The sequence below is a fragment of the Gottfriedia sp. NPDC056225 genome, assembly GCF_042267765.1.
Taxonomy (GTDB): domain Bacteria; phylum Bacillota; class Bacilli; order Bacillales; family Bacillaceae_G; genus Gottfriedia.
Genome location: NZ_JBHJTJ010000004.1, coordinates 115,344 through 173,014 on the forward strand (window position 1 = coordinate 115,344; position 57,671 = coordinate 173,014).

44 protein-coding genes (2 of these 44 cut by a window edge) are annotated in these 57,671 nt (G+C 35.3%); 6 read left to right on the plus strand and 38 right to left on the minus strand.

All coding sequences use genetic code 11. The features are described 5' to 3' along the window. The 6 genes from ACFCYN_RS05135 to ACFCYN_RS05160 all read right to left on the minus strand — a co-directional run. On the minus strand, positions 1-964 hold the 5' portion of the coding sequence (locus ACFCYN_RS05135) for an acyl-CoA dehydrogenase family protein (RefSeq protein WP_172446841.1). It extends 254 nt beyond the left edge of the window; only the first 964 of its 1,218 coding nucleotides appear in the window; its start codon is at positions 962-964; the stop codon falls past the left edge of the window. Between the two features lie 13 nt (positions 965-977). Next, complete coding sequence (locus ACFCYN_RS05140) at positions 978-2,162, minus strand: CaiB/BaiF CoA transferase family protein (RefSeq protein ID WP_375947965.1); 1,185 nt, start codon at positions 2,160-2,162, stop codon at positions 978-980. Between the two features lie 90 nt (positions 2,163-2,252). Beyond that, positions 2,253-3,674 (minus strand): NAD-dependent succinate-semialdehyde dehydrogenase, encoded by a 1,422-nt coding sequence (locus tag ACFCYN_RS05145; protein WP_375948022.1) that lies wholly within the window; start codon positions 3,672-3,674, stop codon positions 2,253-2,255. Positions 3,675-3,710: 36 nt separating this feature from the next. Further along, positions 3,711-5,078 carry a 4-aminobutyrate--2-oxoglutarate transaminase gene (gene gabT, locus ACFCYN_RS05150; RefSeq protein ID WP_172446839.1) on the minus strand — a complete coding sequence of 456 codons (1,368 nt, stop codon included), beginning with the start codon at positions 5,076-5,078 and terminating at the stop codon, positions 3,711-3,713. 88 nt (positions 5,079-5,166) lie between these two features. Continuing rightward, a complete protein-coding gene (locus tag ACFCYN_RS05155) occupies positions 5,167-6,537 on the minus strand; it encodes a putrescine aminotransferase (protein WP_172446838.1) in 1,371 nt (456 codons plus the stop codon). 55 nt (positions 6,538-6,592) lie between these two features. Continuing rightward, positions 6,593-8,086, minus strand: coding sequence for an aldehyde dehydrogenase family protein (locus ACFCYN_RS05160; RefSeq protein WP_375947967.1), 1,494 nt, complete (start codon positions 8,084-8,086; stop codon positions 6,593-6,595). A gap of 277 nt (positions 8,087-8,363) precedes the next feature. Here ACFCYN_RS05160 and ACFCYN_RS05165 point away from each other — a divergent pair, with 277 nt between their 5' ends. Beyond that, positions 8,364-8,498, plus strand: a complete 135-nt coding sequence (locus tag ACFCYN_RS05165; protein ID WP_257131605.1) for a hypothetical protein — start codon at positions 8,364-8,366, stop codon at positions 8,496-8,498. 522 nt (positions 8,499-9,020) lie between these two features. Here ACFCYN_RS05165 and ACFCYN_RS05170 read toward each other — a convergent pair. The 5 genes from ACFCYN_RS05170 to ACFCYN_RS05190 all read right to left on the minus strand — a co-directional run bounded on the left by ACFCYN_RS05170 (position 9,021) and on the right by ACFCYN_RS05190 (position 15,209). Then, positions 9,021-11,153, minus strand: a complete 2,133-nt coding sequence (locus ACFCYN_RS05170; RefSeq protein WP_172446836.1) for a sigma 54-interacting transcriptional regulator — start codon at positions 11,151-11,153, stop codon at positions 9,021-9,023. Between the two features lie 242 nt (positions 11,154-11,395). Continuing rightward, positions 11,396-11,644, minus strand: a complete 249-nt coding sequence (locus tag ACFCYN_RS05175) for a biotin/lipoyl attachment domain-containing protein (RefSeq protein ID WP_172446835.1) — start codon at positions 11,642-11,644, stop codon at positions 11,396-11,398. 36 nt (positions 11,645-11,680) lie between these two features. Beyond that, the gene (locus ACFCYN_RS05180) at positions 11,681-11,965 is read right to left on the minus strand and encodes an SAV0927 family protein (protein WP_172446834.1); all 285 of its coding nucleotides are present in this window, start codon (positions 11,963-11,965) and stop codon (positions 11,681-11,683) included. A gap of 18 nt (positions 11,966-11,983) precedes the next feature. Then, positions 11,984-13,282 (minus strand): Glu/Leu/Phe/Val family dehydrogenase, encoded by a 1,299-nt coding sequence (locus tag ACFCYN_RS05185; protein ID WP_172446833.1) that lies wholly within the window; start codon positions 13,280-13,282, stop codon positions 11,984-11,986. 589 nt (positions 13,283-13,871) lie between these two features. Beyond that, positions 13,872-15,209 carry an APC family permease gene (locus ACFCYN_RS05190; protein ID WP_375947971.1) on the minus strand — a complete coding sequence of 446 codons (1,338 nt, stop codon included), beginning with the start codon at positions 15,207-15,209 and terminating at the stop codon, positions 13,872-13,874. A 500-nt stretch (positions 15,210-15,709) separates the two neighbouring features. On the opposite strand from ACFCYN_RS05190, the gene ACFCYN_RS05195 reads away from it, so the two are divergent. Next, a complete protein-coding gene (locus ACFCYN_RS05195; RefSeq protein WP_172446832.1) occupies positions 15,710-17,143 on the plus strand; it encodes an amino acid permease in 1,434 nt (477 codons plus the stop codon). A gap of 233 nt (positions 17,144-17,376) precedes the next feature. Here the strand turns inward: ACFCYN_RS05195 and ACFCYN_RS05200 are convergent, their stop codons facing one another. From ACFCYN_RS05200 to ACFCYN_RS05260, 13 genes are all read right to left on the minus strand, one after another. Continuing rightward, positions 17,377-18,822 (minus strand): glycoside hydrolase family 1 protein, encoded by a 1,446-nt coding sequence (locus tag ACFCYN_RS05200; protein WP_375947973.1) that lies wholly within the window; start codon positions 18,820-18,822, stop codon positions 17,377-17,379. 81 nt (positions 18,823-18,903) lie between these two features. Beyond that, positions 18,904-20,769: a beta-glucoside-specific PTS transporter subunit IIABC gene (locus ACFCYN_RS05205; protein WP_172446831.1), complete on the minus strand. Its 1,866-nt coding sequence runs from the start codon at positions 20,767-20,769 to the stop codon at positions 18,904-18,906. 399 nt (positions 20,770-21,168) lie between these two features. Continuing rightward, complete coding sequence (gene licT, locus ACFCYN_RS05210; protein WP_172446830.1) at positions 21,169-22,002, minus strand: BglG family transcription antiterminator LicT; 834 nt, start codon at positions 22,000-22,002, stop codon at positions 21,169-21,171. A 437-nt stretch (positions 22,003-22,439) separates the two neighbouring features. Beyond that, a complete protein-coding gene (locus ACFCYN_RS05215) occupies positions 22,440-24,455 on the minus strand; it encodes an Ig-like domain-containing protein (protein WP_375947976.1) in 2,016 nt (671 codons plus the stop codon). Positions 24,456-24,672: 217 nt separating this feature from the next. Next, positions 24,673-26,151 (minus strand): amino acid permease, encoded by a 1,479-nt coding sequence (locus tag ACFCYN_RS05220; protein WP_375947978.1) that lies wholly within the window; start codon positions 26,149-26,151, stop codon positions 24,673-24,675. Positions 26,152-26,307: 156 nt separating this feature from the next. Next, entirely contained in the window at positions 26,308-26,586 is a 279-nt protein-coding gene (locus tag ACFCYN_RS05225) for a YokU family protein (protein ID WP_172447771.1), read from the minus strand. Next, positions 26,586-28,022 (minus strand): lysine 2,3-aminomutase, encoded by a 1,437-nt coding sequence (gene kamA / locus ACFCYN_RS05230; RefSeq protein WP_172446827.1) that lies wholly within the window; start codon positions 28,020-28,022, stop codon positions 26,586-26,588. Before kamA ends, ACFCYN_RS05225 begins: the two co-directional genes overlap by 1 nt. A gap of 256 nt (positions 28,023-28,278) precedes the next feature. Beyond that, positions 28,279-29,670 carry a sigma-54 interaction domain-containing protein gene (locus ACFCYN_RS05235; RefSeq protein WP_375947980.1) on the minus strand — a complete coding sequence of 464 codons (1,392 nt, stop codon included), beginning with the start codon at positions 29,668-29,670 and terminating at the stop codon, positions 28,279-28,281. A 65-nt stretch (positions 29,671-29,735) separates the two neighbouring features. Further along, positions 29,736-30,599, minus strand: coding sequence for a putative beta-lysine N-acetyltransferase (gene ablB, locus ACFCYN_RS05240; RefSeq protein ID WP_172446825.1), 864 nt, complete (start codon positions 30,597-30,599; stop codon positions 29,736-29,738). Continuing rightward, complete coding sequence (locus tag ACFCYN_RS05245; RefSeq protein WP_375947982.1) at positions 30,577-31,887, minus strand: peptidase; 1,311 nt, start codon at positions 31,885-31,887, stop codon at positions 30,577-30,579. The genes ablB and ACFCYN_RS05245 overlap by 23 nt, the downstream gene beginning before the upstream one ends. A 15-nt stretch (positions 31,888-31,902) precedes the next feature. Continuing rightward, entirely contained in the window at positions 31,903-32,565 is a 663-nt protein-coding gene (locus ACFCYN_RS05250; protein ID WP_375947984.1) for a 3-oxoacid CoA-transferase subunit B, read from the minus strand. Continuing rightward, positions 32,550-33,248 carry a CoA transferase subunit A gene (locus ACFCYN_RS05255; protein WP_375947986.1) on the minus strand — a complete coding sequence of 233 codons (699 nt, stop codon included), beginning with the start codon at positions 33,246-33,248 and terminating at the stop codon, positions 32,550-32,552. Before ACFCYN_RS05255 ends, ACFCYN_RS05250 begins: the two co-directional genes overlap by 16 nt. Continuing rightward, positions 33,245-34,579: an aspartate aminotransferase family protein gene (locus tag ACFCYN_RS05260; protein WP_375947988.1), complete on the minus strand. Its 1,335-nt coding sequence runs from the start codon at positions 34,577-34,579 to the stop codon at positions 33,245-33,247. Before ACFCYN_RS05260 ends, ACFCYN_RS05255 begins: the two co-directional genes overlap by 4 nt. 271 nt (positions 34,580-34,850) lie before the next feature. On the opposite strand from ACFCYN_RS05260, the gene ACFCYN_RS05265 reads away from it, so the two are divergent. Next, positions 34,851-36,692: a terpene cyclase/mutase family protein gene (locus tag ACFCYN_RS05265; RefSeq protein WP_375948024.1), complete on the plus strand. Its 1,842-nt coding sequence runs from the start codon at positions 34,851-34,853 to the stop codon at positions 36,690-36,692. Positions 36,693-36,820: 128 nt separating this feature from the next. Next, positions 36,821-37,120 (plus strand): hypothetical protein, encoded by a 300-nt coding sequence (locus ACFCYN_RS05270; protein ID WP_172446821.1) that lies wholly within the window; start codon positions 36,821-36,823, stop codon positions 37,118-37,120. A gap of 268 nt (positions 37,121-37,388) precedes the next feature. Here ACFCYN_RS05270 and ACFCYN_RS05275 read toward each other — a convergent pair whose 3' ends face one another. The 12 genes from ACFCYN_RS05275 to ACFCYN_RS05330 all read right to left on the minus strand — a co-directional run bounded on the left by ACFCYN_RS05275 (position 37,389) and on the right by ACFCYN_RS05330 (position 49,210). Next, complete coding sequence (locus ACFCYN_RS05275) at positions 37,389-38,030, minus strand: LysE family translocator (protein ID WP_172446820.1); 642 nt, start codon at positions 38,028-38,030, stop codon at positions 37,389-37,391. Positions 38,031-38,213: 183 nt separating this feature from the next. Then, positions 38,214-38,996, minus strand: coding sequence for an SDR family NAD(P)-dependent oxidoreductase (locus tag ACFCYN_RS05280; RefSeq protein WP_098118096.1), 783 nt, complete (start codon positions 38,994-38,996; stop codon positions 38,214-38,216). Between the two features lie 16 nt (positions 38,997-39,012). Beyond that, a complete protein-coding gene (locus tag ACFCYN_RS05285) occupies positions 39,013-39,522 on the minus strand; it encodes an aromatic-ring-hydroxylating dioxygenase subunit beta (protein ID WP_375947991.1) in 510 nt (169 codons plus the stop codon). A 20-nt stretch (positions 39,523-39,542) separates the two neighbouring features. Beyond that, positions 39,543-40,844, minus strand: a complete 1,302-nt coding sequence (locus ACFCYN_RS05290; protein ID WP_375947993.1) for an aromatic ring-hydroxylating oxygenase subunit alpha — start codon at positions 40,842-40,844, stop codon at positions 39,543-39,545. Between the two features lie 26 nt (positions 40,845-40,870). Then, the gene (gene nadX / locus ACFCYN_RS05295) at positions 40,871-41,653 is read right to left on the minus strand and encodes an aspartate dehydrogenase (protein ID WP_375947995.1); all 783 of its coding nucleotides are present in this window, start codon (positions 41,651-41,653) and stop codon (positions 40,871-40,873) included. Positions 41,654-41,668: 15 nt separating this feature from the next. After that, the gene (locus tag ACFCYN_RS05300) at positions 41,669-43,114 is read right to left on the minus strand and encodes an aldehyde dehydrogenase family protein (RefSeq protein WP_375947997.1); all 1,446 of its coding nucleotides are present in this window, start codon (positions 43,112-43,114) and stop codon (positions 41,669-41,671) included. Positions 43,115-43,126: 12 nt separating this feature from the next. Next, the gene (locus ACFCYN_RS05305) at positions 43,127-44,815 is read right to left on the minus strand and encodes a thiamine pyrophosphate-binding protein (protein WP_375947999.1); all 1,689 of its coding nucleotides are present in this window, start codon (positions 44,813-44,815) and stop codon (positions 43,127-43,129) included. Between the two features lie 31 nt (positions 44,816-44,846). Next, on the minus strand, positions 44,847-45,638 hold the full coding sequence (locus ACFCYN_RS05310; protein ID WP_375948000.1) for an SDR family oxidoreductase: 792 nt from the start codon (positions 45,636-45,638) through the stop codon (positions 44,847-44,849). Between the two features lie 63 nt (positions 45,639-45,701). Beyond that, on the minus strand, positions 45,702-46,628 hold the full coding sequence (locus ACFCYN_RS05315) for a VOC family protein (RefSeq protein ID WP_375948002.1): 927 nt from the start codon (positions 46,626-46,628) through the stop codon (positions 45,702-45,704). A gap of 119 nt (positions 46,629-46,747) precedes the next feature. Continuing rightward, positions 46,748-47,281, minus strand: a complete 534-nt coding sequence (locus ACFCYN_RS05320; RefSeq protein WP_375948004.1) for a cupin domain-containing protein — start codon at positions 47,279-47,281, stop codon at positions 46,748-46,750. 278 nt (positions 47,282-47,559) lie between these two features. Further along, positions 47,560-48,354 carry an IclR family transcriptional regulator gene (locus ACFCYN_RS05325; protein WP_172446811.1) on the minus strand — a complete coding sequence of 265 codons (795 nt, stop codon included), beginning with the start codon at positions 48,352-48,354 and terminating at the stop codon, positions 47,560-47,562. A 52-nt stretch (positions 48,355-48,406) separates the two neighbouring features. After that, positions 48,407-49,210, minus strand: coding sequence for an alpha/beta fold hydrolase (locus ACFCYN_RS05330; RefSeq protein WP_375948007.1), 804 nt, complete (start codon positions 49,208-49,210; stop codon positions 48,407-48,409). A gap of 466 nt (positions 49,211-49,676) precedes the next feature. On the opposite strand from ACFCYN_RS05330, the gene ACFCYN_RS05335 reads away from it, so the two are divergent. Then, the gene (locus ACFCYN_RS05335) at positions 49,677-50,969 is read left to right on the plus strand and encodes an MFS transporter (protein ID WP_375948009.1); all 1,293 of its coding nucleotides are present in this window, start codon (positions 49,677-49,679) and stop codon (positions 50,967-50,969) included. Between the two features lie 812 nt (positions 50,970-51,781). Here ACFCYN_RS05335 and ACFCYN_RS05340 read toward each other — a convergent pair. Continuing rightward, positions 51,782-53,053, minus strand: a complete 1,272-nt coding sequence (locus ACFCYN_RS05340) for an efflux RND transporter periplasmic adaptor subunit (RefSeq protein WP_375948010.1) — start codon at positions 53,051-53,053, stop codon at positions 51,782-51,784. Positions 53,054-53,704: 651 nt separating this feature from the next. Between ACFCYN_RS05340 and ACFCYN_RS05345 the strand changes: the two genes are divergently transcribed. Continuing rightward, complete coding sequence (locus ACFCYN_RS05345; RefSeq protein ID WP_172446807.1) at positions 53,705-55,123, plus strand: amino acid permease; 1,419 nt, start codon at positions 53,705-53,707, stop codon at positions 55,121-55,123. 183 nt (positions 55,124-55,306) lie between these two features. Here ACFCYN_RS05345 and ACFCYN_RS05350 read toward each other — a convergent pair whose 3' ends face one another. Beyond that, positions 55,307-57,671 carry the 3' end of a S8 family serine peptidase gene (locus tag ACFCYN_RS05350; RefSeq protein WP_375948012.1) on the minus strand. The gene runs 2,450 nt beyond the window's last position, so 2,365 of the gene's 4,815 nt are visible here — the last part of the coding sequence; its start codon lies off the right edge, out of view — the gene reads right to left on this strand; its stop codon occupies positions 55,307-55,309.

The window sequence follows — 57,671 nt, forward strand, 5'->3', positions numbered from 1 at the left end:
TCCATTTTGCTAGTGATGTTTCTCTTGTATTTCGTTTACCGTTATTTTTTAACCAACCTGCTTTGTATACTAATAATCTAGAGATTTCTAAATTTGATGACATTTTTGCAATCATTTGTTGTACTAGTTGGTGCTTTCCGATTTCTTTGCCGAATGTTTTACGTTCGTGGCAGTATTTTACACTCGCTTCAAGAGATGCTTGAATTAAGCCGCATGCACCAGCGGCTACTGTAAATCGACCGTTATCTAGTGCTGACATAGCAATTTTAAAGCCTTCACCTTCAAAGCCTAAAAGGTTTTCAGCAGGTACTCTTACATCATCTAAAAATACTTCGCCTGTATTCCCAGCTCTAATACCCATTTTTCCTTTAATTGCTTTTGTGGAAACGCCTTCAAATGTACGCTCTACAATAAAACAAGATATTCCGTGATGCTTTAAGTCATGGTTTGTTTTAGCAAAAATTAAGAAATGGTCAGCAACATCACATAATGAGATCCATGTTTTAGACCCGTTTAAAATATAGCTATCTCCGTCTTTTACAGCAGTCGTTGTCATTGCGACCACATCTGAGCCTGCATTCGGTTCAGTTAATCCAAATGCCCCAATTTTATTCCCTTGGGCTTGAGGTACTAAGTATTTTTTCTTTTGTTCTTCAGTACCCCATTGTAATAAAGTCATGCTGTTTAATCCTGTATGCACTGAGACTGCCGTTCTAAATGCTGTGTCCCCTCTTTCTAATTCCTCACATACAATCGCTAATGTATTATAATCCATCCCTACTCCACCATATTGTTCTGGAATACATACACCCATTAATTGTAAATCAGCTAGTCGCTTTAAAATATTTACTTCAAAATGTCCTTTTTCATCCCATTCTTTAATAAAAGGGATAATTTCTCGGTCTACAAATGACCTGACTACTTTCCTTACACTAACTTGTTCTTCTGATAATGAAAAATCCATTTTTATTTCCTCCTCAAATTGTTTTATTTAATTTCATTTCTTCTATTTCAATTCGGGAATAACCTAGCTTACTCATTATTTCATCAGTATGTTCGCCGTGCAGGGGTGGGTGTCTTAATACTTCAACTGGTGTTTTTGATAATTTTAATGGTGATCCGACTAGTTTTAAATCTTTAATATATGGGTGGTTTACATCCAACACCATATCTCTCGACTTAGCTTGTTCAGACTGTAGGGCTTCACTCACATTATTGATTGGTCCATTCGGGATTCCATTTTGATCTAATAATTCTTTCCATTCATTTTTAGTTTTCGTTTTTAACTTGTTTTGAATTAATTGCTCTATAAGTTTTCTATGCTGTAGTCGACTAGTATTTGTTTTAAATGTTTCGTTCAATAAAGTTGGCTCATCGATTAATAGCGCAAATCGTTTAAATTGTTCATCATTACCAACTGCTATGACAAGTTCCCCATCACTCGCCGTAAAAACTTGATATGGAACGATATTAGGATGATGATTTCCCATTCGTTCAGGTACAATTCCACTGCATAAATAATTACTAGCTACATTTACTAAAGCAGCTAGTTGTGAGTCAAACAACGAAATATCAATTTCCTGGCCTTCCCCTGTACGACTCCGATGTTGCAGTGAAGCAAGAATCCCAATACATGTAAATAAACCAGTTAAAACGTCAGAAATAGCTACTCCTACCTTTGTTGGCTCTGCTTCTTTCTCGCCTGTAATGCTCATTAAACCAGACATTGCTTGAATGATATAATCATATCCCGGTAGACTTGAACTCGGCCCTACACTGCCAAATCCACTAATGGAAGCTAATATGATGTCACCTTTTATTTTTTTCAAATCTTCATAGCCAAAGCCTAGCTTCTTCAATGTGCCAGGTTTGAAATTTTGAACAACTACATCAGCCTCTGAAATTAGCTTTTTTAAAATTTCTTTACCTTGCTCACTTTTTAAGTTCAAGGTGATGCCCTGCTTATTGCGGTTTGCACATAAATAATAAGCGCTTTCACCTTCCACGAAAGGTGGCCCCCATCCTCTTGTTTCATCACCAATATTTATACTTTCTACTTTTATGACCTCGGCCCCCAAATCCCCAAGGATCATCGTACAAAAGGGACCGGCTAGCACTCTTGTTAAATCAATGATTTTAACTCCATATAATGCACCCGGCAACTTTTCCACCTCTATTAATCTAGTTAATAAGCCAGTAAACACTCAATTACAATTGCCTGCACCTGAATGTTTAACTGGCTTACAAATTTTTTAAATGTCTAACCCTATTGAGATATATTTAACTTCTAAAAATTCCTCAATTCCGAAGTGACCGCCTTCTCTTCCTAGACCGCTCTCTTTATAACCACCAAATGGAACTTGAACAGCTGAAGGTAAAGCATCATTTAAACCAATAATTCCGTATTCAAGTGCTTCTGTAATACGGAATGAACGACTTAAATTCTCTGTATACACATATGCAGCTAGACCATAATTTGAATTATTTGCTCTTTCGATTACCTCCTCTTCCGTTTTAAAAGTAGAAATCGGTGCTAGAGGTCCAAAAATTTCTTCCTTCATACATGCCATTTCATCTGTAATTCCAGTTAAAATTGTTGGTGCATAATAATATCCATTTTCTTCTTTTGGTTTATTACCGCTGAATACTATTTTCCCACCATTTTTAGTAGCATCCTCGACTAATGTTTTTACCTTTTCTAAAGCTGAATGATCAATTAGAGGACCAACATCAACTCCTTCTTCTAAACCATTACCAACTTTTAATTTTTCCAATTCTTTTGTAAATAGGTCTGTAAACTTTTCTGCTACACTTTCTTGTACGTAAATACGATTTGTACAAATACAAGTTTGGCCAGCATTTCGGAATTTTGACTGAACTAAACCAACTGCTGCCTTTGATAAATCGGCATCATCCATGACGATAAATGGCGCGTTTCCTCCAAGTTCAAGAGAAACCTTTTTGACATTTTCTGCTGCACCCTTCATTAGCGTTTTACCAACTTCAGTAGAACCAGTAAATGTAATTTTCGTTACTCTAGGATCTTTTAACCATACGTCACCAATTTCAGAAGATTTACCAGTAACAACATTAATTACACCTTTTGGAATTCCTGCTTCATGAGCAAGCTCTGCCAGCTTTAATGCTGTTAAAGGTGTTTGTGTTGCTGGTTTAATAACCGTCGTACAACCAGCCGCAAGAGCAGGCGCAACTTTTCTAGTAATCATTGCTGCTGGAAAATTCCATGGTGTAATTGCTGCTACAACACCTACAGGTTCTTTTCTAATAAGAATTCGCTTATTAGGCTGTGATGCAGGAATTGTTTCTCCGTATATGCGTTTACCTTCTTCTGCATACCAAGAAATAAAGCCATTTGCATAAACAGTCTCACCTAGCGCTTCTTTTACTGGTTTCCCTTGCTCAATTGTCATTAATCTAGCAATTTCTTCTTTCTTTTCGTCAATCAGTCGATACCAATTCATTAATAAATGATATCTTTCTTCTGCAGTCTTTTTTGACCAAGTTTTGAAGGCTTTATGAGCAGCATCAACAGCTAATTTTGCTTCATATGTACCACCTGTTGGAATTGCACCTACAACCGCTCCAGTTGCAGGATTTGTAACCTTTGTATAATATTCATGATCAGTCCCAACCCATGCACCGTCTATATACATAGGGTAGACTTCGTATTTTTCTTTAATTTGGCTCATTTAGTTTACCTCCAATTGAAGTTCTGGAACTAATACAGCCTCGATGGACTCTCTTAAAATATCTAGCCCTTCTTCAAGCTGCTCATCAGTAATCGTAAGTGGCATTAATAAACGAATCACGTTACCAAAAATTCCTGCGCTTAATAACATTAACCCTCTGTTATTTGCTTCTTTTACAATCTTTCCAACTGTAGCTTTATCTGGTGTTTTATCCTTTTTATTTGTGACAATCTCCATCGCACACATTGCGCCAATTCCACGAATATCGCCAATTTGTTCAAATCGTTCTGCCCATTGGTTCATTTTCTCATTAACCTTTTCACCAATGACAACAGCTCGATCATTTAATTCTTCTTCTTCAATGATGTCGAGTACTGCTAATGCAGCACGGCATCCAAGTGGACTACCAGAATATGTTCCGCCTATTTCACCACTATCAGAAGCTTCCATTATTTCTTTTCTACCAATTACGCCACTAATAGGTACTCCTGCACCCATTGATTTTGAAATCGTAATTAAATCAGGCTCAACTCCAAAGTGCTCGATCGCAAAATATTTACCTGTTCTAGCGAATCCAGTTTGAATTTCATCTGCTACAAACAATATGCCATACTGCGTACAAATTTCTCTAACTCTTTTAACAAAATCAAGATCCGGAACAATAAAGCCGCCTTCGCCTTGAATTGGTTCCATTACAACAGCAGCAATTGTTTCTGGTGCCACTTCTGCAATTAGGAACTGCTCAAATTGTTCAATGATGAAATTACTATATTCTTTTTCATTCATTTGTTCTGGACGACGATATACGTATGGATAAGGTGCTTTATACACTTCCGGAGCAAATGGTCCAAATCCATATTTGTATGGCTTAACTTTACTTGTCATTGTCATCGTCATTAAAGTACGACCGTGGAATCCTCTAGTAAACGAAATGATGCCTTGACGCTTTGTATATTTTCTAGCAATTTTCACTGCATTTTCAACTGCTTCTGCACCACTATTAAAAAATGCTACTTGTTTATCGAAATCCCCAGGCGAAATTTCGGCTAATCTTTCAGCAAGTTGAATATAAGATTCATACATCATGACATTAAAGCCTGTATGAATATAATCACCGGCTTGTCCTTGAAGTGCTCTTACTACTCTAGGATGGGAATGTCCCACATTTAGAGTTCCAATTGCACCAGCAAAGTCAATAAATGTATTGCCATCAATATCCTCAACTAGTGCACCTTTTGCTTTTTTTACGAATGCTTCACTATTATTACTAATTGCTTTTGGAACCACTTTATTTCTTCGAGCAAGCAGCTCTTGTGATTTTGGTCCTGGAATTGAAGTTTGGATTTTAACAAATTTTCGATCTGCCATTATTGCACCGTCCTATCTATAACGATTTTTTCCGACTGTAATGAAAGCATGTCATGATCTATAATGTCATGACATGCTGGTGAATAAATTAAGCTTGAATAGTAGCTAAAATTTCTTTAAATGCACTTACTACAGTATCAACCTCTTCATAGCTAATTTTTAATGAAGGCTCGATACGAATTGTTTTTGAGTTAATTAACGTACCAGCAACTAGGATTCCTTTATCAAACATTCCTTTAGAAACTTCATAGCCGATTTCATCTTGATGGAACTCGATTCCGATCATTAAACCTTGACCACGAATTTCTAAAACTTTGTCTTCATGTCCTTTTGCAGCTTCTTTTAATTGATCTAAGAAATATGCTCCAACTACTTCTGCTCTTTCAGGTAATTTTTCTTCAAGTAATACGCTGATTGTAGCAATAGCAGCAGCACATGCTAATGGATTTCCACCAAATGTTGTTGTATGCATAAATGGATTTGGGAACCAGCTTTTGAACACTTCTTCTTTTGCTACTACTGCACCAGCTGGCATAACTCCTCCACCAAATGCTTTAGCAAGACAGATAATATCTGGTACTACTTCATATAAATCAGCAGCAAACATTTTACCTGTACGACCCATACCTGTTTGTACTTCATCAAAAATTAATAGAGAACCGTACTCATCACATAACTCACGAACTTCTTTTAAGTAGTTTGGAGGAGGAAGAATAATTCCGCCTTCACCTTGAATTGGCTCAAGAATTACTGCTGCAACATCCTCACCAACTAATGCACATGTTTCAAATGTTTTTCTCATCATGTCAATGTCACCAAATGGAACATGACGGAATCCAGGAATTAGCGGTAAAAATGGTTTACGGAACATTCCTTTTGCAGTACCTGATAAAGAACCTAAGCTTTTACCATGGAATGCACGTGTAGTTGAAATAAATGTACTGCGCTCACTATACATTTTTGCTAGCTTTAATGCTGCTTCCACACTTTCAGTCCCACTATTTGTAAAGAATGAATATTTTAAATCTCCAGGTGTAATATCAGCTAAAATTTTTGCAAGCATTGCACGTAATGGATCTAATAAATCTTGGCTATGAAGTGCCTGTCTTTTTAACTGATCTGTAACAGCTTTGATAACTTTTGGATGACGGTGTCCAACATTATAAATTCCGAATCCGCCTAAACAGTCAATATATTCTTTTCCATTTACATCTTTAAAGCATGAACCGCTATCAGACCACTCAACAGAAGCAAATTGACCGCCTTCAGTAACTGTTTTACGGTAAGCAAGGAAACCTGGGTTTACATGTTCTCTAAATCCATCAACTGTTTCTTTTGTGATCCACGCAGCATCTTCTTCTGTAACAGTCTCTTTTTCTATTAAACTTAAAACTTTATTAATGTACTCAGTTACATTTTTTTCTTCACTTTTTAATTCGTTTTTTAAATTGATACTCATTTTGTCCACTCCTATAGTCGTTTTATTTATTTTTTTAGTTAAATTTTGCCCTTTATTATTCTGCAAACCAGCCAATTGGTTCAACTTGTAAATTAATGTTAATTTGCTTAATCTCTTGGAATTCTTCTAACCCAAATGTACCTAGGCTTCGACCAACACCACTTTGTTTGTATCCACCCCAAGGCGCTTCATTATAAGTTGGATGGTAGGCATTGATCCAAGTAATCCCTGATCGTAGCTTTTTAATAACTCTTAAAGCTTTCGCTCCATCTTTACTAAATACTGCACCTGCTAAACCATAAACGGTCCCGTTTCCTAGTTTTATTGCTTCCTCTTCAGTTTTAAACTTTTGAATACATACTACAGGGCCAAAAATTTCTTCTTGAACGATTCGCATATTTTGTTCAACATCTACAAATACAGTCGGTTCAACAAAGTATCCCTTTTCTAACCCATCTTTTTCGATACGATTTCCGCCGCAAGCAACTCTTGCGCCTTCATCTTTACCAATTTGTATATAGCTTAAAACTTTTTCTAAATGCTCTTTACTAACAAGTGGGCCCATTTCATTTTCTGCTACATTTCCAGGACCTACTTTAATTTTTTTAGCACGCTCTACAAATCGATCAACGAAGCGATCATAAATCGATTCTTCAACTAAAATCCTTGAACCCGATGAACAAACCTGACCCGAACCTGCATAAATTCCAAATAGCGCATAATCTACTGCCGTTTCAAAGTCTGCATCAGCAAAAATGATATTCGGAGATTTCCCACCAAGCTCTAGTGACACTTTTTTCATCGTATCAGCAGCTGTTTTCATGATATGTTTACCTGTTTTTGTTCCACCCGTGAATGAAACCATGTCTACATCAGGATTGGCAGTGATTTCATTTCCAACCACTCGTCCTGCACCCATCACCATATTTGCTACACCATGTGGCAAACCAACCTCTTCAAAAATCTCAAATAATTTCTTAGGGGTTACTGGTGTTACTTCTGAAGGTTTGAAAACAATCGAATTACCTGCCGCTAATGCCGGAGCAATCTTCCAAACACTCATTAATAATGGGTAGTTCCAAGGAACAATCAATCCACAAACTCCGATTGGTTCACGTACAACCATAGCTTGCATTGGATCTGCTACATGATAAGTAAATCCGTCTGGCTTCGTAATCAAACCTGCATAATAACGGAAGCATGCTGCTGCATCAGCCACATCATAGCCCGCTTCACGATTCGTTTTCCCATTATCTAATGTTTCAAGCTTTGTTAGTTCCTCTTGGTACTCTTCTATTTTGTCCGCTATTTTAAATAAGTAAGTTGCTCTTTCTTGAGCAGATAAATCAGACCATCTTCCATCATTGAATGCTTTACGAGCAACATCAATTGCTTCTTTCGCATCTTCAATCGTTCCTTCTGGTGCATAAGCGATGATTTCTCCAGTTGCTGGGTTAATAACAGGGCGTTTCTCATGATTGCTAGAATCTTTCCATTCACCATTTATAAACATCTTTAAATCAATTGTTTTGAATTGAACATCGACCATTGTATATAAACCCTCCTTAATTTCTTAACAATTTAATAGTTTGCAAGAACTGTGCCAACTTAAATATCGCTAATTTACAAGGTTTTTACTGAATACTCTGTACAATTATTATTCAATTTTGCATAACACTATTACAATTTGCATAATCTTTGAAATTCGTTAGTTTATTAAGGTTCAATTACTTTTTAAACGATTTTTTTTAAATACGATTAGTTAAACCGACATATTGCGAAAATTCGTTGCATAGGCTAGAACACCATGAAAGGAGGAGATTAATATGTTACTTGCTGGAACGTGCATTGCAGTGGGACTTATCATGATTTTCATGGCATTTGGGATTGCGAGGGATCAAATTAGAATGACTGAAGTGATTGAAAGTCATAATGAAAATATAGGGGATTTAGAGAAATAAACGCACAAGTTCCGCTTCACTCTGTCGAAAAAGTCGACAGTTTTTTATTTATTGTGGACACGAAAACCCTAGGCTAGGCCTAGGGTTCTAAAAAGCTTACAGCGTAGTATTAAAAAATTTCCCCGAGGTGCTAAACTATTTTTGGTTCTCCAACCAAAATAGCAGCATACGGATGGATTTTTATGACAAAAGACAGTAATAATCTAGCAAATACAACACACCTTAATCAACGGCGGACATATATCCTCATGTTTTTCATCGGATTGCCATCATAATTCAGCGTGGAAAGGCCTTTATGAACGAAAGCCTGTGGTTTATGAACAAAATCAACTAGTTTATGCACAAAACTCACTGGTTTATGGACAAAAGCCACCTATTTATGCACAAATAGTCGTAGAGCAAACCACCCGTTATCACGGGTGGCTATGTTTTATTGGCTCATAACCTCCTCTGAAGTTACTTCGTAAATAAATAAGAGTGTAGAGAAATCGTTAAGGATTTCTCTACACTCTTAAAACTCACTCACTTAAATGACATAAAATCATTATTTAAATTTTTTTCATTCATTATTTTTTGATACTTACGGCTAACAGAAGATTGACTGATCCCTAAAACCTGCGCAGCTTTTGTTGTTGTTTTATATTGCTTCATCGCAAGTACAATAAGTTGCTCCTCTACGTAATCAATTGCCTCTTGTAAAGGAATTACCTTATTAATGACTGGTTTTGATTTATTAAAGTCATAGCTATTTGGCAAGAACTGATTAACATCCTCTGCATTAATAATTTGATCTTCTGCAGAAACGACTAATCTTTCAATAATGTTTTGAAGTTCTCTGACATTACCTGGCCATGAGTAAAATTCTAAAACATTAATTGCATCTGGTGTTAGGTGAAAACTCTTATTATATTTTTCATTTAATTGCTGTAAGAAATGGAAAGCCAGTAATGAAATATCTTCAAGTCTTTCCCTTAATGGCGGAATGTTAAGAGGGATCACGTTTAAACGGTAATATAAATCCTCTCTAAATGTACCATCCTGAACCATTTTTTCTAATCTTTTATTTGTCGCTGCGATAATTTGAACATTAACTTTAATTGGCTTTGTACTACCAACCGGAATTACTTCTTGCTCTTGAAGAACTCGAAGCAATTTAACTTGTAAATGCAATGGCATTTCACCAATCTCATCTAAAAATAAAACACCATCATCAGCTTGTTTAAAATAGCCATCCTTATTTTGATCTGCTCCCGTAAAAGCCCCTTTAACATAACCAAAGAGTTCACTTTCTAAAAGATTTTCAGGTATTGCACCACAGTTTAACTTTAAGAATGATTTAGAGGAACGATTTCCTAGTTGATGAATAGCCTGTGCAATTACTTCCTTACCTACCCCGGATTCCCCATGTAGTAAAACAGTAGAAGAAAAATCAGCAATTTTTTTTGCTTGATTGATGATTTGCTCCATTTTAGGACTACAATAAATCAGTTTTTTAACAAAACTGTCCTTGCTTTTAATATCTTCAAGTTCCCTTTTATATTGCTCAGAGATCTTCTTCATTTCTTTTAATTCTGTTTTAAGTCGTGAAGTTTCTGTAATATCTCTAGAAGCAATAATAATGCGGTCAATTTCCATATTCTCGTCAAAAACCGGATTACCTACTGCAAGTACTTTACGTCCATTTATTGTTTCTTGAACAATTGATACTTTTTTCTTTTTTTCTAAAACTAATTTAGTAACAGAAGGCGTAAAAAGTCCTTGGTTTTCAAATTCTAAAATACTCTTTCCAAGCATTTCCTTTAAATCTACATTCCAAAAACCAGGAATGATATTCTCACTATAACGAATTAACTCACCTTTATGATTTACAACAAGTATTTCATCATAAATACTTGATAATATGGCATTCAAATCTTTATTTAAATCCTTAACATATTCGATTTCAGAAGCCATTTCTTCAACCATTGGAAGATCCTGTACTACAATAACAACACCTTCAACCTCGTTATCTACGAAAATCGGGCTATAATCAACAAGAATTCCCATATCATCATTTATTTGAATCTGATTAAGAACTGTCTTACCTGTAGAAAATACATTTTCAATTTGTTCACCGCTAAAAATGACTTCTGCTTTTGTATTAATTACCTTTTCTGATGTTGACTTAATCATTTTTAACCCAGCATCATTGCAGTTAATTATTACTTTATTTTTATCTACTACAAACGTGCCCATCGGTATCGATGTTAAAATGCTCTTTAACAAATCTACACTTTTATTATCTTGTTTGAAAAGCTCGGCCAATATATCTTCACGAAGTATGTAACCTATTGGCATATCTTCATCTTCTTTTACAATCGAGATTGGTTCACCAATGATTTGAAATAGATCCGTTATTGAAATTTGCTCACTTACACTACAAACACTATTAATAGATTGAGAAGAGCTAGTAATCTTTGAAATTGCTATATTTTTCTTTTTATCATTTCCTTGAATAATCTCATTTAATTGAACATAACCAAAAATTTGATTTTGCTTGCGCAAGAATAAAAAGGGTTCATTTATCTTGGATAAATCGATTTCATCGTTTTCTTTAAATTGATCGATATCTAATGTGATGACTGGTCTAATTTGTTTCTCGTTTATTGATAGCATTTCTTTCCCCCCTTATGTCTAAACAAATATACATTCCTATTTTAGCAGAATTTTTAAATTTATCATAAAAATCTAAAATTATAATTTGCTAATCTATTAAATATCATTATTAAAAACAGAAAGAAAGGGCAGTCTCATAAGACGCCCCTTTGCAATTATTAAGTCGTAAATACCTCATTGTTCACGAAAAATAAATTGACTTCCCCAACCCCTGTATTTCTTTTCCCTCTAAACCAAATCTTTTAATCGCTAGCTGATACAAATAAGTCCTCTTTAACAAACGCTAGTACCATCCCCGGAACTACCCGATCTCCTTTTGCTACCTCTAATGAAACAATTTCACCACTAATTCCTTGATGAATAACTTTCGTAATGCCATCGGATGTTTTTATATAAAATAATGGTTCCCATTCATAAATTCTCGAATCTTTTTGAATAGCTGCTTCTTCGACTGTTCCATAGTAGTCACAGACGACGACTCCATAATACATAGCGCTCACTCCTTTTAGTAAAAATAAAGCCTTACATTATAACTCGCAAATGTGTTTTGATTGTAAAACCATACTAAAGAAATTTTGAATTTCTAAAATGTCTTCCTCAGCAATTCCGAGTTTTGGAGCCCAATAATGTTCAGAATCAATATCTTCTAAACATAATAACGCCATTTTACTAGATTGAAGTGATGTAACCATTGACTTTCCGTAAAAGTGACTAGAAAAGGCAATCGATAAATCATATCGGTTATTCTGTGTTAATAAACAATAATGGTGCACAAGCTGTCTTTCTGCTGATTCAGAAATAATATCGATCATCTAGATTTCCCCTTTTGTTTAGAATTTTACCCAACCTCTCAAACGACAAGCTTCAGCGATTTTACGAATCCCTTCAATATAAGCCGCTATTTTCATGTTTACATTATATTTTTGTGATGTTTTATAAACTTTCATAAAGCTATCCGTCATTTTTTCTTTTAATCGTTCATCTACAGTACTCTCTGCCCAATAATAGCCTTGCATATTTTGACACCATTCAAAATACGAAACAACTACTCCACCTGAGTTAGCTAAAATATCTGGTACAACTAAAATCTCTTTTTGATCAAGAATTTCTAAAGCTTCTTTCGTAGTTGGTCCATTTGCTGCTTCAACCACAATTTTGCACTTCAATTTATCTGCATTACGATTATTAATAACCCCACTAATTGCCGCTGGTATTAAAACATCACATTCTTTTTCCAATAATTCTTGATTTGAAATTGCATTTTTAAATAAATTAGAAACAACTCCGAATGAATCTCTGTTATCTAAAAGATATGGAATGTCTAAACCTTTTGGATCATAAACGCCACCAAGAACATCTGAAACACCAACAACCTTTGCTCCAGCTTCGTATAAATATTGAGCTAAATAACTACCAACATTTCCAAACCCTTGCACAATGACCTTCATATTCTTAATTTCGATATTCTTTAATTCACTTATTAACTCAAGGGCATAAAATACACCTTTTGAAGTTGCTGTCTCTCGACCAACTGATCCTCCTAAAGTAATTGGTTTACCAGTAATAAAGCTCGGCGAATCAAATTCTCTAATATGGTCATATTCATCAAGCATCCATGCCATCACTTGCGCGTTAGTATACATATCAGGTGCCGGAATGTCCTTTGTAGGTCCAACAATCTGGCTAACCGCTCTTACATAACCCCTACTTAGCTTTTCAAGCTCATTCATGCTTAAAAGTCTTGGATCGCAAACGACACCACCTTTTGCTCCTCCATATGGTAAATCAGTAATACTACATTTTAAACTCATCCATCCAGCCAATGCTTTTACTTCTTCTGGCGTAACATCTGGATGAAATCTAATGCCACCCTTTGTTGGGCCAAGTGCATCATTATGCTGAGCACGATATCCCTGAAATACTTTCGTCTCACCATTATCCATTTGAACTGGAATACTAAATTCTAAAAATCTCATCGGCGTTTTAAGAAATTCGAATACTTGGCTCGGATAGTTCATTATGCCAATTGCTTCATTTAACGTTTCTCTAAATTCTTGAAGGGAATCATCTATTTCGACCTGCTCACTAATCTTTTCTGTTTGCTCTACTTCAGTTAAATTTGAACTCATCTTCTGCACCTCATTAGTTATTTTTAAAAATTAAATAGCAATTCCTGTGCCAACTTGAATTCACTTCATCATTTTACGAGTAATATATCTCACAAAAGCTTATTAGAGAGCCATTTAATGGACTATATCTATTTTTTAAGATTCACTATTTTCTTTGAGAATGAAATTTGATTGTTTATTGGATATATGTTTGGATGCATGAATTATTCAGTTTTGCATTATTGATTATTCAGAATTGAATTGCTTGATGTTGATTGGGTGGACGCGTTGGTGGGGGCGAAATGCAAACACAATGTGTCATTTGTGCATAACATGGTCAACACACAAAAGTAGTTCAATATGCTGGATTTTCATATTAAAAATACGAACATCACTTGAACATTGTTGATAAAGTTGTGAACTCGGTTGATATAATGTTAAAGCTCGTTGATATAGTGTTTAAATCCGTTGATATTATGTCAAAGTTCGTTGATAAATTGTTAAAGCGAATCAATTTGGAATTGGGCTATCGAGAAATTTGACCTCATTTTAAAGAAAAACGCAAAAAAGCCACAAGGAAATCAATTCCCTTGTGGCTTTTCGAAGCATATTATACGGCTGCTTCTTCTTCATATTTAGGTGGAGCAATTTGGAATGCTTTCGTTAAGTAAATTAAATATACTAAACCAATGACGAACCACACTGTTCCCATAATTAATGAGCTTTTTTCAATATTAAACCAAAGGATCGCTACTGATGCGGCCCCAATTAGAGGCAAGATAAGGTAAGAAATGTAGCCTTTAATTGATCTCTGTTTTCCTCGAATAAAGAAATGATTAATTACTGATAGATTAACAAAAGTAAATGCCATTAGTGCACCAAAGTTAATTAGTGAAGTGGCTGTTACTAGATTGAAAAAGATTGCTGACAACGAGATCACACCAACGAAAATTACGTTAAATGCTGGCGTTTTCCATTTCGGATGAACAAATCCGAACCATTTATCTGGGAAAACTTTGTCGCGTCCCATTACATATAGTAAACGTGATACACTCGCATGTGATGCCAATGCAGAAGCAAGTGTATTAATAAATGTTATGCATAAGAAGATTGATTGAAATAATTTTCCACCTACATATAACGCAATCTCTGGTGATGCAGCATCAGGATGCTTAAATCTAGATATGTCAGGATAGTATAATTGGATGAAGAATGATGTAACTGTAAAGATTACCCCTCCCCAAAGGGCTGTGTAAAGAATTGCTTTTGGGATTGTTTTTGCTGGATCAATCGCTTCTTCTGATAAAGTGGAAACAGCGTCAAATCCCAAAAATGAAAAACATAGAATTGTTGCACCGGTTACTAATGAGCCAAAATGCATTCCCGCACTGAATAATGGTTTTACGCTGAATCCACCATAACCCTCTCCATGATGTAAACCTTGGATTACTAGAACGATAAAGACAACCATAATCACAAGCTGTACTAATACAAAAAGGGTATTGAAATTCGCTAACATATTTATACTTCTTAAGTTTAAGAATGTAACTAGCCCTACAAAACCAACTACCCATATCCAAGTTGGAACATTAGGAAAAAGTGCATTGAGGTAAATTTTAGTTAATAAAGCATTTACCATTGGTAAAAACAAGTAATCTAGTAATGATGACCATCCAACAAGAAAGCCTAAGTGACCACTAATTGCTTTCTGAGTGTATGTATAAGCAGAGCCAGCATCAGGAAATACTTTTACAAGTTTACCATAGCTTACCGCCGTAAATAACATTCCAATTAAAGCTACAATATATGCAGTTGGTACATGACCATTAGTTACATGAGATACAATTCCGAAAGTGTCGAAAACAACCATAGGAGTCATATAGGCTAACCCCATCATAACTACTTGCCATAACTTTAAGGATCTTTTTAACTGTGTTTTATTTTCCACCTATCATATCCCCTTCGTTTTAGATTAAGCGCTTACACCTTTATTTCTACTTCCTTATAATTCTTACTTTTCCGACAGAAACCTCCTTTTTTTGAATATTTAAATAAGTCATTTTATAAAGTTGCAAGTTTTATGCCAAAATATTAATTTTATGTAAACGTTCAATTAAACACTTAATATTACACTGAAAGCATTAAGTAATAATAGAAGAAACTGATTTAGATCTTTTGAAAATTACTTTATCTACCTACCTGCCCATTATTCAATCTTGCATATATTATTCAAGCTCTCATAATCCTTCTCTCTCTTTTCATGAGAACCGCTATATTCTATTCAATTATATGGACTGGCACGGAAGTTGCTATGCTAACTATAAACTACCAATCTAAAAATACATAGCTTCTATTAATAATAAAACTTTTAGTTATTAAACTAGACTAACTATAAGTTTAATTATAAGAAAATTCAGTTAATTAATTCGAATTCGGAGGAGATGATTTATGAGTAAACAAGGTTTTGATTCAGATGCTTTACAATCGTTTAGCTACAAACAGGAGTTACAGCGTTCTTTAAAGTTTTTCAGCTCATTTGCAGTTGCGTTTTCATTTATTTCAATTACAACAGGTATTTTTAGCTCCTATAGTCTTGCTTTAGGTGCAGCTGGACCGGCGGGAATATGGACTTGGCCATTTGTAATGGTAGGGCATTTGCTTGTAGCTTTAATTTTCGCAGATTTATCAAGTAAAATTCCTTTAAGTGGCTACGTATACCAATGGGTCAGCCGTTTAACGAATCGGGGATTTGGTTGGTTTACGGGTTGGGCTGCATTATGTTACTTAATAATTGTTGTACCTACTGTTGATTACGGTGTTGCGCCTATTTTTCTTGATTTAATCGGTATTAAAAGTACAACTACTGTACTTACAACGGTTGTACTAATTACAATCGTTATACAAGCTTTATTAAATATTTATGGAGTAAGAATTGCTACGATCATAAACAATTCAGCAGTATATACGGAAGTAATTGGATTTATTGGCATTATTATTATTTTAAGCTTTGTCTTATTTTTTAAAGGAGCAGATTTTTCATTATTAACTTATACTGCTCACAAAGTTGGTTCAAATGGCAGCTATTTTACAGCATTTGTACTAGCTGTGGTAATGGGTTCGTATACATTAGTAGGCTTTGAAGCGGCTGCAAATCTAGCTGAGGAAACTGTTGATGCTAAGAAGACTGTACCTAAAGCTATTGTATTCTCAATGTTAATAGCGGGGCTAATCGGCTTTATCTTCTTAATTATCGTTACATCAGGCATTAAAGATATTAATAGCATTATGACTTCTGCTTCTCCTATCTCTGATATTTTACAATCACGACTAGGTACTGCGGTTGCAGACGTTTTCCTTGCATTAGTAATCGTGTCCATTTTTGCTTGCGGATTAATTATTATGGCTTCTGCTTCTCGTCTTATTTATGCACTAGCAAGAGATAATGTTTTCTTTGCTTCAAATGTATTTAAGAAAGTAGATCAGAAACATAATGTACCGTACAATGCTATTATTTTAGTTTCTGTATTAGGCATAATTGCCGTATTCTATTTTGGGAAACTATCATTATTAATAGGTACTTCTGCGGCACTTCCAGCCATTATTTACTTAATAACTGTAGTCGCTTATGCTACTAAAATTAAAACATTACCGGATTCGGATGGTTTCAAATTAGGAAAATGGCGACTTCCTGTTACAATTCTTGCGATTATTTGGTTAGTATTTGAAGTTGGCATTTTAACACTTCCAAAGGACTTTTTACCAACTACGAAAGTTATACTTTATTTATTCCTTGCTGGGATTGTTATTTATTGGGCTGTATTTCGATCTAGAATTAAGGAAGGTAAAATTGGTATTAATTTGGAGAAGGATTTGGATGTTTAATTAACATGAGAACTTAGTTTTAACAAGACTAAAGCCGTTCCTCTTTATGGGGAACGGCTTTTAGACTTCATGAACTTATGCGTTAGATATATTTTTCCTTTTTCATAAGCTTGTTTGGTAAAATACAACTATTCTTATGTGTTATATGAAAGAAAATGCTTTAAATAATAGATTAATAGAAAAATAACGTACATATTCATAAAAAATATGTACGTTATTTCCTTTATCAATTATTAATCAAGTTGAGCACCGTTTGTTTGAATAACATTTTGGTACCAAGAGAATGATTTTTTCTTTTTGCGTTCTAATGATCCGCTTCCATCATCATGCTTGTCAACATAAATGAAACCGTAGCGTTTAGACATTTCTCCTGTTGATGCGCTTACTAGGTCAATACATCCCCATGGAGTGTAACCCATTAGTTCTACACCATCTTCAATTGCTTCTCCAATCGCTTCGATATGGCTGCGTAGGTAGTCGATACGGTAATCATCATTAATCGAACCGTCTTCTTCAATTTGATCGTACGCACCAAGTCCATTTTCTACGATGAATAGTGGTTTTTGGTAGTGATCATATAATTGGTTTAATCCAATGCGAAGTCCAGTTGGGTCGATTTCCCATCCCCAATCACTTTCTTTTAAGAATGGATTCTTTACACCGCCAACTAAATTACCTTGGCTATTTTCTTCGTTCGTTTTATGTTTTTTCTCAGTGCGTGACATGTAGTAGCTAAGTGAAATGAAATCAACTGATCCTTCTTTAATGATTTCTAAGTCACCGTCTTGAATATCTAAGTTGATTCCATTCTCTTTCCAGAAGCGTTTTGCAAATGCTGGGTATGCTCCTCTAACTTGTACATCACCACAGTAGTTGTTCCACAAGCGAGACTCTTGTAGAGCATACATTACATTTTCAGGGTTTGAGTCGTAAGTGTAAGTTGGTACATATACAAGCATACAACCAATTTGGCTATCCGGAATAATCTCGTGTCCTGCTTTTACAGCTAACGCACTTGCAACAAATTGGTGGTGTAGTCCTTGGAAGCTATCTTGTAATTGTGTTTCTTTACTTTCAGGAGAAAAACCAAGTCCTAATATTGGTAAATGTGTTGCACCATTAATTTCATTAAAAGTTAACCAGTATTTTACTTTGTTTTTATAGTATTCGAATAATGTTTTTGCATAACGATCAAAGAATTCGATTACTTTACGGTTACGCCAGCCACCGTATTCTGTGATTAAGTGCAGAGGAATTTCGTAGTGAGAAATTGTTACAACTGGTTCAATATTATATTTTTTTAGTTCATCAAATACACGGTCGTAGAATGCTAAGCCTTCTTCATTTGGCTCTAATTCATCACCTTTTGGGAAAATACGACTCCATGCAATACTCATGCGATAAGTTTTAAAGCCCATTTCTGCAAAAAGTGCAATATCTTCTTTATAGCGATGATAGAAGTCAATTCCATCATGATTTGGATAAACAAATTTTTCATTATTTATTTTAAAATCAAAACCTGGTTCTTGTATAACTTTTAATCTTACTTTTCCACCAGGCATAACGTCTGCTAAATTTAACCCTTTGCCACCTTCTTGATAAGCACCTTCTAATTGGTTTGCAGCAGTTGCTCCTCCCCATAAAAATCCTTCTGGAAATGAATATTTAGTATTTGTCATAATGTCCCCTCCATAATTAATTCTTTATTAAAATATTCTGACTGCTGATTGTAAATTCACCAGTCAGAATCATTTATCTAATTAGCCACAAATCGTTAAAAGTGTTTCATTTTCTTTAATATTTTCTTTATTTACAGCATTTACTTCTGAGTAATTTCTACTGTTTGTAATAATAACTGGTGTTGTAACTTCATAACCTGCTTCTTTAATTTTTACTAAATCAAATTCAACAAGTAAGTCTCCAGCTTTAACATTGTCACCTTGATTTATATATGCTGTGAAGAATTCTCCATCTAATTTAACTGTGTCGATCCCGACATGAATTAAAATTTCAATTCCATCTTCTGAAGTAATGCCAATTGCATGTTTTGTTTTAAATAATGTTGTAACGACCCCATTAACAGGAGAAACAACTTTTCCTTCTTGAGGCTCAATAGCAATCCCTTTACCTAATGCTTCACTAGAAAATGCAGCATCATTTACTTCGGTTAAAGGTACAACTTTTCCTTGAAGCGGGCTTACTACCACGTGGACAGCATCTTTATCTAATTTTTTTACTTCATTTACTACCTTTACTTCTTTTTTATCATCTTGTGCTTCTTCCACATCTTCAAATCCGATAAAGTAAGCAGCAATCGTGCCACCAATGAATGCGATTGGTAAACCAATTAAAGCATAAACAAATGTTGACCCAATAAAGAATGGAATACCAGGAAGACCAGCATTACTCGGAATAACGAATAATTTAACAGACATTAATGCGTAATACGCTCCACCTAAAGCTCCACCGACTAAAGCCCCAATGAACGGCTTTTTAAGTCTCATATTTACACCATACATAGCAGGTTCTGTAACACCCATTAAAGCTGTCATACTAACCGATAAAGCTAATGATTTAAATGATTTATTTTTCGATTTTAAGAATACTGCAAAAGCCGCACCTGCTTGACCCATATTAGCCATAAACATTGCAGGTAGAATTGTGTCGTATCCTTTTGTACTTAAGTTTCCAACTACGATTGGTAAAAACGCGTAATGCATACCAGTCATAACGATTAAAGAGAATGTACCTCCAAGTAGAAGACCAGCAAAGATTCCAGTATGGGCATATAGGAATGTTACCCCTTTAGAAAGTCCGCCACCAATAATTACACCAAGTGGTCCAACAGCAATTAATGTAATTGGTACCATGATTAGTAAAGTAACAGTTGGTACGATAATTAATTTGACCATGCTTGGCGTTACACGATCAGTCCACTTTTCAACATAAGAAGCGATCCAAACTGCTAATAAGATCGGTATAACAGATGATGCATATGTTACCGCTGTTACAGGAAGACCGATAAAGTGTACTGGTTTCCCAGCACTTAATAACGCTGTAATTGTTGGGTGCATCAAAGCTCCTGCTATGGACACTGCAACAAATTGATTAGAACCAAATTTTTTCGCTGCACTAAATGCTACTAAGAATGGTATGAAGTAGAACGCTCCATCTCCAATTGCATTCATTATTGTATATGCTTGGCTTTTGTCTGAAATCCAATGGAATGTCAAAAGAATAGCAAGAATGGCTTTGATCATACCTGCACCAGTAATTGCAGGTAATATTGGAGCGAATGTTCCAGAAATTACATCAAAGATACTTCCTAAAACATTTCCTTTTTTCTTATTACCACCGCTTGAATTGCTCGTGTTAATATTGGCGATCTTATTAATTTCATTAAATACTTTTACAACATCGTTTCCGATGATTACTTGAAACTGAGTTCCGCTTTTATTTACACCCATGACTCCATTAACTGCTTCTAGTTTAGCTTTGTTTTTTTCAGCAATGCTTTCGTCATTTAAATTGAATCGTAGTCTTGTGATACAGTGAATCAAATTCGATATATTTTTTTCTCCACCAACTAATTCGATTATCTCACTAGCCGTTTTTTTATAATCCATAAATACCCCTCCTCAAGTTACGGAAAATTCCAAAAACAATGAATATCTCTTCTGAATTGTTATTGTAGAAAAATAAAAAACCTAAACTACTCGCGTATAATAAAGTTCATACGCACTTGTAATTTAGGTTTTGCCTGCATGATCAGTAACAATCCTGAAATAAATTATTAAATTTTAAATCAAATACAATTATTAAGCAAACTGGCCTTCCTGACTGCCTTTGTCCGGATCAAAAGTGGCTCAAGAAAACAAAAAACCTAAACTGTACGTCTCTAAAATAACATTAGAAACGACAATTTAGGTTTTGCCTGCACGACCAGTAACAATCCTATCAGATGTATTTAATTGATACCTTAATATTATCATTGTATATTAATCATGTCAACGCTTTCAGTAAAATTAATTTCGATTTACAACACGAGCAATGTGAATTGTAAGATAAAGCTTTTCTTCCGTACTTAATTCATATTCATATTTTTTCAATACAAAATCCGTAATCTTTTCTGTACAGTTAGAAGCATCTTTATATTTCTCTTTAATCGTATTAAATAAAAAGTCCTCTTCATTATTTAAATAAGTTTTACTAAAGATTCTTTGAGCAAAGAATTTAAGATGAGTGATAAATCGATAATAGTTTAGTGATTCCTCATCGAATTCAATTTTAAAATGGTATTTAACAACTGTAAGGATTTCTTGAATAAACTTTGTAATATTTACAATGTTCGTCATTTCCTCATTCAATTCCGCATTTACCACATGCAAAGCAATAAAACCTGCCTCATCCTCTGGTAAGCGAATACCCGTTTTTTGCTCAATAATATTTAGTGCGTGTTTACCTACCACAAATTCTTCTTTATAAAGTCGTTTGACTTCCCAAAGTAAAGGATTCTTAATTTCCATTCCATTTTTTTGTCTGTGTAATGCAAAATGGATATGATCAGTTAGTGATACATAAATGCTCTCATTTAATTTTTTTCCTAATGTTTCTTTTGCAAAACTGATAATTTCATCAGATAGATCCATATATTTTAAAGGAATTTCTTCAAGTAATTTTTTAAAATGCTCCGATAAGTCCTTATTTTCTAGTTTGAAAACCTTTTCAATCAATTGCTCATCAACTAGATCGCCTGGTTTTTTCTTAAAAGCAAGCCCTCGTCCCATCACAACCATTTCTTTATTTTGTTCGTTTAAAACACTTACTACATTGTTGTTAATTACTTTATGGATTATCATCTATCTCACCCCTCTTGTGACGGATTGTTTGCTAAACCATTTATTATCTATACTATATCTTCCCTTTTTACAGGTCAATTTTACTACATCATCATCTATAAATAAAAATAACCTAAATAACCAATATCTACACTAAGACATTGATTATTTAGGTTTTGCCTGCTTAACAGTAACAATCCTATTATTTATAAGATAAAAATAATTATAAAAAATATTGTATATATAAACAAGATATTTTTTATTTTTTGATTCCAAGAGAGGAAATAATCCTTCTCCCCCTTGAATACTAGGGTATTTTTAACTAGTCTACTTTACCAATAAAAGCCATAATTAGGAATTAGAGAATAAACAGTACTCTATTATTCTCCAACTTTTATAGATTTGTATTTTTGAATATTTATACTTTTTACCTAGTGGGTCTTACGAATTATCTTATCCTATTCTAATACTGGAACTCCAGTAGGATTACTATTTTCAACTACATATTTCTTTTGATCTTTATCAGTAATTTGAATCACTACTTTTTTTGGTACAGAAAAATCGTAAGTTGAACTTGTCCACCACTCACTTGTCGCTGCTGCCTCTTGCTTGATAAACGCTGTGCTTAATTGTCCATCAAGTCCACCATATGTTACATCATCTGCTTGCAGCTTCAGAATTTGATTTCCTGTTGCTGTTTTAGTCGCAATACTATTACCATTTTCATCTTCAAGCATAATTTTTATTTCTTTAATCATATTATATGGTAATTTTGATAAATCTAGTTTAAATCCTACATTGTATGCTGAATTACCTTTTCCATCATAGTTATTCCAATAACCAAAATCTTGTGGTTGAACGAAGCTTTCTGAATTCGCTACTGGTCCTGTATGTATTCCAGTTGGATTGTTATTTTCAACTAAATAAATTTTATTATCTTTATCTTTTATTGTAATCACTGCTTTTGTTGGTTCTGTAAAATCATAAGCTGAGCTTGTCCACCATCCGTTTGCTGCTGCATCATCTCTTTGAATAAACGCTGCACTTAACTGTCCATCAAGTCCACCATATGTTACATCATCTGCTTGTAATTGTTTAATTTGATTTCCAGTAGCCGTTCTTTGCGCTAAAGTTTTCCCGTCTTGATCAACTAAAGCTACATTGATTTCTTTAATCATATTATATGGTAGTTTCGCTAAATCTAACTTAAATCCCACATTATATGCTGGGCGGCCATTACCCGCATCTTCCCAATAGCCAAAGTCTTGCGTTTGAACGAAGCTCTCTGAATTCGCTACTGGTCCTGTAGGTATTCCTGTTGGATTGTTGTTTTCAACTGAATAAAGCTTATTTTCTGTATCCTTAATTGTAATGACTGCTTTAGCTGGTGTTGAGAAGTCAAATGCCGTACTTGTCCACCATTCATTTGTTGCTGCTGCGTCTCTTTGGGTAAACGCTGCACTTAACTGTCCATCAAGTCCACCATATGTTTGATCATCTGATTGTAATTTTAAAATTTGACTTCCAGTAGCCGTTCTAGATGCTATCGTTTTTCCGTTTTTATCTACTAATGAAATCTGAATTTCTTTAATTTTTATGTATGGTAATTTAGCTAAATTCAATTTAAATCCTACATTGTATGCTGCGCGACCTTCACCTGCATCTTCCCAATAGCCGAAATCTTGTGTTTGTACGAATTCTGTAGGGTTCGAAACTTTAACCGGTGCAGAAACAGTCACTTTCACTGTTACCTTCTTATTAACATCAGTTACAGTACCTGTAATAGTATAAATTCCAGCTTTACTAAAGTTTACGCCATTTGTGTTCCAAACAACTGATTTAGTTAATTTCTGGCCGTTAACTAGTTTTACTTCTACTGTTTTTGGAAGGGTTACTTTATTACCTTCATAAACTGTAATGTCATTAACTTTACTGATGCTAGCAACTTGTAAACCAGCAATTTTTGCATTTATTTTAGTTTTTGTAGCATTTAGCTTTGAGATGTATGAAGCTTTCACATCTGAATATTTTAAGCTATTAATAATCTTTAAAGCTGTGTTATATTGAGCAGTCACTTCACTACTTGTTGTTTTAGCTGTTACTTTCCCTTCAAATGATTGGAATACTTTAAGTGCATTCGTTGCATTTTTTTCTACTTTATCTTCTGAAGCCTCATAAGCTACTACCTTATTGTGTTGAGTTGTAATTCGATTCGTTAATCTCCCTTTTAAAGTACGATAATTCTTCCCTAATTTTGCTACTTCTTTTTTTGCCGAAGATTCTAATGATGCAATTCTTTTTTCATCAGATGATTTCTTAGGCATGCCAGCGCTTTCAAAAGTATTTACAGCTCTAGTAGCGTAAACTTTTTTTGATGCTGCATAAGCAGATGAACCCACCGATGTTGTTGCTAATAATGTCGCCACAAGAGAAGCAGATAAAACCTTTCGAACAGATAGAACTTGATTCTTCACTTTAAAAATCCCCCTAATGTTAACTGTTTAAGACAGAAAATTTATAATTTTTTTAACCATCCAAATTATATTATAAATGTTACACATTTAAACTCCAAAGGTAAATTTTGTAATATTTTTGTAATAAAAAAAGAGATGTAAATTCTAGTTGCGAATTACATCTCCAATCTATTTATTACTTAGTAGAAAGCCCATTACTATTTACATAATTCTGTGTTTAATTCTCTAAATCACATTCAGTAAGATGAACAATTTTTGTCCTTTTAATTAGCTTATAACCAAGCCATAAAACAAGGAATAATGGCAATCCAATATAGGAAACAAGTACACCATTCCAATCAATCGTTTTTCCCATAAATGCTGAGTAATTTTGACCAAGTATTACGATTCCACAAAGAACAAATGCAAATAAAGGACCAAACGGGAACCATTTCGCTCTATATGGAAGAACATTTAGATCCTTCCCTTGTGCTACAAAAGCTTTGCGGAATCGGTAGTGACAAATAGCTATGCCAAGCCAGGCAATGAAACCAGACATTCCTGAAGCATTAAGTAGCCAGACATAAACAACTCCGTCACCATAAAGAGAGGCTAAAAACGCTAAAGTACCAACTGCCGCTGTTATTAGTAAAGCATTAACAGGTACACCTCTCTTATTTAATTTACTAAAAGCCTTTGGAGCTTTTCCTTGACGAGCCATGTCCCATAACATACGGGTTGAAGCGTACATTCCAGAATTACCAGCAGATAAAACCGCAGTTAATATGACGGCATTCATTACAGAAGCTGCAAAAGCAATTCCCGCTTTATCAAAAACTAGCGTAAATGGGCTGACAGCTACATCGCCGCTGGCTAAATTATGATTTGTATATGGTATTAATAGTCCAATGACAAATACAGATAGCACGTAAAATAATAAAATGCGCCAAAATATTTGACGAGCTGCACGAGGAATATTTCGCTTAGGATCTTCGCTTTCTCCTGCTGCTACACCTAATAGCTCTGTACCTTGAAAAGAAAAACCAGCTGCCATAAAAATGCCGAGTGTCGCCATGAACCCTCCATGAAATGGAGCATCTCCTGCAGTAAAATTTTTAAACCCTACTGCTTGTCCACCAATAATTCCAAAAATCATTAAAAATCCTGCCACTAAAAAAATGATTACAGTAACAATTTTTATTAAAGAAAACCAATATTCAGATTCCCCAAAACCTTTGACAGATAAATAGTTTAGAAGAAAAATAATCGCTAAAAACAATGAACTCCATAGCAGTGACGACGTATGTGGTAGCCAGAATTTCATAATCATCGTTACGGCAGCTAGCTCAGCCGCGATTGTAATTGCCCAGTTATACCAGTAATTCCATCCAAGTGCAAAACCAAGAGCAGGATCGACGAATTTAGTTGCGTATGTACTAAATGAACCTGCAACCGGCATATATGTAGCCATTTCTGCAAGGCTTGTCATTAAAAAGTACACCATAATTCCAATCGCAGCATAAGCAACAAGAACCCCACCAGGTCCTGCGTTATGGATCGCACCTCCACTCGCTAAAAACAGACCTGTTCCAATTGTTCCTCCTAGTGAAATCATTGTAATATGACGAGATTTTAAACCACGCTTTAATTCTTGGGGTATAGAAGGAATTTGATCCTGAGGATCAATGACTGTTATTGTATTTACCGTATTTTTCATTAAAATACTCCTTTTCAGTCGTTTTTGGGATTAGATAATTTTTTCTTAGCTTTTTTGAAATTTTCGGCTGCAGGTTTAAGGAAAGAAATGAATTACGATAAATTAAAAGATCAATAATTAGAGAAAATGAGAAGCGAATAGTCGCTTCTCATTTTTTTATAGGGAAAAATCAAAATAATTTTTCTTTAATAAACGTGGTTGCTGTATTAACTCTTGAAATGAAAGTGTTTTTTCAATAAGTTTCGTATTAATTAAATATAATTGCTCCTCAATTGCACCAACTGTATCTTCTGTTTGATAAGTTATATTACAATTCTGGCATATAACACATGGTGTTTCTTTAATCTCAATTGCCTTCGTTCCATCAGGAAGCTCCCAGTAGACCGTATTTGTTGATTCGACTATGTTAGCTGATTCACACCACTGACATGTCATCATTCAGCTTCACCTTTTGTGGGTGCACTCGCTACTAGCTTTTCACTAACTTGAATTTTTGTAAGCTGTGCTTGAAATTTCTTTTCTTTTAATTCGTCACGTTTTTCACGTTTATCTTTTAAAGAAGCATGCTCTGGGTTTGTCGTATATGTTTTACGAGCTTCCATACGTTGTAATCCTTCTGGTACAAGATTGAATTTTGTTTCATTCATCAATCCTGCAATTCCTGCATTGGAACGTTTTTCTTCCATATTAGGATAAATTTCTTTAAAGTATGCTTCTGCTCTACCTGGTACATAATTTTGTGGCTCTGGATAAGTAGTAATTACACCTTCAAAATTACGAAGTACAACTTTATCCGCACTTTGTGAAATTAAGTAATTCGGTTGGAGAGCAATTTTCCCTCCACCACCTGGAGCGTCTACTACAAATGTTGGTACTGCATATCCTGAAGTATGGCCTCTTAGACCTTCCATAATTTCTAATCCCTTTGATACAGGAGCACGGAAATGACCAATTCCTTCTGATAAATCACATTGATAAATATAATATGGACGAACTCGAATTTTAACTAAATCATGCATTAGTTTTTTCATGATTGGTACACTGTCATTAATTCCAGCCAAGATTACAGCTTGATTTCCTAACGGTACACCAGCATTAGCTAGCATTTCGCAAGCTCGTTTCGATTCCTCTGTAATTTCAATTGAGGTATTAAAGTGAGTATTTAGCCAAACTGGATGATATTTCTTTAAAATGTTACAAAGGTTTTCAGTGATACGTTGTGGGAAAACTACAGGTGCTCTTGTACCGATACGGATAATTTCCACATGTGGAATCTCTCGTAAATTTTTTAAGATGTACTCTAAAATATTATCGTTAATTAAAAGACCGTCTCCCCCTGAAATTAGGACATCTCGCACTTGAGGAGTTTTGCTAATGTAATTAATAGCAGCATCAAGTTGTTTCTTCGGCACTCCCATTCCGATTTGCCCTGAAAACCTACGTCTAGTGCAATAACGACAGTACATTGAACATTGATTTGTTACTAAAAATAAAACGCGATCTGGATAACGATGTGTTAAACCTGGTACTGGCGAATCTTCATCTTCATGAAGAGGGTCTTCTAAATCATACTTAGTTTTATGAATCTCCGCAGAGATCGGAACTGATTGCATACGAACAGGACAACGTGGGTCATCCGGATTCATTAATGACGCATAATATGGAGTAATATTTAGTGGAATTGTCTTTGTCGCAATTCTTACTCCATCTTCTTCTTCTGGCGTGAGGTTAATTATTTGTTTTAACTCATCCAATGATTTGATGGTGTTTGTAAGTTGCCAAACCCAATCATTCCATTGTTCATCTGTTACATCTTTCCACAATTCAATTTCTTTCCAGTGTCTTTTTGGAGCATAGACTGCATTTACCATACTTACATCCCCTTTCAAACTGTTTGTTTTTATATAAAGCAAGAGCCGTGCCAAAAATTTACAATTATTTAACCAAAGTGCTACAAATATAGAAAATTCAAACTATTCGGCCTGTTATTTTATTTTTTTCCGTTAAAACTCAAAGCGAGTATTAATTGAAACATGCCACAACAATAGTAAAACCGCCTAAATTTAGGCGGCTTGGCTAATAAATACAGTTATAAAACTATGATTTTCAAATGGTATTAAACAAGATTTATACTAAAATATTTAACTTTTGAATCTTATACTGAAGAGTCTGCCTAGGTATTTCTAGAAGTGCTGCAGCTTGTTGAATATTAGCGTTAGTTTGCAACAATGCTTGTTTTATAAGTGAAATTTCCATTTCCTGCATTGCCGAACGTAATGGCTGAACTCCTCCTTTTGTTTCAGTACTTTTCTTAATTTGTTGCAATTGTATTGGAAGATGTTTAACAGTTAGCGTATGCCCTTCCGCCATAATCATAGCATGCTCAATCGTATGCTTTAGTTCACGGACATTCCCAGGCCAATTATACTGGTGAAATAATTCAAATACCGTATTCTCTACATTACGAACGTTCTTCGAGAAGCGTTCATTAAATTGCTCGACAAAATGGGATGTCAGTAATTCTATATCATAATTCCTTTCTCTTAAAGGTGGTATGAACAATGAAAATACATTCAGTCGATAATATAAATCCGGTCGCATAATGCCATTTTGAACGCAGTCTAACGGCGATTCATTAATCGCAGCGATTACTCTCACATTCACTTTCCGAGTCTTTTGATCACCTATTCGGCGAACTACGCCATCCTCTAGAACTCTTAGTAGCTTGGCTTGGAGTTCTAAAGGCATGGAATTAAGTTCATCTAAAAATAAGCTACCGCAATCGGCTAGTTCAAATAATCCCGCTCGATCGATAGCTCCCGTATAACTGCCTTTTGTTGTACCAAATAATATACTTTCTAGTAATGATTCTGGTAGCGCAGCACAGTTTTGAGCTATAAAAGGGGCTTCACTTCTACTTGAACAGTGGTGAATTGACTGGACAAAAAGTTCTTTTCCAGTACCAGTTTCACCGACTACAAGTACGGCAGAATCAGCATTCGCCACCTTCTCAACTTGATTTTTAACCACCATTAAAGCTGGATCATCCGTTAATATATCTGAGATCGTATAGGAATGAATTTGTTTCGCTTTACCTTGCTTAACTTGCGGTTTAATTCTCGCTTGTAAATCTAAAATTTTTTCTCCAAGTGATTTAATGGTGGAATAATCCTTTGCAATTTCAACCGCACCTATAAGCTGATCATCCAAAATAATAGGAATAGTCGTATTAACTGTATCAATGTATTGGCCCTTAATATTCTCATAGCGTTGGGGCTGTTGAATAATCGCTTGCCTTGTTTCTAGTACCTTCAGTAGGGTGCTTGTTTCTTTTGTTAAAGAAGGGAAAGCTTCTAGCACATGCTTTCCTAGAACCTCTTCAACTGAAACTCCATCATGGTCAGCCGCAACTTGATTATAAAATATAGTCATTCCATTATTGTCGACTGCGTGAATTGATTCATCGATACTATTTAATATGGCACTAATCATTTGATTAGTTGGAATTGTTGCGTTCATTTTCTACCCTTCCTTTCACCGCCGAAAACTTGGCAATTTCACGCTTAATTTTCGGCAGTTTGACATTAAGAGACTACTTTCGAAAGATCTTTCACCCAAACGTTCATATCTTCTAATTTATCAAAAATATAGCAGTTGTTTGTCATTCTTCCAGTATACATATAACCTAATTGATGAAAGGCTGCATTCATTCCATACGATAATGATCTCGCAATCGTATATGAACAATAAATAGCTTCGCTTACTAAGTCCTGTTCTAGCTTCTTCATCAGTTCCTTCATTAGTCCATGCTTACGATGCTCCTCAAGCGTTGCACAATTCGTAAGCTCAGCATTTCTTTGTCCGAAGTCAATTTCAGCTGATGCTGCACTCACTATTTTCCCTTCTTTTTCGTAAATCCAATAAATAGTCCCTTCATCCATCGTCTTTTCAACATAAGTCGATTCATTTAAAGGTGTTGGATATACTTTAAAAACTTGATCATAAAGTTTTGCTAGTTTTTTTGAGTCATTTTTTTCAGCTCTTCGTAAAACATACTCATCAGGAATTACTTTTTCTTTTGATCGATCACTTTTTAAGACAGCATCTAAAATGTCATCTCCAGCAGCCCAATATAGACTGTTTCTTCTGTCCTGGCTAGCATATTTCGTAACAAAGTAACCATCACTTCCTTGAAAATATCCCTTCAGTCCAGATTCAATCATATACCCTGATTGTAAGAAGGAATATAAGTGTTCACTTCTTGCTTTAATTATTAACTTTGTATATTTATATTCTTTTGCTAGTTTTTCTACTCTCTCTATTAATAACGACACGTTACCTAAGTAGTAATCAACTCGAATTCTTTCATTAAAGTGATCTAAAGCACCTTCAAAATAATAGTTTTCTTGTTTAATTTTTACTGTTTCATAATACTTTTTCGTTTTCATATGCTCCCTCACTTTCATGTTGGTCTTCTACTCCACACCAATCAATTAATGTACAAGCAATGATTTCTGCTGATAAAAACAGTTGATCTAAATCAATAAACTCATCTGGATAGTGAGCTACTTTCGTCTCTCCTGGTCCAAAAACGATCATTGGAATATTTAAAATTTGTGTAAATAATCCTCCATCTGTTCCCCATGGTGCAGCTTCCACTATTGGACTTTGATTCATTGTTTCGCAATAGTTTCGTTGCAAAGTTTGCACTAATTCACTATCAGCTTCAACAGTACCTGGGACCCATCTTGCTCCAAACCATTCTACTTCTACAGGATTTTCAACGAACCAATCATCAAGGTTTTTAATATTATAAATCCAATTCTCAAATTCTTCTCTAGCAGCTTCCAATTTTTCATTTGGTGCTACTCCAAATCTTCCTTCTAAAGTGACTAAATCTGAAACAGAAGATGGCCACGTTCCACCATGAATCGTTCCTATATTAATAGGTATTGGAATTGGTACTCCATCATATAAAGGGTCATTTATTCGGTCATTACGTAGTTGCTCTAGTTTTTGAATTTGTTGAACGATTAACATACTTTTTTCGATAGCGCTTACACCTTCGTAACGAGTACCTCCGTGTGCTACTTTCCCTTTCACTCTCAGACGGAACCACATAGAACCTTGTTGCTTAATGAAGAACTTCATATTTGTTGGTTCAGGGATAATAACACCATCAGCTGAATATCCTCGCAAAATTGTTGCAAGTGTTCCAGCACCGCCACTTTCTTCCTCAATTACACTTTGAAAATAAACATTACCTTTTAATGTAATCTTACTTTTCTTTATTGCTTCAATTGCTAAAATTAGTGCGACATTTCCACCCTTCATATCAGTTGCTCCACGGCCATATAGCTTGTTATCTACCACAGTTGCGCTGTAAGGTGGGTTAGTCCATTGCTGAATATTACCTTCTGGAACGACATCAATATGTCCATTTAAGATCAAGGACTTTCCTCCACCCGTTCCTTTAAGCGTAGCCACAATATTTGGACTACCAGCAAAGTCGTCTCTTGTAGAAATAAAGTAAGGATGCTCTTTCATTTCCTTTATATCTGGATCCCAAACGTCTAAGTCCAATTCAAGCTCTCTTAATTTTTCAAGGACAATTGCTTGTGCCTTACTCTCATTACCAGAGACGCTGTTTTCCATTACTAGTTGTCTAAGTAGTTCAATTGTTTTAGCTTTATGTTCGCTAATATAGTCTTGAATAACTTTTTTGTAATGACTCATCCTCTTCACCCTTTTCTATATAAACATTTTTAAATCTTTACTGATTTTTAAATCCGCACCAGTATGTTTGATTACATCCTCTACAGTATATGGACTCATTATTTCTTTAAGCACTAATGAATTATTAACAACTTCAATAACAGCCATTTCCGTTATGATTAAGTCCACACAAGATTTAGAAGTTAATGGCAAACTACACTCTTTCACGATTTTTGGATTCCCAGCTTTATCCGTATGATTTATTACGACAATTACTCTTTTAGCCTTTTGAGCTAAATCCATCGCTCCACCGATTCCCGGTACACGTTTTCCAGGTACAATCCAGTTTGCCAAATCTCCTTTTTCACTTACTTGTAATGCGCCTAGAACAGTTAAGTCTAGTAAACCCCTGCGTATAATTCCAAATGCCGTAGCACTATCGAAATAGCTAGCACCTTTTATGGCAGTAATTGGGAAACCACCTGCATTACATAAATTTTCATCTTCTTTTCCTTTTTCAGGACTCGGTCCGATCCCCATAACTCCATTTTCAGCATGGAACATAACATGAACATCTTCTGGTAAGTAATCAGGAACGATGGATGGAATCCCAATCCCCAAATTTACAATCATTCCATTTTTAATTTCCTTTGCAGCTCGCTTCGCAATTTTTTGACGAAAGTCTATTCCCATGCCCATTTCCAGTTCACTCCTTCCGATGAAATTATGTAATCAACAAACACACCTGGAGTTACAATTTCCTCTGGATTTAGCGTACCAAGTGGAACAATTTCTTCTGCCTCAACAATTGTAATATCCCCGGCCATAGCCATATGAGGATTCATATTCCTTGCACTCTTGTCAAAAACCAAATTTCCAAATGGATCAGCTTTCTTTGCAAATATAATACTGACTTCTGCATTTAGAGCTTCTTCAACTAGAAATTGTTTACCTTTTACAAATACTTTATCTTTGCCGTCTTCTGCCATACTATCAAGACCTACATCTACTAGCACTCCTCCAAGTCCCATTCCGCCTGCTCGGATACGCTCCGCTAGAGTACCTTGTGGAGAAAATTCAACTTTTAGCTTACCTTCCGTCATTAACTTTCCGGCAAACGGATTTGATCCAATATGAGATGTAACAATTGATCTCACTCTTTCATTTCTTACCATCCTTCCAATGCCAATATCCGGAAATCCAGTATCATTACAAATTAAGTCAATATCCTTTATTTCACTTTCTAATAATGCTTGAAGTAAAGTTGGCGGTGAACCGACTCCTCCAAAACCTCCAACCATTAGTGTCATTTCATCATGAAAAAAAGGAAGGATTTGTTCCATTGTCGCTATTTTTTTATAAGTATTTTCAACTAGATTCATACACTTTCCCCCTTAGCTGTATATGTTAATTGGGATTGTTCCATTTCCAATTCTGTTAAACTTTCCGTAAGAATTTGAAGTAATTCATCCAGTTCTCCATAAGTAATGGTTAAAGGTGGAGCAATCATGAAGGCTGAATCTTCTTTTCCATTTTTTCCCGCAACGGAAGGGTATAATAGCAAGCCTTTATTCATTACTTTTTGAATAAACGCACTTGATTTTATGTTACTTATAAATTCGATGCCGATTAATAAGCCTTTTCCTCTAACATCTCCAATGATTGAAAATTTCTCTTTTAATCCTTGGAGTTTATTCATTAAATAGTTACCTTTTTCTTCTGCAGCTTGTACTAAATTATGTTTCTCAACATATTCAATAACAGCTAAGGAAACTGCTGCTGATAATGGGTTTGCACTAAATGTATGCCCGCTCATTACAAGTTTTGAGCCTCGCATAATTGGTTCGATCACTCGATCGCTTGCAATAGTCGCAGCCATTGGTGTGTACCCAGAAGTTAATCCTTTTCCAAGTGTCACAATATCAGGCTGGACACCCCAGTGCTCCATTGCAAACATTTTTCCAGTACGACCAAGGCCAGTCATAACCTCGTCTGAAATTAGTAAAATATCATATTTTTCACAAATGGCTTTTATTCTTTGGTAGTAACCTTTAGATGGCACGATTGCACCACCTGCAGCACCAATTATTGGCTCAGCAATAAATGCTGCAATATGCTCAGGACCAATTCGATCAATGGCTGTTTCTAGTTCAGATGCACATGCTAAATCACAAGATGGGTGTTCTAAGTTGAAAGGACAACGATAGCAATATGGTGGTGAAACTGAAGGATATTCCTCCAATATTGGAACAAAACGCTGACGACGTAAAGGGTGCCCCGACATGGATAAAGCACCAATTGTTATGCCATGATAACTCATCCAGCGTGAAAGGATTTTATTCTTACCTTTTTTACCCTTCTCTTGGTAATGCTGTATTGCTAGTTTCATAGCAGTTTCTGTAGCTTCAGTGCCGCTATTAACAAAGAATGTCCAGTTTAAATCACCTTGAGTAATTTCACTTAGCTTCTTTGCTAGCTTCTCAGCAGGTTCACTTGTAAACTGTGAACGGTAGACAAATGATACTTGTTTTGCTTGTTCAGTCATCACATTAATAATCTCGTCAACGCCATGACCAATCCCTACGGTAATTGCACCAGATGAACCATCAATGTACCGATTTCCATCTTTATCAAATAAGTACACACCTTCCCCATGTGAAATCATAGGGTAATGCTGACCAAGCAATGGTTTTATTAAATAATCTCGATCCATCTTATCCCCACCCCTTTTTTTATAAAAAACTAAAAAGCCAGTCTACTAAATATTGGAAATTTAAATAGAGGCTTTTTTTTAGTATTCTTGCTTTCTGAAATACTTCCTTTTTATTTTTTTTAAACTTAAACAACTGTTTAAAAAAACTAGTTGGCTGTATTAGTTTCCTTAACAAAAGATTTATACCTTTAGTTACCTGCTTTAACTGATAACCATATACATATTTATATAAAAAATTTGTATCAAGATCAGTTGGCGGTGAAGAGTGAAAATGGTTTTATCAGAGCAGATTAGAGCTGAAATGGACGGTCTAATAGATAAGATTAAGTTGGATCAGTCCGATGATGGTTCGTGGAGATATTGTTTCGAAAGTGGTCCTATGACAGATGCCTATATGATTATTATTTTAAGAACACTTGAATATAACGATGAAGATTTAATTAAGACACTAGTAAATCGTTTATTAATAAAACAAGACTCAAGCGGTGCTTGGAAACTTTTTGACGATGACTCAGGAAATTTATCTGTGACTGTTGAGGCATACACTGCACTACTATTTTCAGGTTATATCGAAATTTCGAATGAAAAAATGAAGAAAGCAGAAGAATTTATTCGCCAAAATGGTGGATTAGAAAGTGTACACGTCTCAACAAAATTCATGCTAGCTTTACATGAATTGTATCCATGGCCAAGTTTTTTTCCAATTCCTCTTCTCTTAATGAACGTACCCAAATCTTTTCCTTTGTCCTTCTATAAATTTAGCTCTTACGTTCGATTTCACTTTGCACCACTTTTAATATTAGGACATAAAAAGTTTACGACTAAAAATAAATGGACACCTACTATACAACATTTATTTACAAACAATAAATTAAAAAAGATTAGCAAAAAACGAAGATTCCCTGCGTTTAAAATTCCTTTTATTAAAACATTTTCAAAAATAGGAATTAAAAAGGCTGAGGAATATATTATTCAAAATATTGAAAGGGATGGGACATTATCTAGTTATGCTAGCGCGACGTTTATTGCAATTTATGCACTTCTTTCGTTAGGTTATGAAGTTACTTCGCCCGTAATTCAAAATGCTGTTTTAGGCATAAAATCTTTTCTATTTGAGTTGGATGATTCTCATCATATTCAAAATTCCCCTTCTACTATATGGGATACAGCACTTACTAGTTACGCTTTACAGGAGGCAGATGTACCATTAAATGATGAGGCTATTCGTTCCTCGGCTAACTATTTACTCTCTCTACAACTTAAGATTGTCGAGAATAATAGTACTATTGGTTTAGGAGGATGGGGATTTTCAGACAGTAATACCCAAAATCCAGATGTAGATGATACACAAGCAGTTCTAAGAGCGACAACTACTCTATCCTTGATCGATGACGATTATAGAAAATCGTGGAATGCTGGTGTGAAATGGTTATTTGAAATGCAGAATAAAGATGGTGGATGGGCATCATTTGAAAAAAACAGTAGTAAATACTTAAAACTCATCTTCCCTATCCAAAACTTTGTTGATACTGCAATTGATCCATCAACGGCAGATTTAACCGGTCGAACAATCGAATTTTTAGGTTCAAAATTAAAACTAAATATGAATCATCCAAGAATTGAAGATGGGGTTGATTGGTTAGTAAATAATCAAAATGAGGATGGTTCCTGGTACGGTCGCTGGGGTATTTCATATATTTATGGAACATGGGCAGCGATAACTGGTATGAAAGCAGTCGGAATACCTTCAAATCACCCTAGTATACAAAAAGCCAACAGTTGGTTACTTAACATAAAGCAGCTTGATGGTGGTTGGGGTGAATCGTGTAAAAGCGATATTGAAAGAAAATATATTCCTCTATCTTTTTCTACAGTTGTTCACACATCATGGGTAATCGATACACTGATTTCTATAAACGACTATCCTACTAGTGAAATTGACGAGGGAATTCTAAATATTTTAAACTGGTTAAAAACCCCTGATAAGCGAATGACCTACCCAACAGGTGGCGGTTTACCAGGTCATTTTTATATAAATTATCACAGCTATCATTCAATTTGGCCTTTATTGACTTTAAGCCATTATCTAAAAAAATATAAGACAAGTGACTAATTTACAATTTCTAGTTAAACGCCTTGTCCTTATTTTCTTTGACTGCATATAATACACTGTTTCTTACAAAAAAATATATGAGCGTATGTCAATATAGTTAATGGTTTAAACAATAAAGGAGTGGCTTTATGGGAAATCTTGACCCAAGTTTAATGAGAGAATTTTGTGGAAAAGTTTGTGATCCTCGTCATTTTCCACGTATTTATCGTATTCTTCGATCATACCGTCGTAACGATTTAAAAAGTCGAGAAGGCGCATGTCATATGATCGATAGACTATCGGAATGTTGCGGATCAACAATAACTGAAGCACAACGTGAAAACGCGGCACAGTGGCTAATGAACTGTGACGTAAACCCACAAGATCCATCTCATCAAAAAGAAATGTGGAATATGATCAGAAACAGCAGAAGACGTTCTTGGTTTTAATTAACTATAGACAATAATATGTATTATAAAAGCCTATGAAATTTCTCTTAAAAGGAAAATTTATAGGCTTTCGTGCGTGAAAACCCGCATGGAATATCGGATTCCTAGCGGGTTTTTTCCGTTTTATTAATATATCAACCAGAACTGGTAATATATCAACGGCCAATAGCAATATATCAACGGAGTTCACAACTTTATCAATATAGTTCACATTGTGTTCGTACGGATCCCAACATATTTTGTTCGCATATTATCCATTTCCCGCCGCTTAATTCAATAAATGTTTGTACCCATCCATAAAAACATGGCCAGCAAAGTAAAGGAAAATAATCGCTGCAATAAATGAAAAGATATTAAGTATTTTTGGGCCAACTATATACTCGGCTTTTTTCACAACGACTGGTAAAAAAAGTGACCATAATAAGTTAAATAAAAAGAAACCACCAAAAAAGAAAAAGATGTCGGTTTTAGAGTGGTTATTGATTGTTGCAGAAATGATACTTCCCCCAACAGTTGCAAACCAAATAAAACCAGATGGGGATGAAGCTGTTAAGGCAAATCCTTTAAAGTAATGTTTAAAAAGTGATCCTTTTTCTATACTATCATCTGCTTCTAAGTTTAAGTTTCTTTCCCTAAACGCATCCTTTAACATGAGATACGTCATATATACAAGGACTAATGTACCACCTACCCAAAGTGTATATTTAACGTATATATTATTCAGTAAAAGGGATAGGCCTAAAAGTGATAAAATTGCATAAAGCATGTCTGAAGTCGTCGCCCCTAACCCCATATAAATACCAGGGGTAACACCTTTCGTTAAGCTCGTTTGTATAACAGCGACATTTGCAACACCTATATCAAAGCATAGTGACGCAGATAGAACAAATCCAACCATAAAAAGTTCCATTATACTAATTCTCCTATATTTAAACATTTAAATGTATATTATATAGCTTGCGAGAATCTTTTAATATAGTTTTTTACTACCTTAATTTTCTTTTCCATAACAAAAACAAACCCCCTCTAGGAAATATAATTACCTTGAGGGGGGTTGTCATCTATAAGTAGTCTTTAACCTCAAAACTTTCCCTTAACCAAGTCCACGAACCGATAATCCACCATCACTAGAAATAACTTCACCAGTAATAGCACGTGACTGATCTGAAGCTAAAAGTACATATGCTGCAACATGATCTTCAGGCATTTGAGCTAGTTGAAGTGGATTTCGTCTTTTTATATTGCTTGCTTTTGTTTCATTGTCTACGGATTTAGTAAAGTTACGTAAAGGTGGGATCACTGTTAGTGCTGTTAAAGTCCCTCCTGGAGCTACTGCATTTACTCGAATATCTGGTGCTAGTTCGAATGCAAGTTGACGCATTAAACCGATTTGAGCATGCTTACTTGCCGTGTACCAAACGCCACCGCCGTCTGGGTAGAAGCTTGCACCTGATACAGTGAAAATGATATTACCATTTGTTTTTTGTAATTCTTCTAGCGCTGCTTTTGCACCGAAAAATGAGCCTTTTACATTTATATTTAAAAGAAAATCGTATGCTTCTGAAAGAGCCTCAGGTGTTACGTCTGCAAATTTAGCGAATCCATCGAAAACGCCAGCATTTGCAATAAAGACATCTAGTTTACCGAACTGTTCAACAGTAGCTTTTACAGCTCGTTCATTGTCTTCATATTTACTTACATCACCTTGAATGATTAGGAGATTGTCATTAAATTCTTCTTTCATTTGCTCGAGTGTTTCAAGAGAGCGGCCGATAATACTTACCTTTGCTCCTTCTTGAATGAAACGTCTTGTAACAGCTGCACCTATTCCTGATGCGCCGCCTGTAACTAACACAACTTTATCTTTTAATAACATAACTTAGCCTCCTCTATTAAACAAAGATTGCAAGATTTCTAGTATTAATGGTTGTCTGGTCTACAATAAATACACGTTTGGAAAGCTTCCATTTCCCATCTTCATATGTAAACTCGTCATTACGTTCCCCTGAAATTAGATCATGATGAATATCTGTGCTGCGGCTTCGATAAATAAGTAAATAGCTCTTAACTACTGCCTTTTCCTCTTTTACTAGCTCTTTTACGCTCACATTACTTACAAAACGGCGGGTTCTTGAAGGAGGAATTTCCGCCCATGCATAATCAGTTTTCAATCGGTCCACTCGAAGCTTTAATAGTTCAATATCATCATTAAACGTAAACATCTCTGTTGAATAATCCGGGCGTTCAGTTCCTTCTTTATTGACGCGCACAGGCATTTGATAGACTAAATTTGTGTGCATTAAGCTAAACCAATCATCAAATTCAATATCATCAAGTAATTGCGCTTCATCAATTAGCCATTGTTCAAACTCTAATTTTGCTAATAATTTTTCGGTATTCATTTTCCTTCCTCCCCCCTTTATTACTTTGTCATTAATTCAAGCCAGTACTTATAGAAATTACGTTGGCTTGCTTCTGTAAATTTATCGTCATAAGCTACACCTGGGCCAATAAAGTCGACAGGCTCACGATGTAGTCCCATTGTATAGTTATAAGTCAAATTCTTTTGAAATGGCATTGGACCTTGGGCTGCTTCTGTGATGTCCGTAAATACTTCAGTATCATCTTGTTCAAAAATACCAGATGGACTAAATGTTAAGATAAAAGAATCTCTTGATCGATTCTTCCATTCCTGAGAAGCATTTTTCTCTACTAGCAACCACGCAATTACTTCCATCTTATTGTGGCTAATTGGTCTCCACATTCTAATTGAAGTATTCGAAATTAATTCGCCCTTAATTTTTGTGTGAGATATTAAAAATGACATGTTTGGAAATGCATTTCCAATCATATTTTTCAAGTTTGATAACACTTCATATTGTTCCTCTGATAAATTACTTTTATATTCATCTTTCAATTCTTCAGGAAAAGCAAAGTCAGGATTTGGTGTACCAAGGTTTAATCCATGTCCGTTTTCCGTATGGATTTGGTAACCGCGCTTCGAGTATGTTGCATTTGGTACCATACCTAATTTGGCAATTGAACCGTGAGTAACCATCGTATGGTAGGAATCACCTACAAAGTTATCAGAACCGACTTTCCAGTTTGATTTCACAATAAAACGTTGCGGAGCTCCAATTACTTCCATCTCAGCACGGCCCACTACAATATCTAAATACCACTTAAAATCACCGAGGAACTCTTCAAGAGGTTCTGCATTTTCGTCCCAATTTCCAAATATAAGTCCTTTGTATGATTCTAGCTTTACTTGGTGAAGACCCATTTTAGTTCGGTCAAGCCGATCTCCATAAATATCTTTTTGAAGTGGAACACCAACTAGTTCGCCTGTATTTTTAAAATTAAATCCATGGTATGGACATGTAAATAAAGTCTTGTTTCCTTTGTCAGCTCTACATAGCTTCATACCACGGTGAGTACACATATTATAAAATGCATTGATTTCTCCATTACTATCTCGTGAGATAATGATCGAGTACCCTGCAAGTTCACGTGTCATAAAGTCACCGGAATTTGGAACTTCAGATTCATGACCAAGAAAAACCCATGTTTTTAAAAATACTTTTTCATGCTCTAACTCGTAAACCGCTTTGTCACCTAGAAGATATGCAGGGATGCTTCCTTCATCTGGTTTGACCGTTTCGGATAAGTAATTTACTAGTTGCTCCTTTGACAGTTCATCTAAAGTTTTCTCTGTTATAATCATACTCGCACTCTCCTTTCATCTTTCGATTACCCGACTTGTACATAGTTATCTTTATTTTGTAATTTCGCCAAAACGCTTAACGCTGCTAAATAACTTGTTTTAGGATTATTTGGCATCGGATCATTTTCAATCTCAAGTTTTAGTTTCCCGAACGCACCAGAAGCTTCAATTGTATGACTATTTTTTATCACACTCGGATCAGCAATAATTTTTACTTTCGTATTGTTAGAGCCTAGTCCCGCTAACGATAATACAATTGCTACATTTATATTTCTTGGGTATAGTTTGATTGCTTCTGCTGCAGAGCCTTCAAACAAAATCGTTTCTTTTTCTAATGTATCTCCAGATAATGCTCCAGGTGGTTTTCTAGTTGTAATTGAAACGGTGTTTAAACCATTTACAGCTTTTGCTGACTTTAAAATATCTAAGCCGCCGATTGCTCCTGAAGGTAAGTAAACGTTCACACCTTTTTGAATACAAACCTCTCGAACTTTGTCTTCAAAAGAAGAATCAGCCATTACGCCAATACTACTTAGTAATAGATCTTTTCCAGACTCAAGAACTTTTATAGCGTACACCTCTGCTGCTTCAACTGTTGCAGCTTCAATGACTAAATCTACATCAGAATGAAGGAGAGCTTCTACATCTGTAAAAGCTTCTGTTTCAAAATCTTTCGCTAATTGGACGGCTGATTCTTCGCAGCGTGTATAAATTGAAACAATCTTTCCGCCGGGTAACATGCCGTCTTTATTAATTGCTTGCAGAAGAAATTGACCAATATTACCACACCCGATTAGACCTAATTTCATGTCTATTCACCATCCTCAATTTGCAAATCCGTATGAATCTGCAAAGAATTCCAATCCACAGTGTCTTGTTTCTCTTGATACACCACTTTCTTTTAACCCTGGGAAATCCAGTGCTAAATCGCTAAAGATGGTGTGATTATTATGAAAAACTGCTCCTGCTTCTAAACGATCTGCCATTTCAACTGCCAATTCTTCATTCTCAGTCCAAACAGATGCCCTTAAACCAAATTCACTATCATTTGCTAGTTTGATCGCTTCGTCAATCGTTGAAAAAGGTAAAATAGGAATGACTGGCCCAAATTGCTCTGCACGAACGATCTCACTTTGCTGGTCAACCCCTGTTACGATTGTTGGTAAGATGTAATATCCTTGTTCCCACATTTCAGGATTCAGTTGAATTCCGGCTGTTATTACATTTGCACCTGCTTTTTCAGCGCGTTCAATTAATGCATTTACATAGTCATATTGAGCTATATTATTTAATGGACCCATTGTTACATCAGGTTGAATACCATCGCCTACAACAATTCGCTCAAATTCTTTCTTTAATTTTTTTACAACTTCAACATATCTAGATTCATGTACATATACACGTTTAATAGCCGAACAAACTTGGCCAGCCGCTCGTAAAATACTCATTCTTAATCGTGTAATTGCTTCGTCATCTAAGTTAGCATCCTCTAAAATAATTGCCGGGTCATTTCCACCAAGCTCCATATAGACTTTTTGAAGATTTCCAGCAGATTTCTTCATAATATCTTTACCAGTTTGGGTACTTCCGACAAAAGCAATCGTACGAACTCGTGAATCAGAACAAAGTTTGTCACCAATCACTTTCCCTGAACCTGTTACAATATTAATAACGCCAGGTGGAAAATGTTCAGCCACTACTTTTAAACAAGTCATAATTGTTAACGGACAATTTGTCGCTGGTTTGACAACAACTGTATTCCCTGCTAAAACGGCTGGGATTACTCGCTTAAATGTTAAAATCATTGGCGAATTCCAAGGTGTAATGACTGCTGCAACCCCTCTTGATCTTCTTCTTACTTGAACTTTTTGATTGCCTGGAAGTAACTCCGGATTCCACCATTTAAGTAGTTCATCTGCTCCACCATTCATCACTTCAACACAACGTAATAAGTCTTTTTTAGCTTCTACAAGTGTTTTTCCATTTTCACGAACAAATAATGAAACATTTTCTTCAATGATTTTAGAAAGTTCATTAGCTGCTACTTTCATTCTTTCTACACGATCGTGAACTTCACTTTGTGACCAAGATTCAAATGCTTTCGATGCTGCATTAATAGCTTCGTTTACGATTTCCTCTGTACATAACGCAACTGTGCCGATTACTTCCGACTTATTTGCGGGATTAATAATATTAGCTGTTTCATTTATTTCTTTCCATTCACCATTTATGAGATATCTTCCTGATACAACCGGATATGTCGAAATCATATTGAATCTCCTTTATAATTTTTTAGGCTTAAAGCTTTCTGCTGCTCCTGGAGGTCCACCGAATGGTATTGCCATCGGTCCAACTGCTTCCATATCGACAACGATCATTGTCGGTCTTCTTCTTTCAGTTGCCTTCTTTATTTCTTTCACAAATTCGTCTCCTGAACCAATACGTGCTGCATCAAAATGCATTGACTCAGCTAGTTTTACAAAATCTGGACTTAATAAATTCACTGCTACTTGTCGTCCGTATGCTACTTGTTGAATATTTCGAAGTACTCCATAACCAGAATCATCAAATAACACGATAATAATTGGTAGACTTTCTTCAGCTGCAGTCACCATTTCACCTACGTTAACCATAAATCCACCATCACCGGCCATTAGTACGACTGTTTGATGAGGACGACCCACTTGTGCACCAATAGCAGTAGGAAGACCTTGACCGATTCCTCCACCAGATGCGTGAATAGATGTTCTAGGTTCGTAAATATCGAATATTCTACTTCCCCATACATTTGCCTGTACTGTAACATCTCGAACTAATATTGTATCTCTAGGTAAAACTTCTCTCATTCCATCTACAAATTGTTCAAATGGACCAAGTGTTTTACGAAGCTGCCCTCGTACTTCATTTCTTAAGCTGCGTACTTCTTCTATATAAGAAGGTAAAACCGAAATAGATTTTTCATCGATTTTATTAATCAGAGCTGATAAGATCTCTTTTGCATCTCCAACTAAACCAACTGTCGCTTTATAGTTACGATTAATTGCATTTAAATCCGCATCAATCGAAATATGTTCTTTAGGGACAGTTACTTTCCAGTTTGAAGTTTCATTTCCTCTGAAGCGAACTCCTACACTGATTAATAAATCTGCATTTCTCAAAAACTCTTTAGTAGACTCGTTGGCTGCAAAATGACCGATACATTGCTCGTGGTCTTCTGGAATCGAGCCTTTTCCTGATTGACTAGTAATAACAGCTGCACCAATAATTTCTGCTAAATTTGTTAACTCTTTTGACGCATTAGCAGAAATTACACCACCACCAGCCCAAATAACTGGACGTCGTGCTTCTAAAATTTTTGAGATTGCTGTTTCCGATATAACAGTTGTTAATTGCTGCTTATAAACATCCACTTGTACTTTCTCAATCGAAACATCCTCGATTATCGCTGATTGAAAGTCGATTGGAATTTCTAATGAAACAGGTCCTGTTGGCGCAGTTAATGCTTCTTCAATTGCTTTTCTTACTACTCCTGCTGTTTGATCTGGTCTTCTTAGTCTTATAGCATTTTTACAAGCACCGCTCATCATTGATAGCTGATCTTTACATTCATGTATATATCCTTTTCCTGTTCCAAGATAAGGTGAAGCTACTTCCCCAGTCAGATGAAGTAGTGGTACTCCAGCCGCCCAAGCTTCTACTAATGAACCAGCTGCATTTCCTGCTCCTGTTCCTGTGCTAGTAATGACAACTCCTAATTTCCCTGTCGCACGTGCATAACCGTCTGCCATGTTTACTGCACCGCTTTCACCGCGTGAACAAACTAATTTAATACTTCCATCCCTAAGGATCGCGTCATAGATTGGCATATTATGAATACTTACAATCCCAAAAGCGACTTCTACTCCAGCTTGAACTAGCTCTTTTACAACGGCATCCGCAGTAGTAAATACGATTTCATCTTGTTTTTTCATCTTAGTATCCTACCTTTGTCTAATAAATTATTTAAAGTGCTTTACCGATCGCACCTGCAGTTTCAATTGTTGAACCGGCTACATAGCTCGCTTTGTCTGAAGCAAGAAAGACTATTACACTAGCAACTTCTTCAGCTTCACCTACACGACCTAGTGGAATATTTCGTTTTTTCGCAAGATCTCTATAATATTCTTCAGGATCCATATCAGGAGCATTTTTCAATCTTCTTCGCTCCCATTGATCTGTTCGAATTAAGCCAAGACTTACTGAATTCACTAAAATATTGTCTGAAGCTAATTCCTGAGACAATGTTTTACTTAAATTTAAAAGTCCTGCACGAGTAGCTGCTGTTGCAACCATATGACGCTCAGGCTCTTTTGCAAGAGTGGCATTTATATTAATAATTCGTCCTCCTCCTCTTTTCACTAAATGAGGATGGACTGCACGAATTGCATAAATAATTGCAAAATATTTTAACTGAATTTGTTCCTGCCACTGTTCATCTGTAATATCAAAAAAATACCCCATTACACTTTGACCAGCTGCGTTTACTAAAGTATCAATTCCACCAAACTTTTCTGCTGTTTGTTGTATAAATGCATTAACGTCCTCTTTTGATGTAACATCACAAGTCGAAGCAAATATATCTTCTCGGTCACCATATGAGAGTAAATGATTTAAAGCCTTATCTGCGCGTTCTTTGCTTCTACCGCAAATTGCTACTTTTGCGCCTTCTCCTAAAAATAATTCCGCTGTCTTTAGCCCAACACCAGAAGTTCCACCCATTATGACTGCAACTTTTCCGTTTAAACCTAAATCCATTCTCGTCACCCCTTTTCATAGCCGCTTCATTTTATGCTTAAGTTTCGAATGATTAGTTTGTTTTCATGAACGTACTTCAACTTCAATATCGACCCAACCGGCATCCGGTTCTCCGCCCATCGCTTTACGAGCTTCTGGCTTTGGTGGGCCTGCAATTCCCCATTGATCCATTAAATGTGGCACACGTTTCCATACGCGTGCTCTCCATTCAGCCTCATCTTCAATCGTCTCAAGATAGCAAGTGTATTCCATGACGAATCCACCGAGATCTTGAAAATAACAGAAGATATTATTACCAGGACCATGTCGACCTGGCCCCCATAACTCACTGAGTCCAGCCTTCCTAACATTACTAATCCCGCGCATTAGTTCATCTACCGAATCAACCTCGTAAGCAATATGATTCACTGAAGCGTGTGCATCTTGGTTGAATGCAATCGAGTGATGTTTTCGGTTACACCTTAAGAATGACATTTGGTGCTCGCTCCAGTCTGTTACTTTAAAGCCAAGTACATCTGTATAAAACTCGACGATCATATCTAAATCTTTTGTATTCATGACCACATGATTTAATTTCACCGGGTCCACGTTTTTATTGTTCCAAATGGACGTTTGAACCTCTACCCAAGCAGAAAGCTCAATTACACGGTTTTCTGGATCAACAAATCGAAGTCCGTATCCTCCACCAGCTTCGTCTAAATAACCTGGCTCTTCGATGATATGTATACCTTTTGAATGTAAGATTTCCGCTGCACGATCGACTGCATTTTTATCAACCATTCCAAATGCGATATGATGTAAACCAGCTTTTTCTCCTTTTCGAAGGCTTAGAATATGATGTTCAGGACCTGCCCCTCGAAAATAAGCAATATGATTGTCTTCTGTTGCATCTACGCGATCTAAACCCCAAACTTTTTCGTAAAATTTCACTTGTTCCTCAAAGTTTGGTGTGATCAAACTGATGTGCCTTAAATGAGTAATTCCTAGCATCAACAATCCCTCCCACTAATTTGATAACGATCTATATTAAGCGCTTTCTTTTCTACTCTATTGAAAAAGGCAGCTGCAATTTATCCAAAATGCAGCTGACCCTTTTTTAATTCTTTTAATTAACCTTTGATGATTGCTTCTCTTTCTTTAACACGTTGTTTACGAAGATCTTCAAGAGCACTACCTTCTGGATATGTTGGAAGGTTTGGTTTTACTGCACCAAGCATAACTAACATACGAGCTTCAGTATCTCCATCATTTCGAATGCCACGATGAACTCCAGGAGGTGAACTGATGCAATCTCTAGCATTTAATTTAATTTCATGTACTTCGTCTTTACCAACTTCTTGAATTAAAGCTGTAACTTCTCCTTCAAGAATGAAGAACACTTCTTCTACATCATCGTGTAGGTGTAAAGGTCCAATACAGCCAGGAGGTAGAACCATTGTACTTAATGTAAAATGTTCTGCTGCAACTACATTTGAGTCATTATTCGCTGTCGCACCGCGACCAATATAACGCATTTGAGCGCGTTTATATCTAGGATCAATTTCCTCTTGAAACTTTAATACATTCCAATCAAGCGTACGGTCTTCTAAGCGAGCCACATATTTTTTTTCAAATTCTTTCACTGAAAAAGTTTCATTTGTCATTTTAAAAATCCTCCCTGTGTTTTTGGTCTTTTTTAAACAAAATGTTTTGTATTTAAAGCTTATAGTGTTTCACATACAAAACAGTGTTTTATCTATAAAATAATTCTAGAATGGAATTCCTTTCATGTCAACATAGTTTTTAGAAAATTTTGATATGTCACAAAAGTAAAACACTACAAAAATATTGTATTTACAAGGTTTATAACTAGTTTTTTGAGCAAAAAAAATATGGATTCCTATTGTGTAGGAATCCATATTTATAACTTTAACGATATTACTTAAGTTGAAACTCTGCCATTGTAACCCATATAGTTTGATAGTAAAACAGAGACATCTAGTAGTTTAGGCAATGCAACTTTATTCATAAAATCTTCCTGATAAGACAATTCTGTTGCTACGATGTTTAGGGCAGCTAAGACCTTTCCAGTTCTACCGTAAATTGGGGCAGCGATCGAATGAATGCCTTGATGGAACTCCCCACTAGTTATAGAGTAGCCATTTTTTCGTATATTTTCTAATTGCTCCATAAACTCACCAGGAGTCGTCAACGTTTTATCTGTATATGGTGTTAAATTTGAAACTTGGAATAGTTGCATAAGACTTTCTTTTGGTTCGTACGCAAGAAGTAGTTTTCCATTTGCTGTTGCATGTGCTGGTAGTCTTAAACCAATGTTCACATTGACTGCTGATACACCTCTAACTGGTGCACTACCTACGTAAACAACTTCATGTCCATCTAAGATCGACAGATGACAAGATGCACCGATTTCATCACGCAATGACTCCATATAAGGTTGTGCAATTTCAGGTATTTTCAAGCTATTTATATAACTAAACCCTAATTCTAGAACCTTTGGAGTTAGCGAATATTGCTTCGTATTTTCATCCTGTGTTAAGTATCCAATCGACTGAAGTGTATAAAGTAAACGATACGGTACTGTTCTGCTTACCCCTAGCTTTTTTGCAATCTCAGAAAGTGACAAACTAGGATGTTCCTCATTAAAAAGCTTAATAATTTCTAAACCTCTTACTAATGAATTTGCGCTATATTTTTCTTTCTCTACATGATCCATCGAGCAAACCTCTCCTAATACATATTATCGCAACTATTAAATCTATTTTACATTATTGACCATTTGGTTGTTTCTTTAAAAAGTCTACCACGAATTGATTAAATAGTTTAGGGTCTTCTTGATAGCATAAATGCCCTGTATTCGGAACGATAGCAAATTCTGAATTTGGAATCAACTCGTGAAATATTTGTGATTCACTTACTGGTGTTACTTGATCTAATTCCCCACACATAACAAGCGTTGGGACAGATATTGAAGATAGAATCTCCATTTGGTTTAAGTTTGATAAAGAGTAGGAAACAGAACGATAACCAGATGGACGTACTTGTGACATGATGCGCTCCGCTTCTTTTATAACCTCAGTCGATGCATTCGGAGATAGTAATGCTTTTACTCTCTTTCTAGCTAGTTCACTTGGTTCTAAATGATCAATAGAGTTTAATCTATTTTGAAGTTTTTGCTCATTATCTTCTTTAGTTAGTCCTGCTGCTCCTCGTGTTGCATCTGAAATAATTAGTGAATTGACCATTTGCGGAAAACGACTCGTAAAATCAATTGCAATAGCTGAACCCATTGAATGGCCTAGTAAATTGATAAATTCTAGCCCTAAACTATCCAAAAATTCTTTTAGGACATTCGCAAACTGGGAAAATTCATGAAACTCCTCTTTTAAATCGGAACTCCCACCATAACCTGGAGCATCCCAAACAATCACTCGATAATACTCACTCAGTTGGCTTAATTGATGCTTCCATGACTGAGAATTGTTTCCTAAACCATGTAGTATTACTAGCACTTGTCCATTACCTGACTCTTGATAATGAATTGATAAATCATTTAAATGACTAATTGGCATCCACAGTACCTCCGCTCTATTTTCTCTACTCAAAGTCTACTAAATTGATTAATCCATGAGGATTTAAAAACAATGTGTTTCATATAAAAAACATGTTTTTCAAATTGAATTATAGATTTGTCAGAATTTATTGTCAATAATTCTATTTTTCTCAAATCACTGAAAAACGCTGGTTTAATGTTTTTTAATACAAAATTTGGAAAGTATTTTTAATGAATTCTTAATTGACAAACTTTTCTAATTATTTTATCTTTAAAAGAGTTTCATATCACAAAAATGAAACACTGTTTTATATTTAAAACAAAAAAAACCAAAAGGAGTTGATAATTAAGGTTGAGCCAAAATAAAAACGTGAGGTCTCAAAACATATCTTTTGAACTTCACATCTGCTAGGTAAACGTTGATTCTGCTTTTTCCTTCCAAATTTTTAACGAATTTAATTGATTTTAAAGGAGAGAGAACTTTAATGCTAAAAAGTCAAAAAAGATGGTTTTTAATTGCTTTACCAATCTTTTTCTTTTGGTTCTTCGGACAAATTGATAAAGTAGGCATTTCAGTCATACAAACAGATCCAGGATTCTTAAAAGCACTTGGTATGACGGGCATTGACAAAAATGCAAAAATTGGACTTCTTTCATTTGTTTTTACAATCGCTTATGGAGTTTCGAATCTTTTTTGGGGATTCATTATTGATAAATTTGGTGCGAGAAAAACGGCTATAGCTGGATTATTTGTTTGGTCTCTTACTATGTTCTCGTCCGGTCTCTCCACTACATATGAAGCATTTATAATAAGTCGAATTATTCTTGGATTTTCAGAAGGGATGATGATTCCTGTTTCTGGAAAATTTATTTCGGCTTGGTTCAACAAACGCGAATTGGGGCGTGCCCAAGCATCTTGGCTTACAGGTAACTATTTAGGACCAGCGATTGGAGCAGTCATATTAGTCCTTGTTATTTCATCACTTCATTGGCATGCAGCTTTCTTTATACTAGCTGGATTTAACCTAGTCATTAATATACCTATGTTTATTTTTCTTACAAGGAATACACCTGAAGAACATCCGTGGGTTAGTAATGAAGAACTGGCTTTAATCCAACGTCCAGTTGATTTTGAAGAATATGAAAAAGGTTCAAATGGAAATAAAAATTTTATTCAAGACTATCGCTTCTGGATTGTTTGGTTTGGCATGTTAGTCTGCTCTTTCCTTTTCTTCGGAATTAGCATTTGGCTACCAACGTATTTGATCGAGGCAAAAGGATTTGCGCGTGAAGGTATGACAAGCATCACTTCCCTATCATGGTTATTTGCACTTGGCTTTGTACTCATATGTGGCTTTCTTGCAGATAAAACAAGACGCCCAAGTTTAATGGCGGCAATACTATTCTCACTGACGGTCATCTTCTTGACTACAGCAGTCTTTGTTCCAAATGCAATAATAGCAGGGGTTTGCATGGGGCTAGCAATGGGATGCCAAGGAGGCGTATTCCATCTAAGTAATATGTTCTTAGTAAAATATTCAACACAAGAAACGGCCGGTCGCGCCGCAGGTTTAATCGGATTTACAAACTTAATGGGTGGATTTTCTAGCTATATCATGGGTTGGTTACGCGATTCATCAGGTGGTAGCTTCACTACTTCAATTTTCATGTTAATTATCACAGCACTTTTAGGTTTGATCGCATATTTATTTTCTATTAAAGAAGAAGCAACTGAATTACGTGCTGTTCCACTTCCTCCACAGAAAATAAACGCTTAATTTTTCCAGTTTTTTGAAAACGCTTTAATAAATGTTCTATTAGTAAGAAGGGGCTGTCTCATCAGTTTGGGGAACTGATGAATCTGCGCCTCTTTTTCTATATAGTAGAATAAATGATTTTATATGGAGTATTGGATTGGTTTTAAACATAATTTTTACTACATAAACTATTCATATAGTAGAGGGGTATCGCGGTGTTGATTTTCAGTTGTAATTGGTATTACGACCTATTTTTATAGATAACTAGTAGATTTCATCGTTTTTTATTCACTCGAGAAAGAATTATAAGAAATTTGCTAACTTTCTCTTTAAAATAAGCCAATTTTATATAATTATGAAACATATATCCTAACCGGTATGGGTATTATATTGTTTTAATTGCGATTATTCAATTTTATTTGCAGTTGGCTGTTTTATTTGTAACTCCAGCTTGTTTAATTGCCTATTAGATCTCTAATTTGCGATTCCTCTATTCTTATTTCTCCATTACTTATTTTACTCAATCAATATAAAGAGACCTTTCACATATTCTTACTATTTTGTATTTAAGTAGTACACGTTTTAGTGGAGTAGTCTTATTAATAATTACTCTTTTTATGCTAATTGGATTAATTATCTATAGTTAAAACAAAATCATTTTTAAGTAAATAAAAACAGCGACCATCATTAAGACAGTCGCTGTTTTTTATTTTTCTCTAAACTACGGTGAACGAAAGGAGTTCATTGGAAACTTAAATCCCGACTCCCAATATTCCGCCCGCACACCGATTGTTCCATAGCAGATAATATATTCCCTAAAGTGATATTCTCTTTTATTTCTTATCTAAATCAATCTTAGTTCCAGCGCGGACAGTCCAGGAAGGATTTTTACCTATTTTATCCCCTTCCTTTACTCCTTTAAGGATAGCAACATATTTCCCTTGCTTTTGGCCAATCTTGACAGTTTGTTTAACTATTTTACCTTTTTTAAGCAGATACACGTATTTTGATTTCCCTGATCCCTTAACACTTGTTGCAGGTACTGATAATAAATCTTTTGACTCTACTACAACGTTAAGATTTGTTTCGTAGCCAGGATATAGTTTTTCTTGTGAATCTAAAGTTGCTCTAAAAGTGTAGTATGCATCAGATTCTTTTTTTGAGTCCTTTTCTTGATCAGTGGATGTATTGTTCATAGGATAGTTACTAACCTCTGAAATACTTCCTTTCCAGTTTGTATTTCCAACAATCTTTGAAGTAACTTTAATCGGTTGACCTGGTTCAATTTTTGATTTTTCTTCTTCTGTTAGTTTTCCTTCAATTTGGAAAGGTTCATTTGAAGCAATTTGCATAATTGAAATTTGTTGTTTATCTGTTGCTTTAAAGCCTTGACCAATGTCTTTGTTCAAGTTAAGTACAACACCTTCATTATTGCTATTAACAGTTAATGATCCTTGTTGTGCCTTTAATTTTTCAGCTTCAAGTGTGTATTGTTCTACTTTTAATTCTGCTGTATTCAATTCTTCTTTCGCAGTATTTAATTCAGCTTGAAGTGTTTGAATTATTACTGCATTAGTTGTAGTCTCAGTTTTATCTGTTGATTTATCTGTTGTTTTATTTTCATCAGTTGTATTAGACTCAGTCTCCGTGCTTGCGCTTTGAATGTCTTGTTCTAGCGAAGAAACTTGTTCTTTTTTCTGAGTAACGCTAGTTTCTGCTAGTTTCTTATTAACTTCAGCTTGTCCAAGTTCAGCTGCTAGAGTAGTATTTTCATAAGAAAAAAGTTTTTGTCCTTTAGTGACTGTATCTCCCTCTTTTACGAAAATTTCATTTATAGATCCTTTAGCTGGATTTACATAAATTGTATCAGTATGACTTTGAACTACGCGACCGGACACAGTTTCAGTCTTTGTAAAACTTTTAACTGCTGGACTGATAAACTGTAATGTTTCTGATTTACTTTTTCTAACTTCAACTACTGTTACGCTAAGAATCACGGAAACGATTAAAAGAACAATGACTCCTATTAAAATATACTTCTTCTGGTTTGGTGTAATTATTTTTACTTGTTCTTTTTCCTCGTCAATTCTTTTCGCCGATTCCATAACTATACCCCTTCCTCATTACAAAAAAACTACTTCTCCATAGTCTATTGTCTATTTTTTTAAATGGTGTTTCAAGGAGATTTTTTAGAAAATGACAAATATTTAATATGTTTTTTTTAATAATCACTTTTTATTGCCATTTTGTTCATTTTAATAGGTATATTCGCTCAGTTTACTTATTTGTTTTATATTTCAGAATATTTAAATTAATATAACTAAAAAATTTTTTAGATTTTTTTATCTCAAATTTTAGAAGAAAAATAAGTTTAGAGACATCTAATTAAAAAGTCGCATTCTCCCTTGTTACACCTATGTATTTCAGCATACATTTTAATCGGAATAGTAAGAAATAATATACAGTCAAACAAAAATACAATATTTAAAAGATTCATACTATTATTGCGTAGTATTATTGAACTATGTTACAATACGAAATAAATCCTCAGGTAATAGGATAATTTTTCCAATATAATTATAATGTTTTCAACAAGAAATAGATTACTAGTATGCTAAAGTATTTATCTCCATCAATGAATTTGGGAATTAGTCAAACTCTCCCGCTTCAAATTTATTAATTACTGCACAGAATTTTGTTTCACGCGCAGTTATTTACAAAAAATACAGATTATTCACAAAAAGGGGGAGTCATGAATGAATGCATTTTTTAGAAAAAAGTCTATTGAACAGCTTCAACTGGATGGAGCAAAAAACACTGGACTTAATCGTGTTTTAGGCTTATGGCAACTGACTGCCATTGGTTTAGGAGGTATTATAGGTGTTGGTATCTTCGTATTAACTGGTGTGGCAGCATCTAAACATGCTGGTCCAGCAGTACTTTTGTCTTTTATTATTGCAGGATTAGCTAGCGCTGCAGCAGCATTGTGTTATGCAGAATTTGCTGGTTTAATACCAGTGGCTGGAAGTGCCTATACTTATAGTTATGCTGTATTAGGAGAAGGAACTGCATGGCTAATTGGATGGGATTTGTTACTTGAGTATGCACTAGTTGTCGCTGTAGTCGCGATTGGTTGGTCAGGCTATATGCAGGAGTTTTTATTACAAATAGGTGTTCACATACCTGAATGGGCACAAGGTGCTCCTGGTTCTGGAGCAGGCCACAAAGTAGACTTAATAGCAGTTTTAGTTAGTTTTGGTATTGCAGGATTACTTACATTAGGAACCGAAATGGGTTCTAAATTTAATTCATTAATGGTTATTATTAAATTAGGTATTATTCTTTTAGTTATTGGCGTAGGAAGCTTTCACATTAATACTGCTAACTGGCACCCATTCATGCCTTTTGGTTTCCATGGCGTAATGAGTGGAGCAGCTCTAGTATTCTTTGCTGTATTCGGTTATGACACGCTAACTACAGCAGCAGAGGAAGCAAAAAGACCGCAACGTGATTTACCATTAGCAGTCATCATATCGTTAGGTGTTGCTTTATGCTTGTATGTTGCAATGTCACTTATTATTACAGGAATGGCCCCATATGAAACACTTAATAACGCAGCACCTGTAGCAAAAGCATTTAGTAATATTGGCATGAAATGGATTACTCTAATTATCTCTGCCGCTGCAATTACAGGGATTCTATCAGTATTGTTCTCATTTATGCTTGCCGGATCACGAATTTGGTTCTCAATGAGCCGTGATGGTTTATTACCAAAATGGTTTACAAAATTACATCCAAAGTATAAAACACCTTATCGTCCTACTTTACTAATTGGGTTAATTACTGCATTCGTTGCAGGCTTTACTCCAATCAATGAAGTGGCTGAGTTAGTTAATATCGGAACATTAACAGCATTTATCTTAATTTGTTCATCAATTATTGTATTACGTGTAAAACGTCCTGATTTAAAAAGAGGATTCAAAACACCATTAGTTCCAATTATCCCACTAATCGGTATCGGGTTCTCGGCTTATTTAATTGCTAGTCTTCCAAAGATTACATTTATTAGATTTATCGTCTGGATGGTGATCGGACTTGTTGTTTACGCGTTGTATGGTAAGAAGAGAAGTGTTTTAGGGAATGATCAACAAGATCATAAAACTAAAATAAGCTGAAGTTATTTCAAAAGCTAATAACGAATGAAAACCACGAGGAGATTAATTCCCTCGTGGTTTTTCTATGCTTCAAACGACTTATTTCTCTCTCTAATAAAAAAAGCATGCACCCGGTATTGTACCAGATACATGCTCTTGGATTATCTATTATTAGTAGAACTGCAAGTATTCAAAGGTCAAAGCTTATTTTCTAGCTCCGTCTTTTCCAACTTTATATTTACCAACTTTAGTATTTACAGCCATTACGCCTGATTTGTTGAAGTAATAATATTTACCACTTATTTTTTTCCAGCCATTGTTAAATCTTGATCCATCGCTGTTTAAGTAGTATTTTTTACCACTTACTGTTAACCAACCAGTTTTCACTACACCGTTTTTATCGAAGTAGTAGTATTTGCCACTAATTGATTTCCAGCCATTGCTGAATCTTGAACCATCGCTGTTTAAGTGATATTTCTTACCACTTACTGTTAACCAGCCTGTTTTCATTACGCCAGATTTATCGAAGTAGTAGTATTTGCCACTAATTGATTTCCAGCCATTGCTAAATCTTGAACCGTCACTGTTTAAGTAATACTTCTTGCCACTTACTGATAACCAACCAGCTTTTGCTTTCACACCAGTTGAATTGAAGTAGTAAGTTTTTCCTGAGATTACATTCCAGCCAGTAACTTTTTCACCTTTACTATTTAAATAGTAAGTGTCTTTACCATCGTTTAACCAACCAGTTTGCATGTAGCCATCTTTATTAAAGTAGTACCACTTGCCACTGTTGTTTAACCAACCAATGTGTAAAGTACCATCTTTGTCTGCATAAACCATTTTAGAACCAACTTGTTTCCAAGCTTTGCGTAATAAACCTGATTTTGCATCAAAGTATGCTTTATCACCGTATAAGTTGAAGATACCAGATTGCGCTACACCTTTAGAATCAAAGTAGAAGTACGTGTTGTTTTCTGGAACAAACGTGATGTCTGTTGCCATTGAACCACCTTGGTCAAAGTAATAGCGTTTTCCATTTAAATCTAACCAACCTGTTTTCATTACACCAGTTGATGGGTCAAAGTAATAAGTAGACACCCAAGTGTAATCCTCTTCAGTTTGTTTTAGCTCTAAGAAGCCTTTGTGCATTTTACCATCTTCGTCGTAGTAGTAAACTTTATTATCGTCATTAACTACCCAACCAGTTGTTTTTGGAGCATCGGCACGATTAATTACTACTTCCTTCACTGTCTCATTACCAGAAAGGTCAGTCGCTCTTAACGTAATTTTGTTTTCTCCCTCTTTTAAAGGAACAGTTACTTTATAATCTTTGTTTAATGGTTTTACAACATCCACTGGGCTAATTAATGGTACTTCAAATTCGTGGTTTTCACCAACATAGAAGTTTAAGTAGCTATAGTTATCTTTTAAGTTTACATTAAATGACACTTGGTCTACATTTTTATCAACGCGAGTTGGAGCATCTACATTGATTTCTGCTGCATGTGTATCAATATAAACGTGACGAGCAACTGAGAAGCTCTTATTCGCAAAGTCTGTTGCTTCAACTTGTACAGTGTAAGGACCATCTTGGTCAAACGTTACAGTTGTTGAATAGTTGTAGTGGTCAGTCTTCGCATCATAAGTAACTGGTACTTCTTTTCCATTAACTTTAACTGCTTTAATACCAATTTCATCGGTTACGAAACCTTTGACTGGTACTTTATTGTCACTATATGCTCCCCATGGTTCTGGAGAATTTGGAACATAACCACCTGCACCATCTGATGTACCGTCAGTAATGTACACTAATGGAAGATCTACGTCACCAATTGCCGCAGTATCTTCTGCTGCATTACCTGCGTAGTCCATAGCAACTACTTCTACTACTGATTTATCAGTAGCTGTAGATAAGTCAAATGAAGATTTTGTACTGTCAGTTGTTCCTTTAAGAGTTCCATTTACAAAGATACCGTATAATTTAACTCCAGTACCATCATCTGAACCTTCCCAAGTTACTACTTTTTTATCTGGATCATAAGTGGCTTTAATGCTTGGAGCGTGAGTATCTACATAAACAGGGATTTTCTTAGATTGCCACTGTGCACCTTCATAACCAATTACAGATTTAATCTCGTAATTGTATAATCCGTCTGGAACAACTTGACCGTTTACTTTACCGTCCCAATCTGTTGACGAGCTATATTTATACGGTGTGCCTTTACCATTGTCAAAAGCATTTTTTGTCACATCAGATTGAGCAGATAAACGGCGTAGGTATTTCCCATCTTTGTCAAGGATGTTATATTGTACTTCTGATGCATTTCTTAAAAATGATGGTATCGCATTGATATCTTCAGCGTATTTATCTCCATTTGGTGATAACGCGTAAAAATTCTTTCCAGGAACAGAATTCCAGAAATCTTCACCGCCATCACGTAGCATGTCATGTGCTTCACTATCAACAAGTTTTGTTAAATCAAAATAACGAGTTTCACCAAGATCTTTAATTCCATCAACGATTGGTAAACTATCCCACTTTCCGTAGAAGCCTACGTATGGAGCA

Bases quoted from the DNA above. Each gene is read 5' to 3' on its own strand.
- ACFCYN_RS05145 (WP_375948022.1), bottom strand. From the start codon at position 3,674: ATGTATATAGACGGTGCATGGGTTGGGACTGATCATGAATATTATACA.
- gabT (WP_172446839.1), bottom strand. From the start codon at position 5,078: ATGGCAGATCGAAAATTTGTTAAAATCCAAACTTCAATTCCAGGACCA.
- ACFCYN_RS05155 (WP_172446838.1), bottom strand. From the start codon at position 6,537: ATGAGTATCAATTTAAAAAACGAATTAAAAAGTGAAGAAAAAAATGTA.
- ACFCYN_RS05160 (WP_375947967.1), bottom strand. From the start codon at position 8,086: ATGGTCGATGTTCAATTCAAAACAATTGATTTAAAGATGTTTATAAAT.
- ACFCYN_RS05165 (WP_257131605.1), top strand. From the start codon at position 8,364: ATGTTACTTGCTGGAACGTGCATTGCAGTGGGACTTATCATGATTTTC.
- ACFCYN_RS05170 (WP_172446836.1), bottom strand. From the start codon at position 11,153: ATGCTATCAATAAACGAGAAACAAATTAGACCAGTCATCACATTAGAT.
- ACFCYN_RS05175 (WP_172446835.1), bottom strand. From the start codon at position 11,644: ATGTATTATGGAGTCGTCGTCTGTGACTACTATGGAACAGTCGAAGAA.
- ACFCYN_RS05180 (WP_172446834.1), bottom strand. From the start codon at position 11,965: ATGATCGATATTATTTCTGAATCAGCAGAAAGACAGCTTGTGCACCAT.
- ACFCYN_RS05185 (WP_172446833.1), bottom strand. From the start codon at position 13,282: ATGAGTTCAAATTTAACTGAAGTAGAGCAAACAGAAAAGATTAGTGAG.
- ACFCYN_RS05195 (WP_172446832.1), top strand. From the start codon at position 15,710: ATGAGTAAACAAGGTTTTGATTCAGATGCTTTACAATCGTTTAGCTAC.
- ACFCYN_RS05200 (WP_375947973.1), bottom strand. From the start codon at position 18,822: ATGACAAATACTAAATATTCATTTCCAGAAGGATTTTTATGGGGAGGA.
- ACFCYN_RS05205 (WP_172446831.1), bottom strand. From the start codon at position 20,769: ATGGATTATAAAAAAACGGCTAGTGAGATAATCGAATTAGTTGGTGGA.
- licT (WP_172446830.1), bottom strand. From the start codon at position 22,002: ATGATAATCCATAAAGTAATTAACAACAATGTAGTAAGTGTTTTAAAC.
- ACFCYN_RS05220 (WP_375947978.1), bottom strand. From the start codon at position 26,151: ATGAAAAATACGGTAAATACAATAACAGTCATTGATCCTCAGGATCAA.
- ACFCYN_RS05225 (WP_172447771.1), bottom strand. From the start codon at position 26,586: ATGACATGTCAGTGGTGTGAATCAGCTAACATAGTCGAATCAACAAAT.
- kamA (WP_172446827.1), bottom strand. From the start codon at position 28,022: ATGGTAAATGCAGTCTATGCTCCAAAAAGACACTGGAAAGAAATTGAA.
- ACFCYN_RS05235 (WP_375947980.1), bottom strand. From the start codon at position 29,670: ATGAACGCAACAATTCCAACTAATCAAATGATTAGTGCCATATTAAAT.
- ablB (WP_172446825.1), bottom strand. From the start codon at position 30,599: ATGAAAACGAAAAAGTATTATGAAACAGTAAAAATTAAACAAGAAAAC.
- ACFCYN_RS05245 (WP_375947982.1), bottom strand. From the start codon at position 31,887: ATGAGTCATTACAAAAAAGTTATTCAAGACTATATTAGCGAACATAAA.
- ACFCYN_RS05250 (WP_375947984.1), bottom strand. From the start codon at position 32,565: ATGGGCATGGGAATAGACTTTCGTCAAAAAATTGCGAAGCGAGCTGCA.
- ACFCYN_RS05255 (WP_375947986.1), bottom strand. From the start codon at position 33,248: ATGAATCTAGTTGAAAATACTTATAAAAAAATAGCGACAATGGAACAA.
- ACFCYN_RS05260 (WP_375947988.1), bottom strand. From the start codon at position 34,579: ATGGATCGAGATTATTTAATAAAACCATTGCTTGGTCAGCATTACCCT.
- ACFCYN_RS05265 (WP_375948024.1), top strand. From the start codon at position 34,851: ATGGTTTTATCAGAGCAGATTAGAGCTGAAATGGACGGTCTAATAGAT.
- ACFCYN_RS05270 (WP_172446821.1), top strand. From the start codon at position 36,821: ATGGGAAATCTTGACCCAAGTTTAATGAGAGAATTTTGTGGAAAAGTT.
- ACFCYN_RS05275 (WP_172446820.1), bottom strand. From the start codon at position 38,030: ATGGAACTTTTTATGGTTGGATTTGTTCTATCTGCGTCACTATGCTTT.
- ACFCYN_RS05280 (WP_098118096.1), bottom strand. From the start codon at position 38,996: ATGTTATTAAAAGATAAAGTTGTGTTAGTTACAGGCGGCGCATCAGGA.
- ACFCYN_RS05285 (WP_375947991.1), bottom strand. From the start codon at position 39,522: ATGAATACCGAAAAATTATTAGCAAAATTAGAGTTTGAACAATGGCTA.
- ACFCYN_RS05290 (WP_375947993.1), bottom strand. From the start codon at position 40,844: ATGATTATAACAGAGAAAACTTTAGATGAACTGTCAAAGGAGCAACTA.
- nadX (WP_375947995.1), bottom strand. From the start codon at position 41,653: ATGAAATTAGGTCTAATCGGGTGTGGTAATATTGGTCAATTTCTTCTG.
- ACFCYN_RS05300 (WP_375947997.1), bottom strand. From the start codon at position 43,114: ATGATTTCGACATATCCGGTTGTATCAGGAAGATATCTCATAAATGGT.
- ACFCYN_RS05305 (WP_375947999.1), bottom strand. From the start codon at position 44,815: ATGAAAAAACAAGATGAAATCGTATTTACTACTGCGGATGCCGTTGTA.
- ACFCYN_RS05310 (WP_375948000.1), bottom strand. From the start codon at position 45,638: ATGGATTTAGGTTTAAACGGAAAAGTTGCAGTCATAATGGGTGGAACT.
- ACFCYN_RS05315 (WP_375948002.1), bottom strand. From the start codon at position 46,628: ATGCTAGGAATTACTCATTTAAGGCACATCAGTTTGATCACACCAAAC.
- ACFCYN_RS05320 (WP_375948004.1), bottom strand. From the start codon at position 47,281: ATGACAAATGAAACTTTTTCAGTGAAAGAATTTGAAAAAAAATATGTG.
- ACFCYN_RS05325 (WP_172446811.1), bottom strand. From the start codon at position 48,354: ATGGATCATGTAGAGAAAGAAAAATATAGCGCAAATTCATTAGTAAGA.
- ACFCYN_RS05330 (WP_375948007.1), bottom strand. From the start codon at position 49,210: ATGCCAATTAGTCATTTAAATGATTTATCAATTCATTATCAAGAGTCA.
- ACFCYN_RS05335 (WP_375948009.1), top strand. From the start codon at position 49,677: ATGCTAAAAAGTCAAAAAAGATGGTTTTTAATTGCTTTACCAATCTTT.
- ACFCYN_RS05340 (WP_375948010.1), bottom strand. From the start codon at position 53,053: ATGGAATCGGCGAAAAGAATTGACGAGGAAAAAGAACAAGTAAAAATA.
- ACFCYN_RS05345 (WP_172446807.1), top strand. From the start codon at position 53,705: ATGAATGCATTTTTTAGAAAAAAGTCTATTGAACAGCTTCAACTGGAT.